We start from the raw sequence: 55,656 nt of genomic DNA, 5'->3' as shown, positions 1-55,656 counted from the left end.
TACGAGTGGTGAAGAGTGTGCCTGCTCTACGCGGCCGGGGAGTCGTGTGTTGCCGGAGGGTCTTGGCTCTGGCTTAGTAGGTAGGCGTAGTACGCGAAGAACTCCCGGGTCAGGGCGTAAGCGTCGCGCCACTCGTAATAGGACGGATGGGCGGCATAAACTACCGTAATTCCTTGCCCGCGCAGTAGCCGTTTGGTGCGACTGAGATGGAAAAACTGCGACACCACCAGCGCCGAGCGTAAGTGCCGCTGTCGGGCTATACGGGCGTAATTACGGGCCGTTGCCTGTGTGTTATTTCCTTCATTATCAATTAAAATAGCGTGGGTAGGTACGCCTTGCGCCACCAAGTAGCGTTGCATCACGGTGGCTTCGTAGTGTCCCTCTTGCCCCAGGCCTCCACTCACCAGAATCAGCGGGCTGACTCCCTGATGATACAGTTCCAGGGCTTTGTCGAGCCGGGCCTGAAGGCGGGCAGATAAGCTGCCATCTGGGTTAACCGTATTTCCCAGCACTACCAGGCAATCAACGGGCTGGACATCATCGGTAAGGCCGTCGGCCGTTACTACCGCGCTGTGCAATACAAACCAGCTACCCAACAAAATCAGGCCCGAAAGGACAAAGCGTTTAACCATGAGCATGCGCTGACGGGAAGAATACAGCTGAAGAAGGGACCTGACTCCGCGTGCTGAGGTAGCAAAATGGCGGGACCCTGAGAACTGATTACCCCGAAAATTACTCCTTTCCCGTAGTTTCGCTCCATGAGCTACCTTACTACCCGCCCCGGCGCCGACCAGTACGCGCCGTACTACGCCACGTATATCCGCCTCGTTCCGGAAGGGCACAACCCGCTGCAGCAGCTGCGCGAGCAGCCCGTAACCCTGCGGCAGCTGCTCCACGGCCTCTCCGACGAGCAGGCCCGCCTGCGCTACGCGCCCGGCAAGTGGAGCATCAAGGAAAGCCTGGTGCACGTGCTCGACACGGAGCGCATCTTCGCCTACCGGGCCCTGCGCATCGCCCGCGGCGACCAGCAGCCCCTGCCCGGCTTCGATCAGGACGCCTACGTGCCCGCCTCCGGTGCTGATATACGGCCGCTGGAGGATATTCTGGGGGAATACACTGCCGTTCGTACCGCTACTCTGAGCTTACTGGAGTCGTTTCCGGCGGAGGTGTACGAGCGCGTGGGGACGGCTAGCGCCTCCCCGGTGAGCGTGCGGGCCCTGGCCTACATGCTGGCTGGTCACGAAGCTCACCACCTGAACCTGCTGCAGGAGCGCTATCTGCCGCTACTGAAGTAATCCGTACTTTTAGCCGGTTACAACACCCGCTCGGTCTGGCGCGTTAGAGTACCAGAATCCTTCCTCTTCAAAATCCCTACTATCATGGCTAAAGCCCAGGAACCCCGCAAAGAAAAAAAGAAAGAGCCAGCTAAAACCACCAAGGAAAAAAAGGCCGCCAAGGAAGAAAAGAAAGCCTTGAAAGCCCGCCAGCAGGACTAGTCCCGTACAGCCTGAGTAGTGTACTGCTCAGGCTGTTTCATGTAGGGCACATGCTTCAGAAGTGAGCGTAAATCAACGAATTGCGCTACTTACCCTGGTGGTAGCCGACTACGACGACGCCATTGCTTTCTACCCCCAGAAGCTGAATTTTCAACTGCTGGAGGACACTGACCTTGGGGCTGGAAAACGGTGGGTGCGGGTAGCACCCCGCGGCCCTGGCGGTGGTGCCGAACTGCTGCTGGCCCGCGCCGCTAGCCCCGAACAAGCCACTCGGGTGGGCAATCAGACGGGCGGCCGCGTGGCGCTGTTTCTTTATACCGATAACCTGGCGCGGGATTATCAGCAGTTACGGGCCGCGGGCGTAACCATTGTGCGCCCACCGATGACGCAGACCTATAGGCAAGTGCTGGTATTCGCCGATTTATACGGCAACCTCTGGGATTTACTGGAGCCTCCGCCCGCTCACAGCGTATAGTACACTTCTTTCTGCTTGTCGTGGTGCTTGATGTAGCCGTGCAAGGTTAGTTTAATGAGCGTACGGTAGGCCCGGCGCTGCCCGATGTTGAGCAGCTTCATGTACTGGGCCAGCGTGATGCGCGGGTTTTTTTGCAGGTAGTCCAGCACGGCCAGTTCCTCTTTGTTGAGTGGGATGCGCTCAAAGCGCGGGCCGGCGTCGGCGCGCTCTAGGGCCTTTTCAGTGAGCTGACTGGTTTGCACGCTTTCGTCGCGTACGCGCACGTAGGCGCGCCAGTCGCCCTCGGCTACCTGGGCGCGGTGGGGCTTGTGGGGGCTTTCGGCTACTGTTACCACTACTACTACCCGGTCTTCTTCCGCCTCAACTTCCTTGAACCGAAGCTCCAGCGGCGGATCAATGTAGTGCTGGGCGGCTTGGCGCAGTTGGTATATTTCCTCTTCCGCGTCGCGCACACCCACAATGCGGCCGTCATCGTCCACGCCCACCAGCACCCGGCCGCCGTGCGTATTGGCCAGCGAAGCCAGGGTGCGGGCAATGCGGGTGGGGTGGGTGGTGCGTTTCTTGAACTCCAACCGCTCACCCTCGCCCTGCCGGATCAGTTCCCGTAAGTCAGTCATGTGTGGTGCCTATCAGCGCTGCGCCCGAGGCGGCGACAGTCGTACTTTCCTGAAACGCGGAATCAGGAGAAAAGTAACCGCCTTAGGCTGCTCATTCAATCCCCGTTTCCTCGGCCGAGATGCGCCAGAGGCGGCTGGCTTCGGCTCTACTCCGGGCCCGTTCCGAGGTGCGCGCCGGCCGGCTCCCGGAAAAGTAGCGTCCGCTTACCCGCGCTACCTCCGGCGAGGTAGCCAGGTACAGCGTAGTTTGCGCCCCGCGCTCCGGCGAAATCATCAGGGGCTTGGCCGTCCACCACAGGGCTTTCATTACGGGCGAAGTATCGGGGCGGATCAGGCCAGTATCTACCATACCTGGGTGTAGGCAGTTAGCCGTAATGCCGGTTAGGTCTAGGCGGTGGGCCAGCTCACTGGTAAACAGAATATTAGCCAGCTTGGAGTCGGCGTAGGCCGTGAGCCAGCTGTATTTATCGGGCGAGTTGCGCACGGCCCGGTCGGGCTCAATCTCACCTACCCAGTGCGCCACCGATGATACCGTAACCACCCGGGCCTGGCCGGCGGCATCCAGCAGGGGTAGCAGCAGGTTGGTCAGGACGTAGGGCGCCAGGTGGTTGGTTGCCCAGCTTAGCTCGTGGCCTTCCTCAGTGAGAGCAAACCGCCCGGGCATGATGCCGGCGTTGTTTACCAGAATATCCAGCTGGCTTAGCTCGCGCTGCAATTCCTCCGCCAAGGCCCGCACGTTGCGCAGCAACGACAAGTCATAGCATTTCACGTGCACTGGCGCTTCCGAACCAGCAGCCAGCTGAATGGAGGCCAAGGCCCGCGCGGCCTTGTCGGCGTCGCGGCCCACCAGAATAACGCGGGCGCCCTGGCGGGCCAGCTCCCGGGCCGTTACCAAGCCGATGCCGCTGGTAGCGCCCGTAACCAGGGCCGTTTTTCCAGAAAGCGGGAGAGAAGGAATCATACGGAGAAAAATCGGGCGGGGCCGGAACCAGCTCGCAGGATCGAGAAACAAAGTAAGCGACGCCGGAAGAACGTACGAAAAAACGGATGGTAATGGTGCCACGTTTGGCTACCCGCTGACGAAGCTGCCCGGCTGCCGTCGACTGATATCCACAAAATTCCCGCCATTGCCCAGCAAAAAGCCGCTTCCGGGGTGCGGAAGCGGCTTTGCGTAAACTGTCAAGCAGCTGATTACCTTCCAGGGAAATTAGAAGGGCAGGTCGTTGTCGTCGTCCGAGGCAATCGGGGCGGCCGAGGCGCGCAGGTTCGGATTCTGATTTTGGGCTGGAGCCGCGGCGCGGGGAGCTGCCTGCTGGTAGTTGCCACCGCCCTGGGGAGCAGCGCCGCCACCGGCACCCGACTCAATACGCCAGGCTTCGAGGTTGGTGAAGTACAGCATCTGGCCGTTCTTGTTGAACCCACGGCCCCGCAGGTTAAAGGAAATTTTCACCTCGTCACCTACTTTGTAGGAGTCGATGAGGGCAGTCTTGTCCTGTACCAGCTGGAACTTGATATGCTCGGGATACTGGCCGTCTACGACCTCCAGCACGAACTCGCGCTTGCGGAATTTCTCGCTCACCTGCTGTTCGTCGAAAATCTCGTGCAGGCGGCCGGTAGCTTCGTAAGCCATAAGAAGAATATGTTTGGGGAGTTGAAAACAGTAAACCAAACCTACGAAAAAAAACGCGGTTCGTTCGGGTCACTACGGGCCTGTTGAGCTCAGATGCTTGCCTACCTTTGCGTTGCATTTTTGCTTACCCGCTAATTTTTTTCGCATTATGACAACTTCCTTCGCTTTTGCCCTGCACGGGGGAGCCGGCACTATTTCGCCCCAGTCCATGACTCCGGAAAAGGAGCAGGCCTACCGCGAAGCCCTCGGCGAGGCCCTGGCCATTGGCTACGCGGTGCTCCGCCAGGGTGGCTCGGCGCTGGAAGCCGTGGAGCTGGCCGTGCGTAGCCTCGAAGACTGTCCCTTGTTTAATGCTGGCCGCGGGGCCGTGTTCACCCACGAAGGCCACCACGAAATGGACGCCGCCATCATGGACGGGCGTACGCGCGCGGCCGGGGCCGTAACTGGGGTGCGCACCGTCCAGAACCCTATTCGGGCGGCGCGCATGGTGATGGAGAAAACCGAGCACGTGCTGCTGGGCTACCCCGGCGCCGATGAGCTGGCTCGCCAGCACGGCCTACCCACCCAGCCCACCGAATACTTTTTCACCCAGCAGCGCTACGACCAGCTGCAGGAAGCCCTGGCCGAGGGCCGTATGCGCCTTGACCACAGCCAGGCCCTGGAAGCTGCAGCCCCGCTGGCCGAGCCCAGTGCCTTCCCCAACGAAGACCCGAAAAAGAAAATGGGCACGGTAGGGGCCGTGGCCCGTGACGTGCACGGCAACCTGGCCGCCGCCACCAGCACCGGGGGCATGACCAACAAGCAGCACTCCCGCATCGGCGACTCACCCATCATCGGGGCGGGCACCTTTGCCGACAACCGCACCTGCGCCATCAGCTGCACCGGGCACGGCGAGTATTTCCTGCGCGCCGTGGTAGCCCACGACATCAGCTGCCTGATGGAATACCGGGGCCTGAGCTTGGCGGAAGCCTGCCGGGTAGTCGTGCACGACAAGCTGGCCCCCATCGGGGGCGAGGGCGGGCTAGTAGCCGTGGATGCGGCCGGCAACGTAGCCCTGCCGTTCAACTCCGAAGGCATGTACCGGGCCAGCCAAATGTCCGCCGATGCCAAGCCTTTCGTGGCTATTTACAAGTAGGAAACGGAGGCTGCTTTTTGTGCCTATATATATAAGGAGTAGCAGCGCTTCTGATAAAAGGCCTTGGTTGTAGTGTAATAGCCTGATCTAAAGGTCGTAACACAGCCATGATGCGGCTGAAAAGCACAATCCAAATTTTTGAGCTGAGCAGCCTTATTACTCCTCGGAATGCGGCGGTAGTAAAAGCAAAAAGACTTCCCGTCGGGAAGTCTTTTTGTTTGAAAACGGAAGCCGAGCAATTAAAGAGCGGGAGCAGGCTCGTTGGCGTCCTGGCCGGCCGTGAGGCGCACCGACTCGGCGGCTTGCTGACGTAGTTTCAGGTTCGGGTAGAATTCGCGCTGGCCAATGTCGTAGACGTTGCCTTTCACCAGCACGTGCAGCAGCATGCTTTCGATGGAAATAGCCTCGCCTTTTTTGGCCGCCGCCGCGTTGTTATGCTCCAGTTTGTGCCCATCCATAATGATGACTAGGTTGGAGCCAATGGTTTCAATCTGGCTGCCTTCCGTAATCAGCACGCCCGTATCCTCGCCCAGCCCAATGCCAATCAGCTTGGGGTGCAGGGCTACCGCCTCGATGAGCCGGCCAAAACGGCCACGCTTCACGAAGTGCGAGTCAATGACCACGTTGTTGATAAGGCCCAGGCCCGTACCCATCTTCACGGCTCCTTTCATGAGGGCATCCGGCACGCTGCCGCCCTTAATCATGGTTTTCGACATGGCCATGGCCCCGGCCGAAGTACCAGCAATGACAAAGTTCGGCTGGTTGTAATACCGCTCCTGTAGGGTGGCCAGAAACTCCGTACCCCCGAATATGTCCGTCAGGCGGGACTGGTTGCCGCCCGAGAACATCACAATATCCGCTTGCTTCAGCCGCTCAACGTATTCCGGGTACAGCGCGTCTTCCGGCACGCGGATGTCCAGAATGCCTACGTTGTTGCAGTTGAGCATGGTGAACGACGAGACGTAGATGCGGGCTACCTCCTCCGGAATCATGGAAGCGGTAGTAATTACCTCGATGCGCGGGTCTTCCTTGCCCGACTCCAGGATTACTCGTTTGAGGATACCCAACTCGAAGAAGTTGAGGTAGTATTTCTTTTTGGTGCGCGGGTTCGGATACGTGCCTTTGTCTTCATTGCCTCCAATGGCAATCAGCTTACCGAGCGGTTTAGAATTTTTCAATGCAAAAAATCAGCTTAATCAACACAACTAGGAAAGAACCGGCTACTACAAGCAAGGTTCAAGCCACCTCTACCAGGCCACGGCCTCTAACGCCGTAGCGCAACCGGCTTGTTCCGGTGCCGGCCTAATTTACGCGCCCGAAGTAACGCCGAAGGCGGTTAGCTCCGGAATAGTTCTGGCCAAAGCGCGGCAGTTACTCGGCCGGCTTGCCCAGTAAGGCGTCAAACGTACTGGTAGCCACGGCGTGGTAGTTGCCGCGCGCTTCGGCGTAAATGCGGCGGGCCCGTTCAGCGCCGCCGGGGGTGGCTAGTAGCGCCCGGTACAGCGGCACCAGAAACTTACGCCGGCCCACCCGCGTCAGGAACTGGTGCAGGGCAGCCTCCGCCGGAGCGTATCCGCCCGCAATGGTCAGGGGAAACCAAGCCGCCAGAATTTCCGAATTGCCCGAATGCGTAAACTCAAACGCTGCATCCAATTCGATTAACTGTTCCGCCGTTAGCTCTGAAGGTAGCCCGTGCAGGAAGTGCACCCATTCGTGGCTGGTCCAGGCAGCGGTAGTGAGGGCCGAAGCGGGCGTGCCGGTTTGCCACTGGCGGAGCGCCGCATCTACGGCCTCGAAGCGGCTGGCCGAAACGGGTGGGGCCCCCGCCGGAATGCCCGGGCCGTTGATCCAGGCCGCCAGCTGAAGTTGCTCCTCCATCCCCGGGTGTTGGTCGAGCAGCTCCTGCCGCAGGTAGCGCACGAAGGAAGCCGTATCCATGCTGCGGAAGCTATGGCGGGCAAAGTAGTCTTTGATGAAAGTGTCCAGGGTTTCGCGGCCTACCAGGTGTTCGAGGGTGAGCAGGAGGTAGTCGCCTTTTTCGTAGGCAATTTCATTGAGCCCTTCGTCGGGGTCCCGGCCTTGTAGGTTTAGGTGCAGATGGGTGTCGGGGCTGGTGGCGCCCAACTCCTGCACGGTGTGGAGCAGGGCCGAGTGCCCAAGCACCTGTAGCATGTCGGCGTAGGGGCGGCCGTAGAGCTTCTCCATGATGCGCCGCTCAAAGTACACGGTGAAACCCTCGTTCAGCCAGAAGTCGTTCCAGGTGGCATTGGTCACCAGGTTGCCGCTCCAGGAGTGGGCCAGTTCGTGGGCCACCAGGCTGGTCAGGCTTCGGTCGCCGGCCAGAATGGTGGGGGTAACAAATGTTAGCCGCGGATTCTCCATGCCACCGAACGGGAAGGAGGGGGGCAGCACCAGCAGATCATACCGGTCCCAGCGGTAGGGTCCGTACAGGTCCTCGGCCGCGGCTACCATATTTTCCAGCTCGGCAAACTCCTCGGCGGCTCCGGGCAGGGTAGCGGGTTCGGCGTACACGCCCGTCCGTGGACTCAACGCCTGAAACTCCACGTCGCCCACGGCCAAGGCCATGAGGTAGGCCGGAATCGGCTGGCTTATGCGGAAGGTGTACTCCCCGCTGGCACTGCGCTGTTGCGGGTTCTCGGCGCTCATCAGGGCGAGCAGGTGGGCTGGTACTCGCACCTGCGCTTCGTAGGTGAAGCGTACTCCCGGCGAGTCCTGGCACGGAATCCAGGTGCGGGCCAAGATGGCCTGGGACTGGGTGAAAAGGAAGGGCTGCTGGCGGCCGGCGGTTTGCTCTGGCTTCAGCCACTGCAGAGCCGCGGCCGCGGGCGTGGTGCGGTAGCGGATGCTAACGGCGGCCGTGCCCGGGGCAATGGCAATGCGCAGGGCCTGCCCCAGCACGGCGTCCTCCGGTCCGAGCGTAAAGGCAGCCGGCGGGCCAGTGGGGCCGTCTAGCAACACGGCTTCAATCAGCAGGGCGCGCGCATCCAGCACCAGCTCCGTTGCGCCGTGGTGGTTGCTAAGCTGCCAGGTAGCCGTGCCGGCCAGCGTGCGGGAAGCAAAGTCTACGGTTAAGGCAAGCGCCAAGTGATGCACGCTGACTTCCGCGGGGCGAGCGTAGCTGTGCGGATCAGGAACGAAGGCGGTAGTAGGAAAGGAGGTAGGCATAGAGAGTAGGTGGTACTATCCCGGAAGGTAGTGCGGAAGAAGTAGACGAAGGTAGCCAAAACGGCAAGCCGCCCGCGCAAACCGGCGCCGCCGGCCGCGCGCTGCGTTAAGCATGAAATAGGGAAGGAGCCCGTTATTTCTACGTTTTGCAGTGCGCGGGAGTCAGGCTAAATGCGTTAACTTGCAGCAGCAGGAGAATGATGGATTCGACAACTCAACCCTACCGAATCCAGTACAACGTCCTGAATCAAATTTCTGCCGGACTTGGCGCGAAATATGTTTCAGTGCTGTTCTTTTTTCTCTTGACCATTCGCATGAACGTAACGCATCGTCCCTTTTTTTATACCGTTTGCTGTTGGCTGCTGGGCCTGCTGCTGCTCACGTCTACCGTGTCGTGCAGCCAGGACCAGAAAGCCCAGCTGCGGGAGGCGCTACCCGCTGGCCTGACCAAGGCGGGCGGCGCCCAGCCTACGCTCGACAGCGTGTACATCGTAAAGTACATGGCGGCCGAGCCCAAATTCAAGGATCAGATTGAGTGGGCAAAGAAGTTCTACCGGGAGCGGAATTTCCGCCTTGGCTGGTTCCGAAACCATGAAATCGTACCCCAGGCGAAAACGCTGATTTCCGTAATCAACAAAGCCGCCGACGAAGGCCTTGACCCTAAAGACTACAATACCAAGGACTTCGACAAGCTCTTTGCCAGTCTGGAAGCGGCCCAGTCCGATTCGACGAAACGCAATGCCCTGGAAAAAGAAATTGATGTAGCCTTATCGGGTACTTACTTCAACTATGCCTCTGACTTTTACCGGGGTACGGTTGACCCGCGCTCCGTGAAGGCCATCGACTGGAAGGTAAAGCGCAATAAAATCAAGCTGCATAAGGCCCTGATGACCATTCTTCGGGAGCGGGAAAGCATCTACGGCTACTACGATTTTGAGCCCTTGCACCCGGAGTATGACCGGCTTAAAAAGGCGCTGGCTGACTACCGGGAGATACAGCGCAATGGGGGTTGGCCCACCATCCCGGCCGGTACCCGCCTGACGCCTGGCGCTTCGTCGCCGGCCGTAGCGGCCCTGAGCGCCCGTCTGCTGGGCCAAGCTGCTGCCCCGGCTCCGGCCGCCACGCCAGCAGTTGCCGTAGCTAATAAACCGGGTGCGCCCGCCGCCGGAGCTGCTCCGGTAGCTCAAGTATACAGTCCCGAGTTGGTGGCGGCCGTAAAGGAATTCCAGCAACAGAATGGCTTGAAAGCGGATGGCATTGTGGCTGGGGAAACCTTGCGCCTACTCAACATTCCCGTGTCCCAGCGCATCGATCAGATCATGTTGAACATGGAGCGGTGGCGCTGGATTCCTAAAAAGTTTGAGCCCAATTACCTGCTGGTGAACATCCCTGAGTACACCTTGCACGTGGTGGAAGAAGGCAAAGAGGTGTTCAATATGCCCGTTATTGTAGGCAAAACGTTGAACGCTACGCCGGTCTTCAGCGACAAGATGGAGTTCGTAGTGCTGGCACCTTACTGGAACGTGCCCTACAGTATCATCGATAAAGAGCTGCGTTATAAGTTGGCCTCGGATCCGCACGGTACTCTCAACCGCCTCGACATGGAGGTGGTGAAAGGATGGGGGGCCAAGGCCACGCCCGTTGACCCCAGCAACATTGACTGGAGTAACCTTACGGAGAAGACCTGGAAGTACACCCTGCGCCGCCGTCCCGGCCCGAAGAACGACCTGGGGGATGTGAAGTTTATCTTCCCCAACTCCCAGGATATTTACTTGCACGATACTCCCCACGACGAGCTGTTCAGCCAGACCAAGCGCGGGTTCAGCCACGGGTGCGTGCGGGTAGCTGAGCCCATCAAGCTGGCCGAATATCTACTCCGCGATAAGCCCGGTTGGGACCGGACGGCCATCATGGATACCATTGCCAACCGACGGGAGAAATACGTCACCCTTCCTGAGAAGCTGCCGGTGTATCTGGTCTACTTCACTACCTGGGTTGATGAAGACGGTAAGGTGCATTTCCGCGACGATATCTATGGGCATGATAAGGCTCTGGCCAAGGAGTATTTCGATTAGCTTAGTTGAGTTAGGGCAGAGGTAGTGTAAGCGAGTCACTACAAAATAAAACCACGCGGGCCGTGTCATCTTCCTGATGGCACGGCCCGCGTGCGTTAGAACAAGTCTTGAGTTCAGCTGGGGAGATGCTGCTCAAGTAGTAGGTCGATTACACAGTGGAGCTAGGCTAGGGAGGGATGATGCATTATGCGCTTAGAGGACTTCTGGTAAACAACTACCTACTAAACTACTGAAGCTACCTAAGAGAAACTGCATGCGGCCATAGTCGCACCCCAAGACGAAGAGCACTTACGCTAGGTGGATTAACAACACCAATCGGGAGTTAGAAGTGAAGACAAATAACAAGTGCAATAACAAATGTTATAAGGCGTGTGGGTAGAATGGTTGAATTAACATTTATAACGATAGTGCTTATGTGATTTACTTTTGTGTTGAACTAACAAGGGCGGTGTATCCAAGCTTTAAGGGTAGTACATTTGTAAACCATCTTGAATCCGCACATGATAGAACAACGAATCCGGGAGTTACTGTCTGCTCGGCAGTTAACGCCCACTCAGCTTGCCGACACTATAGGGGTTTCTCGTCCTATTGTGAGCCACATCCTGAGTGGCCGTAATAAACCCAGTCTGGAGGTAGTGCAGAAGATTATTGTGGCCTTCCCTGACTTGTCGTTGCCTTGGTTATTGAGTGGTGCGGGGCCTATGACTGCGCTTGCCCCCACTCCGGCCCCAGAAGCGCCCCGTATCAAGGCCATTCGGCCCCAGCCCGAGGTAGTAGCCGTCCAGCACCCAGAAGAGGCTACAGTGGCAATAAATCTGGCTGCCAGCGCGCCCGTAGCAAGTACGCCTATTGCCGACAACCCTGAGCCAGCAACTCCACTACCACCCACGCAGCCCCTTAAGGTCCTTACAACCCCTAGTGTACAGTCCAAACCATCGGCCGCCGCACTTAACATTCCCCCCACTAGCGAGGTAACACCCAGCCCTGCTGGGACCGGAAAAAGTATCCGTCGCATTGTCATATTCTATCATGACGGCACCTTCGCGGATTTCCAGCCAGAATCACCAACGCAATAGACCCGTAGCACCTCGGTAGTATAAAAACGTGGAGAGCGAACTAAGCGGGATGCAATTTGTCAGTGCCCTGTAGCCGCCGCTAGCCGGCACGAAAACATAGTTAGCTAACCCTCGGATAGTTTGCCAAAAGAGGTGCCAAATTGGACTGGTATAGTCATACGGCGTATGCTGCTAAACGTATTATTAAGATTTGTATATAATGATTTATAAGTGACTGTTTTTCAGATGTATGTATGTTCAATAGTAAACCATAAGCTAAAGACATGGTATTTAGTTTATGGGTATTAAAATTAGTGATATAGTTATAATATTAATTTGTCTATACACGGGTTGCTAATAGGCCTGGTTACCCGAATTGAATGCTAAATATCTTGCATAACCTCTAACCCCGAAAAGTTTAAACCGAGCTTAGACTTGTCGCGCTAATAGAATTAGATCCTCTGGTGTTACTCTCCGGTCTCAACAATGCCTAGAGTTACCCTGCTAAGTAGCGAGGTAGCTGACCACAGAAAAAGGGTTTACAATTTTTTGTTGGCAGTTACTGCTTAGTATTTGCTGATAGACTCGGGCTACCGTGAATACATTTGTAACTCTTGTGACCAACCTCTTTACTTCGCTGCCGATAGGTTTGTAATAGCTACTTATGTTACGAAGTAGATGGGTAGCGTTGCCAGTCCCTGCCGAGTCAAGAGGGCTTGAAAGGTACTTGTCCGTTTTCGGGCCGGTGCTTACCTTTGAGACATGAAAAATTTCCGTCTGCCCTTCTTGTTCGCTGCCTGCGCTTCGCTGTTCCTGTCGTCCTGCTCGCAAGCTCCCGATGCGGAGAAAGATCCAAACGCGGATGCTGCCTATAAGCGCAGCCACCGGACCGAGCAATACCGCGAGGCCCAGCGCAGCGACGTTAACTACTAGCCCCGCGTACTGCCTGAGCACCCGAGTGCGTACTTAGGTCTAGGCGCTCAGAGCAGTGCCTGCCTGCTCCCGGGTAACCTCCTGCCATAAAAAAAGCCCCGCTGATCCGTCAGCGGGGCTTTTTGCGTGTGACAATAACTGGGCGCGTTGTCAGTTAGCGGCTACTGCCGAACGAGCCGGCGCTAGCTCTGGCAGCTTAATGTCTGCCAGCAACTCGTTTTCCAGTAGGTCGGCCCAGGTACGTAGATAAAGCACCACATCGTCGCGCTGATTGTGGCGCATGGCGTTGCGCCGCTCAAACGGAATGGCCGACAGAATAGCTGAATCTGACAGCCGCTCTAAGTGCGTCAAATCCTGGCGGCTAAATCCGAGGGTCAGCATTTCATCAATGGTGGTGTCGATGGGCAGCCCGCTGGTTGGGCAGTAGTCAATGAGCTGCCGCTCCCAGTCGCCGTAGCGCTGCATGGCCCGGGCGTGAATTTCACCTTTGGTAAGCTTGGTAATGGTTTGGGCCAGATGGCCGCAGTTACAGCTACCCATGTGGCCCCACTGGTAAGGAGCCTGGGCAGCTAGGCGCTGCGCCGTATCACGCAAAGCCTGAATGACGGGAAGAGTGCGATGAGCCATAACAAAACAGTGAGAGTGTCCCTAGAAGAAGCCATTAGCTGCCTGATAAGTTGCTACTACGTCATTTTGTTTAGCCGGCTGGCCTTACAATGCTGCCCGCAAAACAAACCCGTCTGCAACGCCAGGCGGCTAAGCCTGACGTTGCAGACGGGAAAGGTTCGTCTAGCGTAGCGTTGTGGGTCCTGCGGCGGTGTTAGCGCCTAGCTTAGCGGCTGCCGCCGCCATTGCCCCGGAAGCGGCGCTGCCCGCTCCGGCCGGAACCACCAGCACTGGCCGTGCCCTCGGGGCGCGGAGCTGCGGCGTGGTTTGCGCCCCGGGGGCGCTGCTCGCCGCCGCGGCCCTGCGGCGGCCGCCCACCGCCTTCGGCGCGGTTCTGGCCACCCGCTTGGGGGGCGCGGGGTGGCCGGCCCGCCGGACCTTTGGGGCGCTTAATGGCCGGACCACCGGAAAGCGGAACGGGCGCTACCTGGCTGGAAGTGTAGGGGTGCGACTGCACCACCGGCACCTGCCGGCGGATCAGCTTCTGAATATCCTGCAGGTAGGCGCGCTCCTCGTCGTCGCAGAACGACAGGGCCGTGCCGTCGGCTCCGGCGCGGCCGGTGCGGCCGATGCGGTGCACGTAGGTTTCCGGCTCGTTCGGAATTTCGTAGTTGATAACGTGGGTCAGCTCGTCCACATCAATGCCGCGGGCCGCAATGTCGGTGGCAACCAGCACGCGGGTGGTGCCGGCCTTAAAGTTGCTCAGGGCCCGCTGGCGGTGGTTCTGCGACTTGTTGCCGTGGATGGCTTCGGCCGGAATTTCGGCTTTGGCTAGGGTGCGTACTACCTTGTCGGCGCCGTGCTTGGTGCGAGTAAAGACCAGCACCCGACGAATGTTCTTGTCCGACAGCACGTGCTCAAGCAGGGCGGGCTTGTCGTTTTTCTCGACCATGTACACGGCTTGGGTTACCGTATCGGCCGTGCTGGAAACGGGCGTAACCGTCACCTTCACCGGGTTGGGCCGCAAGATGCTGTTGGCCAGCTCCTGAATCTGACCGGGCATGGTAGCCGAGAAGAACAGGGTCTGGCGCCGGGTGGGTAGCTTGGGCAGGATACGCTTGATGTCATGGATAAAGCCCATGTCGAGCATGCGGTCCGCCTCATCCAGTACAAATATTTCAACGTTGCGCAGGTCGATGAAGCCCTGGTTCATCAGGTCCAGCAGGCGGCCGGGGGTAGCAATGAGTACCTCCACGCCCCGCTTCAGGGCCTGTACCTGCGGGTGCTGGCCCACGCCGCCAAACACAACGGTAGAGCGCAGCTTGGGCAAATGACGGCCGTACGCCGCAAAGCTTTCCCCAATCTGGATGGCCAGCTCCCGGGTAGGAGTAAGCACCAGGCAGCGGATCCGGCCGGGCGCGTGGCGCTCCACCTGGGCCGTTTGGTGCAGGATCTGAAGAATAGGAACGGTAAACGCGGCCGTTTTGCCGGTACCAGTTTGGGCGATGCCCAGCAGATCGTGGCCTTCCAGCACCTGCGGAATAGCCTGCTGCTGAATAGGGGTAGGGGTAGTGTACCCTTCCTCGCGCAAAGCGCCCAGGATGGGGTCAATTAGGTTTAGTTCGTCGAATGACATCAAAGAAAAAAAAGCGGCTGCCCGCGGGCAGCGAAAATGGCACGGGAGATAATGAGCCCGCAAAGGTCGGGTTTTTATACGGATGCGCGTGCAGAGCGTAAAAGGAGCGGCCAATAAGGCCGGAAGTAGTTGCCGGGGCTCAGCAAGGCGCTCTACTAGTCCGGTAACACCAGGCGCGGGTAAAACCGTTTACTTTTCAGCTATCCATTCAGAAACTTCCTTGCGCACGATGCACATTACCGACCGGAAAATTGCTTACGACGGCCATTACAAGCTGAGCCTGCTTCAGGTGCAGGACGGCGACAACGTGCTCCGGCGGGAGCGGTTCGAGCCGGGCACCGCCGTGGCCGCCCTGGTGTACAACACCCAAACCCGCCAGTACATTCTTACCCGTCAGTACCGCGTCGGGCCCGAAAAAGAACTGGTGGAAATAGCCGCCGGCATGGTAGATGGGCAGGAGGAGCCAGCGGCCGCCATTCGTCGGGAAATCCACGAGGAGCTAGGCTACGACGTAGACTATCTGGAGCAGATTGTCCGCCTGCTACCTTCGCCCGGCACCAGCGCCGAGGCCATCACCGTCTTTTACGCGGAGGTAAGCCAGCAAACCGGGCAGGGGGGCGGACTAGCCGAAGAAAATGAGCGGATTGAGCCCGTATTTTTTCGCCCGGAAGAGTTGTGGCGCGCCTCCTTTGAAGATGCCAAAACGCTCGTGGCCGTGCAGTGGGCCCAGTTACGAAAAAAGCAGTGACGCGTACTGCTCACTAAAAAGCCTGCTCCATACGCCGGAGCAGGCTTTTTAGGTGTGACCGAAACCCGACTGGTTACTGGGCCTTGATGATGTACTCGAAGTTCTGCTTGGTTTTCGCGTCGTTGATTGTGAGGAAAACATCTTGCGGGGCCTCCGTTTTGGTGAAGGGCACGGCGCGCTTGCTCATGTACAGGTCGCGGTTCCAGAACCGGCCCTGACCGGCGGGCAGCTCCGCCAGGTTCAGTACTTCCTTGCCGTCCTTGGTTTTGGCAACCAAACTCAAATAGGCCGGATCAGCGTTCTGGGCCCCCCGACGGTACATGGTGATGGTGAGTAGGCCACCGGCCGGCAGCTGCTGAAACCGACGCTGATAGGTAGTATCGGCCCAGTTGTTCATGCGCTTGAGCTCATTGATTTCAGTCAGCATCTCGGCGTAGGGGCGGTAGGCTACGCGGGTTACGCAGGCATCTACCTCCGCATCCTCGTCGGTGTTCTTAGTGACGTTAAGCACGTAGGGGCTCTCCTCGTCTTTTTTGGGGAAGGAATATTTTTTGCGCGGCTTACCGGGCATGTACTGCGCCGAGGCAGCGAGCGTACCAAGCAGCAGAGCCGAGAGGAGGAAAAATTTCTTCATAGAAGCAGTAGCAAGCGGGTGAGAAGAGGGGCCGGATTTCGACCAGACAAAGATAGAGAATAGCCCGGCCCGTTTGAGTATGATTTCGGCCAGCTGAGCCCGGCGCCCGGCAGATCCTGAGCACGAGCAGGCTAATGGCGCCTGCTAGGTCAGGCGCAAGCGTCTTCAGCTGTACTGGCACCATTCAATCTGTAGTCACCTCCTAGCTTACTAGCCACCGCTTGTAGTTCAAAATACTAGCCTGAACACTTGTTGGTAGCCTGATGAAGAGGGGAGAGGAGGACTCTTTTAAGAACGGAGACAGCTAGAAACTTGCCTCCACGCTGCTTATGCAAATGGTTAATCCATGATTGTGTGTACGTCCTCTGTAAAAAAATAAAACACGTATTAGTTGGTAATTACCAAATGGGTAATACAATTGGCAGTAGCACAGGCGTACTATAACGTGTTAATTCAGTAGCACTTAGAGGAAGCAAATAGGTCTTACTGCTAATGTTTAAGTCAAACTTGATGAGTGTGTTCTAGCCGCCCAATACAAGCAAAAGGCAGCGCGCAGTTCAGGCTGAGGCAGGTTAGTACAGAGAAAGAAAAAATTATTATTTCAAACTTTCAGTATTTACTGAAATTAAAATATATTTGACTTCATCATATCCAGGCGCCCTGACCTACTGCAAGAGCTGTGGGCTTTTGCTTGCCGGCGGGGGGCATAGTTGCTGGCTAATCTCTCCAATGTATTACCACTACCATACTACTATGCCTACTGACCCTACCAACTCACCGCTTCAATCACCTTTCGTCTCTTCCTCACCGGTGCCGCCTCGCCCTGTGCCCTGGTACTCCCGGTCGGCAACGGGTAGTGCGACCCTCACGGTGGGAGTGGTGGGAGTGCTGGGGGCCGTGCTCATGGCTATTTCTACCCAGCAATTCGAGTCATACGGCTGGACGCTGTTTATCTTCTCTCCCTTTGTGTGCGGGCTGGCCGCTTCTGTCCTGTATAACCTGCCCAAGCCGGCTGACCAGCGGCGGCTATTCCGGCCTGCTTTAGCAGTCGTGACCACGCTGGCGCTGGTTTGCACCATGCTGCTGCTGATTGCGAGTCGCATAGAAGGGCTCATATGCGTGGCAATGGCCTTTCCCGTGGGCCTGGTAATGGCGTTAATTGGGGCCGGGGTAGGGCAGCTTATCGTCCTGGCGCTGGGAACCGACAGCCGCCGGCCGCTTCCCGTGCTGGCGGCGCTCGTACTGGTATACCCCGCCCTGCAATCCTACGAAAGTCGGGTAGCGCCCCCACCACCCCTGCATGCGGTAATAACCCGCCGGGTGGTGCAGGCCTCGCCCGCCCGGGTTTGGGCAGCCCTGGTTCAGCCTGTGCACTATCCTAAGCGGGTCGGCCTGCTGTTTCGGGCGGGCGTAGCATACCCTACCCGAACGGCGCTGAGCATTACTTCCACGGGCCAGCGCGAGCTGACCGTGGCGTACTCCGGCAATGCGGTGGCGCATTTGCCCCTGACGCGGTGGGTACCGGCCCGGGAGCTGCAGTTTCGGGTTCCGACTACCCCCGCTCCGATGCGGGAGCTCAGCCCTTACCCCCGGATTCATGCCCCGCACCTGCACGGCTACTTTCGGGTCCGGACGGGCACCTTCCGATTGCAGCCCTTACCCGGGGGCCGGACGCTGCTGGAGGCGCGCACGGTGTACCAGCACAGCATTGGTCCGCGCAACTACTGGCAGCTCTGGAGTGACTACCTGCTGGATGATATGCACACGCGCGTACTAACTACCATTCAGCAGCAGGCCGAGCATGAATAAGGCTTACCAACTGGTTTCTGGCGGCAAGCAGCCCCTGGTTTCCGTAAGCGCCGATACCACTGCCGTGCCCCAGTTGGCTGGCGGTTTATATGAGCCGCAGGCTGTACAACGGCTCTTTGACAGCATGGCCGTCACCTACCGTTGGCATTCGGTGCTAACGGGAGGCCTCACAGGCTGGTGGCGGCGACAGTTAGCTTCCCGCCTGCCCCTACAAACCGGGCAGCGGGTAGTAGACCTGATGACGGGTACCGGAGAACTGTGGCCGCAGCTATTGCCGGCGCTGGGGCCTACGGGTCGGGTGAGGGCAGTGGATTTTTCCCGGCCGATGCTGGCGGCAGCGGCCCGGCGGCGGGCTGCGCTAGCCATTCCGGGGCAGGTAAGCCTGCATCAAGCCGGGGCTTGTAGCTGCGGCCTGCGTACCGGCTCGGCCGATGTGGTGGTAAGTGCCTTTGGCGTAAAGACCCTGGCGCAGGCTACCTACCCAGCATTAGGAGCAGAAATAGCGCGTCTGCTGGCCCCGGGCGGTACTGTTGCGTTGCTGGAGCTAACGATACCGGCCCGCGGCTGGCGGCGGCTTATGTGCCTGGGCTACCTGTGGAACCTTAACCACCTGCTGCGCTTCCTTGGTGGACCTATAACGGCCCATACGCACTTGCTTCCGTATGCTCGTCAGTGCCCGGATCTGGAGGCTATGGCCGCCGCGTGCCGGGCAGCTGGTCTCATTAATGTTCGCACAGAACGGCTGTTTCCGGGCTTGGCGTCCGTGCTGCTGGCCCAACAGCCTGGCCTTCCTGCATCAGCAGGCTGAAAACAAAAAGTCAGTTGTACCTGGCTCGCTACTTCTTGTTAGGCATTTGGACAGTTTCATCCCTATGCTTGCTGTTATGTCCATTTGTTGTAGTGCGTTGAATGCACGTGGATAAATTTTTTATAAAGAGTTATGCAGGAATTGATTAGCAATTCAACACCGTATTGCACAAGAATTAAGAGGAATATAGTATATGTAATCATTTGGGTATATTGCTTGATGCATTATTGCTGTTTTATTTACCAAATGATTAAAAGCAGAAATTGGCTTGTAGCCAGTAACCAAGGCAATGTGAGGTCGGGTAAAATAAGGCCACGAAGTCAGCTAGCCGAAAGCGCCGCGGCGGGTGATTGCGCTGCTACCTACTACTGACACATGAAACCGCAGGCTCGGCAGACCTTGCGGCTAGGTAGCGGTATCTTTCCCGCTTCTTTATCTTGCTGCTGCCTGCCCGAGGTAGGTACCGTGGATCTATATACTGTTGTACTGTCTGGCTGTAAGCTCATGCTGCTAACCATTACCACTACCCATCAGCCCGCCACCGACCTGGGCTACCTGCTGCACAAGAACCCAAGCCGCCTTCAAACCCTGGACGTGGCCGCTGGCCAGGCCCACGTTTTCTACCCCGAGGCTACGGCTGAGCGCTGTACTGCGGCCCTGCTACTAACAATTGACCCTGTGGCCCTGGTACGCAGCCACCGCGGGCCGGCCGGGGAAGGCTTTGCCCTGGAGCAATACGTGAACGACCGTCCCTACGTGGCCTCGTCCTTCCTGAGCGCAGCCCTGGCCAAGGCCTTCAACACGGCCATGAACGGCACCTGCAAGGACCGGCCCGAGCTACCCGACACCCTGTTGCCCCTGATGGCCACCGTAGCGGTGATGCCTGCCGCCAGTGCCGAGCAACTGCAACGCCTCTTTGGCCCGCTGGGCTACGAGGTGGAAACAGAAGCCCACCCCCTGGACCCCACCGTGCCCGAGTGGGGCAACAGCCGCTACTTTACGCTGCGCCTGCGCCACGCGGGCCTGCGCCTCCAGGATTTGCTCTCCCACCTCTACGTGCTGATTCCGGTGCTGGATAACAACAAGCATTACTGGATAGGTAAGGCCGAGGCGGAAAAGCTCCTGCACCGCGGCGGCGAGTGGCTACCCCGTCACCCCGAGCGGGAGTTTATCACGCGGCGCTACCTGCGGTTTAGCGCCTACGTGAACCCTACGCTGGAGCGCCTGCTCAGCAATGAGGAAGATTTGACCGACGATACAATCGAACTAGCCTTGTCGCCGGCAGCAAACGCCGCTCCTGCCACCGAACTTGGGGCTGGGGAAGCCGCCGATACGCTGAGCCTTCACGATTTGCGCCTGGACCGCGTGGCCGAGGAAATCCGCCGCCTCGGGGCCAAGCGCGTCCTTGACCTGGGGTGCGGGGAAGGCAAGCTGGTGCGCCGGCTGCTGCAGTTGCCGCACGTCGAGCACATTCTGGCCCTGGATGTGTCGTGGCGGGAGCTGGAGCGGGCTCAGCAGCGCCTGCACGTGGCTGAAATGCCGCCCCGCCAGCGGGAGCGGCTGACCCTGGCCCAGGGCTCCGTGCTCTACCACGACCCCCGCCTGGCCGGCTACGACGCGGCCGCCGTGGTGGAGGTCATTGAACACCTGGATGAAAGTCGGCTGGCCACCTTTGAACAGGTAGTGTTTGCTCGCGCCCGGCCCGGCGTCGTGCTCGTCACGACCCCCAACGCCGATTACAATCAGCACTACGAAACCTTAGCTGCCGGCCAGTTCCGCCACCAGGACCACCGCTTCGAATGGACTCAGGCGCAATTCACTGCGTGGGCCGGTGGCGTAGCAGAACGCCACGGCTACCGGGTGCGCGTGGAGCCGTTGGGCCCTGTAATGGCCGGGTTGGGCGCCCCGTCCCAGCTGGCCGTGTTCGAGCGGTAAGCCTACGGGCGGAGGTTCTGCTTTCGGGTAGTCCTTATTCAGTGGAATAGGGGCCGTGAGCCGCGGCTTTTTTACCTTTGAGGTAGTTTCGCTGCTTACTAACTGGCTTATGAAGGTTTTGCTGACGCTGGCCCTGGTGCTCTGCTGGCTGCAGCTCTCCGCTCAGGGGCCGGCGGCCCGGCGGCACTACGCCGATACCGTAGCCCGCTACCAGCTCACTTACCCCGCCACCTGGCAGATGCTGCCCGCCAGCCACCCGGCCGCCACCCGTCTTGCCACCGCCGAAAAGCCTGAGTTGGCCGTCGTAACGATTACCCACCGTTCCCTGCCGGCCGGAAAGCAGCCGACCCCAGGTAGTCCACCGGCTGCCGCCCACCCCGACTCGGTGTGGCAAGGGTTGCAACATTTGGCGCAGCTGCAAGTTTTGCTGCTGCGCCAGCGCGCGCAGGGCGGTTACCCGGAAGTGCAGTACCACTACACCTACGCCCTGGCGCCGGCGCCGGCGCCGCGCACCCGCGTGATGGGCCGCCGCATCTGGCGCGAGGGTGTTGAGTTTCGGGTGGAGTATCAGGCCCCTGTTTCCCAGGATGCCCGCTACTTAGCGGAAGGCGAGCAAGTGCTGAAATCGTTTCGGTTTACTGCCGATGCTCCCAGCCGTCCCGGCACTACCCCCCAGCCCTGCGACGATAAAATGTACGGTATTGCGGCCCTGCGCTTTACCAATGACACCTGGGAGGACGACTGCCAGACCATCCACGAGTTTTCCAGCGCCGACCTGTCTGCCCGGCCCAAGGTGCACCGGCGGGTATTGCCCTTCCAGTCCTACGCCCTAGCCAAGGGTTTTGACAATTGCCTGTACTCCGTCACTAAGTCGCCGACCAATGCCCCCGAGCGGGTGTACCGCTACAACCCCGCCACGGGCCAGGGCGAGTACACCAGCTGGCAGCTGCCGGCTCAGGGCCCGGAAAACGTTTGGATTTCGGCTGCCACCGATGAGCAGGGCCAGCTCTACTTCATGACGTCGGATGCCAGCAAGCTGGTGAAGGTAAACCCCGCCGATGGACTCGTAACGACGCTCTGGACCACCGACCCGCAGCGGCAGGCCCCCTTTTATTCTCAGATTGGCTTTGCCGGCGCGGGCTCCCACGGCAATTTCTGCCTCGATGATGCCGGCACTATTTACCAAGTGTACAGCACCAACGGCTCGCTGATGAGCGTGAACCTAACGACCCGGCAGCCCGGCCCGCAACTGATTGTACCCACGGGCCTGCCGGAGCGGGGCGGCTACAGCGACCTGCTGTTCCAGAAAGACAAGCGGGGCCGGCGCTGGCTTTATATGGCCGGCCCGAAGGCCCTGTACCGCCTGGATATGAGTCGGGGCGAGGCAGAGCTGGTGCGCCGAGGCATCTACACGGACCTGGCCGGCTGTAACGTGTTTCGCCGGGAGCCGACGCTGGTCAACACTACGGTGCCGCCACCCGCCCCACCTACCACCGGCACTTGGCGGGGCCGGGTGCTGGATGCCACCACGTTTCAGCCCTTGCCCTTGGCCCGGTTGCGCCTGGGGCCGGCCGGAGCCGAAACCACGGTGCCACTCACGGCCCAGGGGGTATTTTCGTATCTGGTGGAGCCTGGACACCCCGTCGCGGCTAAGGTGCAGCTGCCCGGCTACCTGCCCCTCGACAGCACGTACGCCACCTATTCCGGCCCCTACGTGCAGGATGTGCTGCTGCAGCCGCTCAGCGTGGGCACCACCCTGGGACTGGATAAGGTGCGCTTCGAGCAGGGCAGTGCCCGGCTGCTCTCGTCCTCGTACCCGGCCCTGAAAAAGCTGCTGCAATTGCTCACCGAAACGCCCAGCCTCACCATTGAGCTACGCGGCCACACCGACAACGTGGGCGCCCCGGAGAAAAACGTACAGCTCAGTGAGCGGCGCGTAGCCACCGTAAAAGCCTACCTCGTGCGCCACGGCATAGCCGCGGACCGCATCACCGGCCTGGGCCTGGGCGGCGCCGAGCCCCGCGCCTCCAACGAGCGGGAGGCTACCCGCCAGCTCAACCGCCGCGTAGAGTTTCGGGTAACGGGCAGGTAGCGCCAGCCACCACCCACGAAAAGGCTATTTTAGCTCTCCAGATGATGGAGGCACTAGCGCATTTCCTGACGAATACTCTTTTTGCCGATTTGGGTAAACGGCTGCACAGCCTTCCAGCTGCCGGTAGCCGCGCTTATTTCCACTTCACCATATTCTTTCGCCAGATAAACTTTCGGTGACCAAGGGGGCCGCAGTGTGCCTTTGGTGATGGGTGCGAGTTCGTATGCCGTTAGTAATTGCTTTATTCGGATGTTCATCGACAACTATGAGCAGATATATCATTCCGGGCTGCCTCTACCGTAGCCGCATTTAGTTTTCAACATCGTATGCCTCTTACCTCCCTTAAGCTTCCCGAACTTTCCCTGGTCTTGCTCATTGGCTCGTCGGGGGCGGGGAAGAGTACGTTTGCCCGCCGCTTGTTTCAGGCCACCGAAATTGTATCATCGGACCAGTGCCGGGCTCTGGTAGCGGATGATGAAAACGACCAGTCGGCCACACCGGAGGCCTTTGCCCTGCTGCACTACCTAGTGGGTCTGCGCCTGAAACGGGGCCTTTTGACGGTAGTAGATGCCACCAACGTGCAGCCCGAGGCCCGCAAAACCCTCGTGCAGCTGGCCCGCGACTACCACGTGCTGCCCACGGCCATCATCCTCGACGTACCCGACCGGGTAGCCGAGGACCGCAACCGCGCCCGCGCCGAGCGCCAGCACCTGGGCCGCCACGTAGTGCCCCAGCAGCGCCAGCAGTTGCGGCGCAGCCTTAAAACGCTCCGGCAGGAGGGCTTCCGCCACGTCTACCACCTGCACGGCCCCGAGGAAGTGGACGCCGTGCAAACCATCATCCGCGACCCGCTCTATAGCAACCGGAAAGCCGATACCGGACCCTTTGACATCATCGGGGACGTGCATGGCTGCTACCATGAGCTGGTGGCGCTGCTTACCCAAATGGGTTACGGGGTGCACGCTGAGCTAGCACAGGATACCCGCGACTTGGGCGTACGCGTAACGGCCCCCGCTGGCCGCCGGGCCCTGTTTCTGGGCGATTTGGTGGACCGAGGGCCTGCCTCGCCCCAGGTGCTGCGGTTGGTAATGAGCATGGTACAGGGTGGGCAGGCTCTGTGCGTGCCCGGCAACCACGATATTAAGCTGCTGCGCTACCTCAACGGCAAGCAGGTAGCCGAAAAACACGGTTTTGCGGAAACAGTAGCTCAGTTGGCTACCGAGTCAGAGACGTTTAAGAGCCAGGTGCGGCAGTTTCTGGATGGGCTGGTGAGTCACTACGTGCTGGATGGGGGCAAGCTGGTGGTGGCCCACGCCGGCATGCGCGAGGAAATGCAGGGTAGGGGCTCGGGCGCCGTACGAGCCTTTGCCTTGTTCGGCGAGACGACCGGCGAAATCGACGAGTTTGGCTTGCCCGTGCGCTACAACTGGGCCTCGGAGTACCGCGGCCGGGCCACGGTGGTGTACGGCCACACGCCCGTACCGGAGCCCGAATGGCTGAACAACACCATTGACATTGACACCGGCTGCGTGTTTGGCGGCCGTCTCACGGCCCTGCGCTACCCCGAGCGGGAGCTGGTAGCCGTGCCCGCTGCCCAGGTGTACTGCGAGCCGGTGCGCCCGCTACGCCCGGCCGAGGTAGCTGCTGACGTAGCCCAGCTCACGGCCCAGCAGCAGCACGACGACCTGTTGGACATCCGCGACGTGACGGGCAAGCAGATGATTAAAACCCGCCTGCTGCCTTCCGTAACAATTCGGGAGGAAAACGCGGCGGCCGCTCTGGAGGTGATGAGCCGGTTTGCCCTCAACCCCAAATGGCTGCTTTACCTGCCGCCCACCATGAGCCCCTCGGAAACCTCGGCCCTGCCCGACTTGCTGGAGCACCCCGCCGAGGCCTTCGACTACTTCCGTCGCCAGGGCCTAGAGCGGGTGGTGTGCGAGGAAAAGCACATGGGTAGCCGCGTGGTAGTGGTGCTGGCCCGGGATGAGAACGCCGCCCGCCGCCGCTTCGGGGTAGTGGGCGAGGGGCCGGGCAAATGCTACACCCGCACGGGCCGCAACTTTTTTACGGAGGCCGCCCTGGAAGCGGCTTTCCTTACCCGCCTGCAGGAAGCGCTAACCGCCGCTGATTTTTGGGAGCGGTTTCAAACCGATTGGCTCTGCCTGGATGCGGAGCTACTGCCCTGGTCGGCCAAGGCCCAGGAGCTGATTAAAAGCCAGTACGCGGCCGTAGCCGCTGCGGCCACCGCCGCCCTGCCCGAAGCCGTGGCCGTACTCAGCCAAGCCAGTTCCCGGGGCCTCGATGGGGTAGAGGCCCTGCTGGCCCGGACCAGTGCCCGCCAAACTGCCGCCGAGCATTATGCCGCGGCCTACCGCCGCTACTGCTGGCCCGTAGAGAGCCTCGCGGATTTGCGCCTGGCGCCCTTCCACCTGCTCGCCACCGAGGGCCGCACCTATTTTGACAAAGACCACGCCTGGCACATGGAAACCCTGCGCGGCATCTGCCGCCACGACGAAGCCTTGCTTCGCGCCACGCCCTACCGCGTCGTGAATCTTCACCAGATAACCGACGTGGAAGCCGCTACCCAGTGGTGGGCCGACCTTACCGCCGCGGGCGGCGAAGGCATGGTGGTTAAGCCCTACGACTTCATCCCGGGTGGTCGCCAACACCTCGTGCAGCCCGCCCTCAAGTGCCGCGGCCGCGAGTATCTGCGCATCATCTACGGCCCCGACTACCTGCTGCCGGGCAATCTGGAACGCCTGCGCGAGCGGGCCGTCAAAGCCAAGCGCAACCTGGCCCTGCGTGAATTTGCCCTTGGCGTGGAAGGCCTGGAACGCTTCGTGGCCGGCGCCCCGCTGCGGGAAGTTCACCAGTGCGTATTCGGGGTGCTGGCCCTGGAAAGCGAGGCCGTGGACCCGCGGTTGTAAGAACGGGCTTCGTGCTTACCTACTAACTATTCTTTGCTCGCTCAACTATGAAACAGCTTCAGCTTCTGGTGTTTACCATCCTTTTAGGCTTGGGCATAGGTAAGGAGAATGCGGCGGCTACTGCCGTGGCGGAGCGGCCTGCCTACCTGGAACTCAAGGTGTATCACCTCACCACCCGCCGGCAAGAGGCAGTGATAGATAGTTTTTTGCAGCACCGCTACATACCGACGTTGCGCGCCGCCGGTATCACGACCATTGGCGTGTTTAAACCCATCGGTAACGATACGGCCGCTGACCGAAGAATCTACGTCTTGACCCCGTACGTGTCCTTGAAGCAGTGGGAGAAAGTGAACCAGGAAACCACCACGAAACTGCTGGCTGCCGGGAGCTCCTACGTGAATGCGGTTCCCAACGCCCCGGCGTATAGCCGCCTGGAAACGGTCCTTATCAAGCCCTTTGAGCAAATGACGAGCCTAGCGCCCCCGCAGCTCAGTGGGCCCAAAAACGAGTGGGTGTATGAGCTGCGCAGCTACGAGGGAGCCAGCGAGAAGCTGTTCCGCAATAAAGTGCAGATGTTTAATGCCGGCGGGGAAATCAAGCTGTTTTCCCGGCTGGGCTTCAATGCCATTTTCTACGGGGAAGTACTCTTCGGCGCCAAAATGCCGAACCTCCTGTACATGACCTCTTTCGACAATGTGCAAGCGCGGGAAGCCCACTGGAAAGCCTTCGGCAACGATTCGGAGTGGAAGAAACTTTCCAGCCTGCCCGAGTACCAAAACAACGTCTCCCACATCGACATCGTGTTTCTGCGCCCCGCGCCGTATTCGGGACTCTGAGCAGAGTAGTGGTCTGTAACCGTAGCAACTATCAGATTTTTCGTTCGCACAAAAACCAAAACCTCAGCAAACTCTACAGTCGCTGAGGTTTTGGTTTTGTAAATCTTTCAGAGCTGTAAGTTTCCCTCTATTAATAACATTGTAGGATAACCCAACTGGCGTCGAAATTCTGGGTTTTTAAGTCTTGTTCTCTAATCCAGAAATAGAGTCTACCTGCGTCGCCCCACATCATGCCGCATTCGTCCTCATTGCTATCAACCTGCAATAAAAGTCGCCAATTAACTGCATTTGGCTCCAGTTCTTTTGCTTGAGGCAAGGCATACCCCGATGGGTCACCACAGTAGATGCCATTCGTGACCAACTCGCACTCCAATTCCATGGAGCTCTGAATGGTGTCAGCGTGGCCAAACAGCTTATTTATATTTCTTTCTTCCAGATCAAACAGGTTTTCCTGTTCACTCTCGGTTAGAAAATCGAGCAAATTATTATCCCAGGAGGGTAGACTTATTTCCAACTGCGGAGTAAGGGTGCACGCCTCGAATCGAGCGTCTTCTGCCAGCGTATCGGGAAAGGAGACGCGGTGAAGCTCACTGGGCGAGCCTTCGTAATACAGAACCTTGAATTTGTCTCTGTCTTTGCTATCGTATCCCCAGGCCTCCTGCTCGGCCGAGTAAAAAAAGGACAGAAGTCCCTGGCGGGGCAGCAACCCTTGCTCATCGCAACCACTCACTTTAGCAAGATTGATCTGCGCAATGAAAGAAAGAGGCTTTTGCGAGTCCTGCTCTGTCGGCCACTGACAGCCTGGCGGTAGGTCTGGTGTACCACCCATCTTAGAGCTGCCGAGAGGAATAGTTTCCTCTTCTTCAGGCGCCAAGTGTAGCCGTATACAAGGTCGACTGACTGATTGAATTTTCTCCTGATGCTGAATAAGTCCCAGCTCTTTCAACTTCTCATTTAATTCTCTCTTTATCACGGGCGGTATTACACTAGGTAGTATATACTTTTTGAAAGCACTAGTTACTTGCCCATACTCCTGTCCCGCGCGCCCTTGAACTCGGAGCCGGCGCGCCACTGCGGGAAGGTGGTTTCGGCGGCCAAGCGCTGACCCACGCGGAAGTAAAGCTGGGCATCCTGGGCAATGCCCGCAAGGTCCCAGCTGGGGTCAAACTGGTCGGCGGGCTTGTGGTACATATTGGTGGTATAGTGCTGGCGCTGGCGGGCAATGGTTTCCTTGCCGCCGGTGCGGCTCTCGAAGCCGCCGCTGGCGTAAAGCGAGGGCACGCCCACGTGGGCGAAGTTGAAGTGGTCGGAGCGGTAGAACATGCCGGTTTCGGGCTGCTGATCGGGCAGAATGTAGCGGTCCTGCTCCTGGGCGGCGGCGCGGGCGTAGTCCTCTAGCTCCGACTGCCCGTAGCCGATGACCGTCAGGTCCTTCATTTCGCCGTAGGGCCAGAGCATGTCCATGTTCAGGTCGGCTACTGTCTTATTCAGCGGGTAGGGCGGGTGCTGGGCGTAGTAGGCCGAGCCCAGCAAGCCCTGCTCCTCGGCCGTGACGGCCAGAAACACGATGCTGCGCTCCGGCTTCTGCGGCGCTTTCTGGAACGCTTCGGCAATGCTCAGCAGGGCCGCCAGGCCGGTGCCATCATCTACGGCGCCGTTGTAAATAGAGTCGCCGGCAATGGCCTTACCCACCCCAAAATGGTCCCAATGGGCGGAGTAGATGATGTATTCATCGGGGCGGGTGGTGCCGGGCAGCACGGCCAGTACGTTACGCGAGGTTTGGCGGCGGAGCTTGTTCTGGATGCTGCCCGTGAGGGTAAGCCCACCCAACGCCCGAGGCCGGAAGCCTTTGGTATTCGCGGCGGCATACAGCTGCTCGTAGCTCTGGCCGGCGGCCGAAAACAGCTTCTTGGCCGCATCCAGGGTCAACCAGCCTTCCAAAGCGCACTTATCGATGCCTTTGTTGGCGGTTTGGGCGCGCAGCTTCGGGCTAATGGCCCCGCTTAGCACCACCGACCAGGGGTAGGCCGCGGGCTTGGTGTCGTGCACGATGAGCACACCGGCCGCACCGTGGCGGGCGGCCTCCTCGTATTTGTAGGTCCAGCGGCCGTAGTAGGTCATGGCCTTGCCCTTGAACAAGGTCGAGTCGGTGCCCGCGTTGCCGGGGTCATTTACCAGCACCACCACGGTTTTGCCTTTCACATCGAGGCCGGCGTAGTCGTCCCAGCCGTACTCGGGCGCCACCACCCCGTAGCCGGCAAACACCAGCGGCGAGTTGCTGACGCTTACCTGCGCCTGCTCGCGCTGGGTGAACGTCACGAAATCCGTCTTGTACTGAAAGCTCAGCGGCTGGCCTTTGCCTTTTACCTGGAGGGTAGGGGCGGGCGTGCCGGTAATTTCCACTAGCGGCACGGGCTGGAAATAGGAACCTTCGGGGCCGGGCTGCAGGCCCAGGCGCTTGAACTCGTCGGCCAGGTACTGGGTGCTGCGTTGCTCGCCCACGGTAAAGGGCTTGCGGCCCAGCATCTCATCCGACGACACGGCCTGCAGGTAGCGGCCGATGGTAGCGGCGCTGATGGCAGTTGTGGCTGGGGTTTCGGGGGCAGTGGTGGCCGTTTCCGCCGTGGCAGCCAGCGGCGTTGAGGAGGTAGTGGTTTGAGTCTGGCAACTGCTCAGAGCCAAACCTAGCAGCCCCACCGAAGTGGCGTGGCGCAGGCTGCTGGGTAAGAAAGAAAAAACCATAAGGCGCAAGTAAGAAATGAGGCAACGCCACTGCAGCTCGTCGCTCCGGTGGCTGATCGAAGCTATTGCGTCCTCAATACTAACCACATATTCGCAACGGTGCCAGCCCTAAGCAGCTAAGCGCCTCGAGCCGGCGCCAGATGTTAGCGCCCGAGGCAGGGTAGGCGCCCAGCTCTGCTGCCACCAAGGGCAGTCGATCTTAAGCCAGGTGCGCCGCCCATACCCCATCTGGCCCAGGCCCGCAGCCGCGCCAAGATGGGATTTTGACACCCCGAGTGAGGAGCACTGAGCGGGAATAGCGGCGTTAACCTGAGGCTGGCGGGGATAAGCAAAATTGCGCGGCAAGGCAATATGCGTGCTTGTTGAGCTATACCTTGTGCTTTGTATAAATTCTACTCATGCTATTGTATGCTTTCCCGGATCCAGACTGCGCTTACCCAACTCGAAGCCACTGACCATATCCGCATCCTCTACGCCTGTGAGTCGGGTAGCCGGGCCTGGGGCTTTCCCTCACCCGATTCTGACTACGACGTACGCTTTATTTATGCCCGCCCGGCCCAGTGGTACCTAACCCTTGATGACGGCCCCGACACGCTCAACTTCCCCGTGGATGATGAACTGGACCTGGCCGGCTGGGAGCTGCGCAAAACCCTGAAGCTGCTGCGCGGTTCCAACGCGGCCTTGTTTGAGTGGCTACAGTCGCCGGTAGTATATCAGGAAGCACCCGGTTTCCGGGTCGCGCTAGAGCCGTTGCTGACGGATTGCTGGAACCCGCGGGCCGGGTTGCACCACTACCTGGGCCTGGTGCGCCGCGGGGTAGAGGAGGATTTGCTAGGCGAGGAAGTACGCCTGAAGCGACTGTTCTACGCCCTGCGCTCGGCCCTGGCGGCCCGTTGGATTCGGGAGCGGCCTGCTGAAGTTCCACCCATGGAGTTCGGGAAGTTGCGCGAGTTGTTGCCGCCGGCGCTGCACCTGGTAGCGCAGGAACTGCTAACCCGCAAAGCCACGGCCCACGAGAAAACCACCGTGCCGCGCCCCGCAGCACTGGTGGCGTTTCTGCGGGCTGAATACGAAGCCGCCCTGGCCGCCCGCGACACGCTGCCCGTTACCCGCCAAGCCGACCCCACGTCGGACCTGGACGCACTATTTCGGGCGTGGCTTTCCCCGGCATCCTGAGCCTGCTGCGCCCCTCCACGCACCCGCGGCGGCCCTTTCCGGAACCAGCCCTTATCCTGAAATTTAGGTGGCCTTTCTGGTTGGAGCTACCCCTCCGCCAGCCGGTAGGTGTATTCTTCCACCTCCAGCTGGCGCACGTTGGCAAACCCTTTGTCCGTGCCGATTTTTACGAAGCCGCAGTGTTCCAGTACTTTCTGTGAGCCAACGTTGTCGAAGGCAACCCGGCCAAAAATAGGCCGGGTCTGCTCTATAAGCAGAAAGTGTTGCAGCGCGGTGGTTGCCACGCCTTGTCCCAAAAGCGCCGGTCCAGCCAATACGTAATTTCGGCGTCGCCTTCCATTTCGAACTTGGCGATACTGCCGGCCAGCACTTCATCAACCAGAATTGTCTGCATGTTGATGGTGGAGTCGTGTAAAAACCGGGTGTATTTTTCCCGATAGGCTGCCTGATTCGTGTGATCTTTTGGCATGAAGGCAGCCAAATACGCCGCCTCTTCGTCGAGCTGAAATTGAAATAAAGAATCCAAATCAGATTTTTCCGTTGGTCTTAGCTTTACCTGCTGGTTCTGCATGCTGTGGATTCCTTGTTTTCGTTTTGGCCAGTAGTCAGACGCCAAAAAGAGGCCTCGAATAAAAGTAGAAAATTGTCCCGGAGCCGCTGCGGGTAGCACTGGTTTCTTTACCGAAAAACATGCTCACTATTGCCGACCTGCGCCAGCGCGGCCTGATTCTGTTTGAAGCCATCAGCGGCAGCCGCGCCTACGGCACCCATCTGCCCCACTCCGATACAGACCGGAAAGGGGTATTCGTGCTGCCGGAAGACGAATTCTACGGCCTCACCTACGTGCCCCAGGTAGCCAATGAAACCAACGACGAAGTCTTCTATGAGCTGCGCCGCTTCGTGGAGCTGCTGCTCAAAAGTAACCCTACGGTGCTCGAGCTGTTGGGTACTCCCGCGGATTGCGTAGTGTACCGACACCCGCTTTTCGAGGCGTTTCGGGCCGAAGACTTTCTCTCCAAGCTTTGCCGCCAGAGCTTCGCCGAGTACGCCGTGGCGCAAATCCGGAAGGCCCGGGGGCTGAACAAGAAAATCAACCATCCAGAGTCACCCCAGCGCAAGTCGGTGCTCGATTTCTGCTACGTGACGGTAGGCGCCGGTGCGCAGCCCGTAAACACGTGGCTGACTCGGCGCGGCTACGCAGCCAGTCAGTGCGGGCTGGCCAACGTGAATCACCTCAACGATTTATACGCCCTGTTCGTGGACGAAACGCCGCAACAGCGCCACGCCTACCGGGGCCTGGTGCGCGACCCGGAAACATCCCAGGACGTGCAGCTCTCAGCCGTGCCGAAAGGGGAAGTGCCGGTTGCCTACCTCAGCTTTAACCGCAATGGCTACAGCACTTACTGCCGCGTGTACCGCGAGTACCAGGAATGGGAGCAGAAACGCAACCCGGAGCGTTACCAGAACACGGTGCAGCACGGCAAAAATTACGACGCAAAGAACATGCTCCACGTATTTCGGCTGTTGCGCATGGCCGAGGAAATTGCTATTACCAGCCAGCTGCACGTGCGCCGCCCCGACCGAGACTTTCTGCTGCAAATCCGCCGCGGTGAGTTTGCCTACGATGAACTGGTAACGGAAGCCGAAGCCCTGGTGAACCGGGTGGAGGCAGCCTTTGCCAGCTCGGCGCTGCCCGATGCCCCTGACCACGCCGCGGCCGAAAACCTGCTGCGCCAAGTGCGGCGGACCTGGTATGCCCAGGCCCGCCGGTAACCCAACCCAAGGGCCGGCTTCCCGGCAACCCGGCTCCGGTAGGCTCCGGGCTGAGCTGCCGGAAAACCGGCCCTCGTGTGCTGTCAGTGAGAAAGTTACCGGGTGGAGTGCCGGCCTACTTTGTAAGTCGATTGGGAGCGGGCTTTCTGCCGTAGCAGCGAGAACCGCTTCTTACTGGTTTTGCGGCCCTTATAGCGCTTATAGAAGGGGCGGTGGGTGTAAGTTTTGCCGCGCATCTTAGCCCGGGCGTACCGGGTAGGGCGAGCGGCATCAACGGGTTCGGCTACGCCAATCATCAACAGCGCAACCAACAAAAGCACGATCCGGGTCATAGGCCAAACAGGTTAGGTCCAGCCTACTAACTCAAGCAGAGGCAAAAAAATTGTGCAGGCCGCCCGGCGGAGTCGGTATTGTTCAGGCTAGGTTACAAAGCACCGGCCTTTCCCATCACGAGGAGGGGAAAGGCCGGTTGCTGTTGACTTATAGTAGCTTACCGCTAGCCTCCGCCAATGGTCTGGTTGCGCGAGGGCTGCTTGGGCGCGGGAGTCGTAGTTCTTTTCCGTTTGCGCCAGATCTGGTACCACCGCTGCCGGTAGCGGGCCGTGCGCTTCTTGCGGGCCCGGCGGCCTCCTCCTTTGTAGGTGCGGTAATTGGGGCGGTGCACGTAGGTTTTGCCGCGCATTTTGGCGCGGGCTGCCGGGCCGCCCTGACCCAGGGCTGGGCTCACATCAACCAATGCCATCAGCATCAGCCAGAGAAGTAGAAAAAGTCTAGGCATGTCAAGAGAAGTAAAGCCGCAAACGGGGAGGCAAAAGTAGGACACCGAACGGCAACTATTCGGCCAGAATACGGGCAGTACGCAAAAAAAGTCGGCCGTGGATTGTGGAATACCCCCGATAACGGCATCTGACTGGTAGAATTTATATTCTTCCTAGCCTATGTTCCAATTCTTACGCACCCGGGCCTTACTCATTTGCATTAGCTTGCTACCGTTGCTGGCTACGGCCCAGCAGCGCCTGCCGGCTGCCCGCCAGCGCAGCTACCTAACCAAAGTGTTCCGGCTGACGGATACCCAAACCCGCCAGTTGTACGAAAAGGGGATGGGGGCGGCGCGGCCCGACTTCTTCGCCCAGCCGGTTGACTCTTTCCCGACCGACCAGCCCGGGCAAGCCCGTCCGCTGCCGCTGGGCTACTACCTGCGGGCCCGCACCAACTGTTCTGCCTGGGGGCAATACCATGTAGCAGGACGGGCTAATTCCTTTTCCTGACAGTTTTCTGCCATCTGCCTTCTCGTACTTTCGTGACCAATGAGCTACTCCCTCTTGTTGTTTGATTACGATGGCACGCTCTGCGACACCCGCGCCGCCATCAAGTATTCCCTGCGGCGTACGTTTCAGGAGTTTGGCTACTCGAAGCCCGTGGAGCCGGCTTTGCGGGCCGTGGTTCAACAGGGCCTGCCTTTAGCCGCAACGCTGCTCGGGCTGCACCCGGCCGGCACCGGCCCACTACCCGCTACCTGGACTGAGACTTACCGCCGTATCTACCGCGCCGAGGCCGAGCAACTGGTACGTCCCTTCCCTGGCGCGCAGCAGGTGCTGGCCGCGGCCGTTGCCCTCGGGTGCACGGTGGTGGTAATCAGTAACAAGGGCCTGGCTATTCTGGAGAATTCGCTGGCGCGGCTGGGGCTTCGCGAGTACGCTGCTCTGGTGCTGGGCGACGACCCCACGGCTACCGCGCCCCTACCGCTCAAGCCTGATCCGGCCCTGTTTACCCAGCGGATTCAGCCCCGGTTTCCGCAGTTCACTTCGTCCTCTACCCTCATGATTGGCGACACGGCTACGGATCTGCAGTTTGCTCAAAACTGCGGCATTGCCGCCTGCTGGGCCTCCTACGGCTTCGGCCACGCCGCTGAATGTGCCGCTTTTAAGCCCGTCCACCGCATTAGCAGCTTAACGGAGCTGCTACCCCTTCTAACTCAGTAATAATTACATAAATATGTTGCCCTCTTCTTCATCTTCCGCAGAATCCCAGATTCGAGGGGCTCTGTTGGGCCTGGCTGTCGGCGACGCCTTAGGTGTACCGGTGGAGTTTCAGAGCCGCGCGGCCCGCCGCCTCGACCCCGTAGTGTACATGCGTGCGTATGGCACCCACAACCAGCCCGCCGGCACCTGGTCTGACGACGCCTCCTTGACCTTTTGCTTGGCGGAAACTTTAGCGCACGGCTACGATTTAGGCGACCTGACTCGCCGCTTCATCAACTGGTATGAGTATGGCTATTGGACGCCCCACGGCTCCGTATTTGATATCGGCATTACTACCCGCGAGGCCATCAACCGCCTGCAGTCCACTCCCCATCTTACCCTGGCTGGCGGCACCGATGAGTACAGCAATGGCAACGGCTCGCTGATGCGGATTCTGCCACTGGCCTTTTATCAGCCGGAATCCTCCCTGACAAGCCGCTTTGCCGTCATTTTCGATGTTTCGGCCGTTACTCACGGCCATATCCGTGCGGCCGTGGCCTGCTTTCTCTACCTGGAGATGGCCCGCTACCTACGCGCTGGGCTTACGCCGGCCACAGCCTACCTGCGGCTCTGTCAGGAAGCACCGGCCCAGTTGCTGGCGCTACATATTCCGGCGCGGGAGACCAGCCACTTCGAACGTATTTTAAGCGGCCGGCTGCCTGATGCGCCGGTGTCAGCTATCCACAGCGGCGGCTACGTGCTGCACACCTTGGAGGCAGCGCTATGGTGCCTGCTGCGCTACGAAACCTTCACCGAAACGGTGCTAGCAGCCGTAAACCTAGGCGATGATACCGATACTACGGGTGCCGCAACCGGCGGTCTGGCCGGTCTACACTACGGGGAAACTGCCATTCCCGCCGATTGGCTGCACGTGCTGGCCCGTCGCTTTGACATTGAAGATCTGGCCCACCGGATGGTCGCAAGCCTGCAGGGGAGAAGCATTAGGTAACCGAGGTCAGCGGTAGGCCAAATCAGCGCATTACTAAGAGGCAGTAAAATCGAAAAAGCCCCAGCATCTTCTGATGCTGGAGCTTTTTGCGGTCCGGACGGGACTCGAACCCGCGACCTCCGCCGTGACAGGGCGGCATTCTAACCGACTGAACTACCGAACCGTTTACTTTAACTGAGAAGCCGAGTGCTTTCCGTTATTGTGATGCAAATATAGAAGGGCATTTTGGGCTGTGCAAATAAAAAAGTGCTTTAGCAGTCTGTTAGAGCACTTTTCCGAAGGGTAGTATTCTGTGCCTAAATGAAATAGGAGGTAAAAATATTTTTCAAGTACCTGCTATTAGCTTCTAAAAGCTAGAGTTGAACCAGCCAGCTTGCAGCAGCAACTTCTGTATTCAGGACCAATGCAGCCTACCAAGCACTAAGCTTATTAGTTGTCCTTATTAGTTGTCAATTCGCGCCGGTAGAGTGAGCGTGGAGAACTGAAAAAGCAAAAGGCCCTTCAGATGACTCTGAAGGGCCTTTGCGGTCCGGACGGGACTCGAACCCGCGACCTCCGCCGTGACAGGGCGGCATTCTAACCGACTGAACTACCGAACCAGGTTGTTCTACTTCGCTGCCCAAGTGGCGTTGAAGTGGTGCAAAAGTAGAGGTCCGGATTGGACTGCGCAACAGCAGAGACAAAAAAAGCTGAAAAAAACCGGCTGCGAAGGCGTTGGAGGCTGTTGCTCAGGCAGAAATAAATTTGAAAAATTCGGCAGGGGTCAGCAGTGCGCTGTGTCGGCCTCGTCGCTTACCTTTGCTTTCTTCTCATTCCCCCTCGCAACCCCAAGACGCTCCCTGCCGTGGCAATGCTCCTCGATTTCGAACAACCAATTGCCGCTCTCGAAGGCAAGCTCCGTGAAATGCAACAACTGGCCCTCGATAGCCAGGTGGACGTATCGGATGCCGTGACGGCCCTCGAAGCCAAAATCAAAGCCCTCAAAAAGGAAACCTACCAGAACCTCACCCGCTGGCAGCGCGTGCAGCTCTCGCGCCACCCCGACCGGCCCTATACCCTCGACTACATTGAGGGCATGACCGAGAAGTTCATTGAGCTGCACGGCGACCGGACCGTGGCCGACGACAAAGCCATGGTGGGCGGATTTGCCGACCTCGATGGCCGCTCCGTCATGTTTATCGGCCAGCAGAAGGGGCGCAATACCAAGCAGCGGCAGTTCCGTAACTTCGGCATGCCCAACCCCGAGGGCTACCGCAAGGCCCTGCGCCTGATGAAGCTGGCCGAAAAGTTCAACAAGCCCATTGTGACCCTGATTGACACGCCCGGCGCGTTTCCGGGCCTGGAGGCCGAGGAGCGGGGGCAGGGCGAGGCCATTGCCCGCAACCTCAAGGAAATGTTTTTGTTGAAGGTGCCCGTTATCTGCATCATCATCGGGGAAGGCGCTTCCGGCGGGGCCCTGGGTATTGCCATCGGCGACCGGGTGCTGATGCTGGAAAATACGTGGTACTCAGTAATTTCGCCCGAATCGTGCAGTAGCATCCTGTGGCGCAGCTGGGACTACAAGGAGCAGGCCGCCGAAGCCCTCAAGCTCACGGCTACGGACATGCTCAAGGCCGGCCTTGTGGATGGCATCGTGAAGGAGCCCCTCGGTGGTGCCCACACGGATACCGCTACCATGATCAAAAACCTGAAGAAAACCATCCTCAAAACCCTTGACGAGCTGGAGGCCCTGCCCCATGAGGAGCGTATCAGCCAGCGCATCGACAAGTTCTCAAACATGGGCGTGGTAGTAGAAGGCAATTAGAAATTGAGAATGAAGCATTAAAAATGCCGTTAGTTTTACGCTGACGGCATTTTTGTTTGTCTTCCCGCCCTCTGACTGCTGACTTCTATTTCTTAATTTTAAACTAAACCCATGACCGTTCATACGCTCGATACCGGCTTGTTTAAACTTGATGGCGGCGCCATGTTTGGCGTAGTGCCCAAAAGTCTGTGGCATAAGCTTAATCCGGCCGACGAAAACAACATGTGCACCTGGGCCATGCGCTGCCTGCTGATTGAGGACGGCCAGCGGCTGATCCTGGTCGACAATGGAATCGGCGACAAGCAGGACCAGAAGTTTCGGGGGCATTTTTACCTGCACGGCGACGATACCCTGGAAAAGTCCCTGCGCAGGCTCGGCTTCACGGCCGCTGATATTACCGACGTGCTGCTGACGCACCTGCATTTTGACCACTGCGGGGGCTCGGTGGTGCGCACTTCGGATGATAAGCTGCAGCTGGCCTTTCCCAACGCTACGTACTGGAGCAACCAAAACCACTGGGATTGGGCCGTAACGCCCAATGCCCGCGAAAAGGCCAGCTTCCTGAAGGAGAATATTCTACCGATTCAGGAAAGCGGCCATCTGCGCTTTCTTGATCCGGCGGCCGGTAGCGCGCCGGCGGAACTGCCCTGTTTCCGGGAAATCATCCTGGCCGATGGCCACACGGAAAAGATGATGGTGCCCGTGCTCGACTACAAAGGCCGCACCCTGGCATTCATGGCCGATTTGCTGCCCAGCGCCGGCCACGTGCCCTTGCCCTACGTGATGGGCTACGACATGCGCCCGCTCATTACGCTCGAGGAGAAGGAGCGGGTGCTGCGCCGCGCCGCCGATGAAAACTGGGTGCTGGTGCTGGAACACGACGCCCACACCGAGTGCATTACGGTGCAGCACACCGAGAAAGGCGTGCGCGTGGCCGACACGCTGAGGCTGACGGACTTATAGTCGGGCGGGTTGCCTGGTGCTTGATTTTGTTGCACCTAGGGCGGCGGCAGGCCCTTTTGTAGCGTTAAAGGCCCACGATGGATGAGATAAACCAACCACAACAGCTGGGGCTGGCGTTTTCGGGGGGCGGGGCGCGCGGCATTGCCCATTTGGGGGTGCTGGCCGCCCTGGATGAGCTGCAACTGCCCATTGGCCACTTGGCGGGCGTGTCTTCCGGCGCCATTGCCGCTACCTTTTACGCGGCCGGTGTGCCACCCCGCGAGATACTGCGCATGTTTCAGGAAGTAAGCCTGGGGCAGCTGACTCGTATTTCGCTGAGCCGGTACGGTTTGCTGCGGATTGACGGGGTAGGCAAGCTTTTCGAGCAACACCTGGGCCTTGATGCTACCTTCGAGCAGCTCCGCATCCCGCTGACGCTGGTGGCAACGGACATTACGGAGGGTATTAGTGTCCATTTCTCCGAGGGGTTATTAATTCCGCCCTTGCTGGCTTCCTCAGCCGTGCCGGTGCTCTACCGGCCAGTTGAATACCAGGGCCGCCACCTAGTAGACGGGGGCCTGCTCAACAACTTGCCTACCGATGCTCTGGTGGGACTTCCGGGCCTGCAGATAGTAGGAGTCCACTCTAACCCGCCCCACCGGGAGCCCCGCATTACCACCCTGCGTGGCCTTATTGAACGGACCCTGAACCTGGCCGTGGGCGCCAATACTTTGCCCAGCAAGCAGCACTGCGCCCTGCTGCTGGAGCCGCCCGAACTGGGCGCCTACCGCATGACGCAGTACAAGCGTGCCCCAGAGCTTTTCGATATCGGCTACCGCCACACGTTGGGTCGGGCGGCGGAGCTGCACGCTTTACTGCAGCCCAGCTAAGCGCCGGTATGCGGCCTTCCGGTACATTTCTCTAGCTTTGGCAGGTGGTAGCTTCCTCTCACCCGGCTACCCATAACTTTCTGCATGACTGCACGCAAAACCTCTACTTTTTGGTACCTGTTTTCGAAGTTCTGGTTCTGGATTACCGGTTGGCGGCTGGGGCCGCAGGTGCCCGCTGACATCAAGAAAAGCATGATGATTGCCGCTCCCCACACCAGCAACTGGGACTTTATGTACGCCCGGGCCGCGTTTTTCCTAATGGATGTGGATGTGAAGCTTACCATCAAAAAGGAGTGGACTACTATTCCGGTGCTGGGGGCGCTGGTTCGGTCTTTGGGCGGCCTGGCCGTGGACCGCAGCAAAAACAACAGCCTCGTGGATGGCATGGTGCAGCTCTTCCAGGAGCGCGACGAGCTAGTGATTCTCATCACCCCGGAAGGCACCCGCAAGTACCAGCCCAAGTGGCGCAAGGGGTTTTACCACGCCGCTATGGGCGCCGGCGTACCCATCCTGCTGGGCTACCTCGACTACAAAAACAAGGAAGCCGGCGTGGGACCAGCCTTCTGGCCCACCGGCGACTACGAGAAGGATCTGGAGGCAATTCAGGCTTTCTACCGCACCAAGCAGGCCCGCTTTCCGGAGCAAGGCGTGCGGTAGGTTAGTGAACTTGCGAAAGGCGAAGGTGTACCCTAGCACCCTAGCCTGAATTTGCACAACTTCACCTTTCACCAGTTCCCCTTTGGCTCCATGGAAAAGCTGCAAACTCTGGCCTGGGTCCTAATTGGGCTGGCCGTATTCATCTGGCGGATGGTACAGAAGGCGCGCGAAACCACGGCCCGGGAGCAGCGGGAGCGGCGCTTCTCCCGCCCCGACCCAAACGGCCGACCCCGCCCGGTGGCTCCGGGGCTACCGGCTACCTCGTTTGAGGACTTATTGCGGCAAATGCAAAACCAGAACCGCCCGGAGGCTCCCAAACCGGTGCCGGCAACCGAAGAAACCACGCCGGCCGGCCGAACGCTGCCGCGCGAAACCACGGTAGTTGCCCGTAGCCTCGAAGAAACCAACCGCCCCGCTCGTTCCCTGGAGCAAACTGCCCCGGCCCGTTCGCTGGAGGCTCCTAGCCGCGAACTTCGCCGGGCAGCTACGCTACCCCGGGCCCAACCCCAGCAGGATTACTGGCAGCGGGAGCAAAGCCGCCCAGAAGCTCCCGCCTCGCTCGGGGAGCGGTTGCGTAACCCCGCCGACCTGCGCGCGGCCTTTGTGCTAGGCGAAATTCTGCAGCGCAAATTTTAAGGGTAGCAGTAAAATAGCAACAGGGCCCCGGCGCGGAACATACTCCGCGCCGGGGCCCTGTTGCTATTTTACTGCTACCTGGCTAGTCCTGGGTAAGGGCATAGGTTACTAGGTTGGCCCCCATTTTCAGGGCCGCTTCGTGGGTAGCGGGGGTATCCTCGGGGTAGGTGCCCAGGTCCTCCCAGCCGTTGCCCAGGTCACATTCGTAGGAGTAGAAGCACACCAGCCGGCCTTTGTACAGCAGCCCGAAGCCCTGGGGGCGCTTGCCGTCGTGCTCGTGCACCTTGGGCAGGCCGCGCGGGAACTGAAATTTCTGGTGGTACACCGGATGCGTGAACGGCAGCTCCACAAAGTCCAGCTCGGGAAATACCTTCTTCATTTCGGGCCGGATAAACTTGTCGAGCCCGTAGTTATCATCGATGTGCAGAAAGCCGCCGCCCGTAAGGTAGCGGCGCAGGTTGCGGGCCTCCGCCTCGGTGAAGGAGACGTTGCCGTGGCCCGTCATGTGAATGAAGGGGTAGGTGAGCAGCTCCGGTGAGTCCAGCTCCACGGTGGCTTCCTCCGGGTCGATGTTGGTTTTAAGAGCTTGGTTGCAAAAGCGAATCAGGTTAGGCAAGCTGGTTTTGTTGGCGTACCAGTCGCCGCCCCCGCCGTAGTGCAGCTTGGCAATGCGGAAGCTGGGCGCAGCCGGTGCGGCAGCCATCAGCAGCAAAGGCAGCAACAGAAGCCAGAAGAACGAGCGAATTTGCATGCTGAACGGGTAATTAGGTCGACAGGATGGAGTACCAGGAGCAAAGCCCACGGGGGTAGTCTGCCTGGTACAGAGACTACAAAAAATAGGCTACAGCAATTCCCGCGTTACGTGCACGGTGTGGAGTGCGGCTAGCGCGGCAGTTTCTGTTCGCAGCCGGGAGGCGCCCAGCGTAACGGGCCGGATGCCCCGGGCAAAGGCCGCCGCTATTTCCTGCGGGGTAAAGTCGCCCTCCGGCCCAATCAGGATGCAGCAGGCGCTGCCAGTAGCGGCCACGCGGGCCAGAGGCGTCCGCTCCCCGTCCTCAAGGTGAGCAATAAACGTGGTTTCGGGGTCTGCGGTGGGCAGAAAGCGGGCGAAGTCGGTCAGTTCCGTCAGCGTCGGCAGCCAGGCCTGGCCCGACTGCTTCAGGGCGCTGATGGCAATTTTTTCCAGCCGGTCCAGCTTCAGCTCCCGCCGCTCGGAGCGGGCACAACGCAGGAAGGTGAGGGTATCGACCCCAATTTCCACGGCCTTCTCCACGAGCCACTCCATCCGGTCGAGGTTTTTGGTGGGTGCCACCGCCACGTGCACCTGGTAGGGACGGCGCGGCACCTGCTGCTCCTGCACCACGCGCAGGCGGCAGCGCTTGGCATCAGCGGCTTCTACCTGGGCCTCGTACACGCCCCCGCGCCCGTTCACGAGCGTTACCTCGTCGCCGGCCCCCAGGCGCAGGACGCGCACGGCGTGCTTGCTTTCGTCTTCCGGCAGGGTATAGGTCGGCAGGGTTAAGTCGGGGGCGTAAAACGTGTGCGGCATGGGGCAAAGCTACGCCGAAACCGGTAGCCTGGCACGCCCTGAACACGCCCTGAATAGGATACGGAAAGGCGAGTGGGAGCGTTGGGTTGCAGCTGTTACGCGGCGCCGGGCACGCGCCACAGTAAACCCGGAAAAGCCAAAATTTTAAGTCAGCTGCGCTGATCCTGCGCCTACCGTCCGCGTACTGTAGCTATTCCCTTACCTCTAAATCAGATACCCAGGATGACAGTTAAACTTAAAAAACTCAAGGACCAGACCATCGTTATTACCGGCGCTTCCAGCGGCATTGGGCTGGTAACGGCTCGCATGGCGGCCAAGGCCGGCGCTAAGCTGGTGCTGGCGGCTCGCAGCGAGGCGGCCCTGCGCCAGCTGACCGAGGAAATCAACCAAGCCGGCGGCCATGCCACCTACGTGGTAGCGGATATGAGCAAGCCCGAAGATGTGCAGCGCCTGGCCTACGAGGCTTCCTACACCTACGGAGGCTTTGATACTTGGGTCAACAACGCCGGTGTATCTATTTATGGCAAAATTGAGGAGGTGCCCATCCAGGACATGCGGCAGCTGTTCGAGGTCAACTTCTGGGGCTTGGTGCACGGCTCCCTGGAAGCGGCTAAGCATCTGAAAGCCAAGGGCGGCGCCATTATCAACGTGGGCAGCATCCTCTCCGATATTACCGCTATTCTGCAAACCATGTACAGCGCCAGCAAGCACGCCGTGAAAGGCTTCACCGATGGCCTGCGCATGGAGCTGGAAATGGACGGCGCCCCGATTTCGGTAACCCTGATTCAGCCCGCAGCCATTGACACTCCGTATCCGATTCACTCCAAGAACTACATGGAGCGGGAAGCCAAGCACGCGCCGCCCGCCTACGCGCCCGAAACCGTAGCCCGCGCCATTCTGCACTGCGCTGCTACCCCGGAGCGCTCGGTGGTAGTGGGGGGGGGAGGCAAGGCCATGATTGGCATGGAGCGCTGGACGCCCGCCCTGCTCGATAAGTTCATGGAAAAGTCCTTCTCCAAGCAGGAGAAGGCCGATTACGCTCCGCGTCCCCTCCAGCAAAATGCCCTCGACCGGCCCATGGGCTCCCTCGAAGAACGCGGCAACTACCCCGGTCACACCCGCGAAACCAGTTACTATACGGAGGCAGCTACGGCGGGCAGCCCGGCCCTGCGCACGGCCGTGCTGGTAGGAGCAGGGGTGGCGCTGGCCGCTTGGTTGGGTACCAAAGGCAAGCGGAACGGTAGCAGCTCAAGCTCGAGCGACTCCGAAATCCGCGGCATTGCCTTTCACGACAGCTAACCCTAACAACCCTAACAAAGCAGAAGTCCCTGGCCGCCAACTGGCAGTCAGGGACTTCTGCTTTGTTATGTGCTGTATAGAAGGGGCTTAGCCCAGCGTCTCGTTCAGCAATCCGGCCAGGCGGATACCTGCTTCCACAATACGCTTCTTCATTAAATCGGCGTGGGCGGGGTAGTACTTGTAGTCCACGTCGGTGCCGGCGGGGGTTTCCTGGTAGAGCTTCTCCGACTCCTGGTACGACTCCCACAGCCACTGGTCGGGAGTGGAGGCCTGCAACTGCCGAACTTGCCGGTTGCGCAGCTTGTGGTCATATTGCTGGGCCATTTCGGTGTAGGTTAGGCCTTGGTAGTCAAGCAGGCCGCTGTCCCAGAGGCTGTGCAGGTTCGTGTCTTTGCCCCGATACTTGAGCTTAATGTCGTTGCCGCCCTTGTCCTCGGCATGGCCCGTGTGCATGGGCTGGTGCACATCGCCAACCAAGTGCACTACAAACTTAAGCGCGGCCGCCCGCTCCTCTTTGGTTTTGTTGGCATCGGCCAAAATGCGTAGCTGCGCTTCCAAGGCACTGTAGGCGTTGGCCGTGGTCTGCGACTTTATGGCTTGTACGTACTGGTCGTGGGGTAGGCCCGAGGGCGTGTTGACGTAGTGCCAGGGTGCCGTTTCCTTAAACTCCGGGTAGTAGCGTATCTCATCGGGCCAGGTGCTGACCAGCGGTAGCGTTTCCGTGCCCAGCAGGCGCTGCACCTCCCGACGGGCTTTACGAGAAAGATGGTTTTCGGCAATTTTGCCCACGGCGCGGTGCCCATCAACGCCCCAAGCCCACAGGGTGAGTGGCGACAACAGGCACAAGAGCAGCGGAAGAAAGCGCTTACGCATACAAGTAGAGGAAAAAGGGTGTGTAAACGCAAAAGTAGCGCGTTTGCAAAGGACTTTGGTACTATTCCGCGTAAACTTGCTTCCAGACGGGAATTCCTGCCTTGCCTAATGTGTAGCACGTGTAAGCACCAAGACGAATTCGGCAAAACTTAGTAGCTGGAGCATTCACTTAACGGAACGTCGATACACAAACAAGGCCCGGGTAACGCAACGTTACCCGGGCCTTGCTACTACTTTATGCGGCTACCCGCTATACGCTGGCAGCAACTTCCGCTTTGGGTGCGCCAGCCAGGATTTCCTCGTTGGCGTAGTCAGCGTACTTTTTGAAGTTGGCTACAAACTTTAGGGCCAAGTCGGACGCCGTACGGTCGTAGTCCTCCTTGTCGGTCCAGGTGTCGCGCGGGTCGAGAATTTCGGCGGGCACACCGGGCACGGAAACGGGCATTTCCACCCCAAAAACCGGGTGCTTGTGGAATGCTACCTCGTCCAGGTCCCCGTTGAGGGCCGCCGTAATCATGGCGCGGGTGTAGCTCAGCTTCATGCGCGAGCCTACCCCGTAGGAGCCGCCCGTCCAGCCGGTGTTCACCAGCCACACGTTCACCTCGTTCTCGTCCATTTTCTTGCCCAGCATCTCAGCGTATTTCGTGGGGTGCAGGGGCAGGAATACCGCGCCAAAGCAGGCCGAAAATGTCGTCTGGGGCTCCGTGATGCCCATTTCCGTACCCGCTACCTTGGCCGTGTAACCCGACATGAAGTGGTACATGGCGCGGCTCTTGTCCAGCTTGCTGATGGGAGGCAGCACCCCGAAGGCATCGGCCGTCAGGAAGAAAATGTTCTTGGGTGCATCGGCCACGGAGGGCTCAATGGCATTCGGAATGTAGTTGATGGGGTAGGCCGTCCGCGTGTTTTCCGTCACCGATTTGTTGGCGTAGTCTACCGTGTGGGTGCCGGGCACGAAACGCGTATTCTCTACAATGGAACCGAACTTAATGGCATTCCAGATTTCGGGCTCCTTCTCGGCACTCAGGTCAATAACCTTGGCGTAGCAGCCGCCTTCGAAGTTGAAAATGCCCGCGTCTGGAGTCCACCCGTGCTCATCGTCGCCGATAAGGCCGCGGTTGGGGTCAGCCGAGAGGGTGGTTTTGCCCGTGCCCGAAAGGCCGAAGAAAATGGCCGTGTCGCCGTCTTTGCCCACGTTAGCGGAGCAGTGCATGGGCAGGGTTTCGCGCTCGTGGGGCAGCAGGTAGTTGAGCACCCCGAAGATGCCTTTCTTCATTTCGCCAGCGTAACCCGTACCCCCTATCAGAATCATCTTTTTGGTGAAGTTCAGAATAGCGAAATTTTTCTGGCGGGTGCCGTCCACGGCCGGATCGGCCTCAAAACCGGGGGCGCAGATGATGCTGAAATCCGGGGTCCAGCTGGTGTCGGCGCCCTCAGCAGGGCGCAGGAACATGTTGTAGCAGAACAGGTTGTGCCAGGCCAATTCGTTTACTACCCGCAGTTTCAGCTCGTACGCAGGGTTGGCGCCGGCATAGGCGTCACGCACGTAAATTTCCTTGTCTTCCAGGTACTGCACCATTTTCTGGTGGAGCTGGTCAAACTTGTCGGCGTCAAAGGGGATGTTAATGTCGCCCCACCATACGCTGTCCTGGGTGTTGGCATCGCGCACCACGAACCGGTCCTTGGGGGAGCGGCCCGTGAAGGCGCCGGTGTCGGCCATCAGGGCGCCGGTGTCGGTAAGGGTGCCTTCGCCCCGGCGGAGGGCTTCTTCCACCAGTTCAGCGGGGGTAAGATTGAGGTGAACCTGGGTGGCGCGGGAAATGCCCAGGGGGGCAAGGCGGGCGTTGGCGGCGGAGTCCATCATAGGGCCGAAAACGGGGGTTGGGTGGGTGGGAAATGGGGGGAATTAAAGAACAAAAATAGACAAAAACCCGACTGTAGTACTGTGTTTGCCGAAAAAAGAGCGAAAATTCGCTGTTGGCGCATGTTAGCCGGGCGTTGCTTTTGGCCTAACGAGCGTTAGTACGTTAGGGTTAATAATCTTTTGTAGCTTTACCAACCGGCCCTGCGGTTGCAGCCGCGAGTGTTTCCTCCTCACTTCTTTTCCTTCACCTTTCATGCAAACGACCTCTGCTGTGCAGGACCAGCCCATGCAGGCTGCCCAAACCAGCCACCCGAAGGGCCTCTATGTGCTCTTCGCCACCGAAATGTGGGAGCGGTTCAGCTACTACGGTATGCGGGCCCTGTTGTCGCTGTACATGCTCAAGGCCCTCCTGATGAACAAGGAGATGTCGTCGCTTATTTACGGCAACTATACCTCGCTCGTGTACCTGACCCCGCTGCTAGGGGGCTACATGGCCGACCGTTATTGGGGCAACCGCCGCTCCATTCTGGTAGGGGGGCTGTTGATGGCAGCTGGCCAGTTCAGCTTGTTTTTTTCTGCTTCGATGTACGCTGCTGGCCAAACGGAGGTGCCTTCGGCGCAGTTGCTACTCTTCTTTCTGGGGCTGGGCTGCCTGATCTTCGGCAATGGCTTCTTTAAGCCCAACATTTCCTCTATGGTTGGCTCGCTCTACCCCAAGGGCGACTCGCGCATTGATGCAGCTTACACCATTTTTTACATGGGCATCAACTTGGGCGCGTTCTTTTCGCCCTTGGTCTGCGGTACACTCGGCGACACGGGCAACCCGGCCGACTTTAAGTGGGGCTTCCTGGCGGCCGGCATTGGCATGCTCATCGGCAGCCTCACGTTTGAGTTGCTGAAAAACAAGTACGTCGTAACGGCCGAGGGTAGCCCACTGGGCGCGCGGCCCGAGCGCACCGTGGAGCACTCGCCCGTAGTGCCCACTCAGACTGACGCCCCGGTCCGCACCGAAACCATTGCCCAGCCTACCAAAAGCTTCGCTAGCAAGCTTCCCATGCTCATTGGCTTGTTTGCCGTGGTGTACGCCGCCATTGCCTGGCTGATGGACCGGGACTGGATTGGCGCTCTGGTGTTTTCGGCCATGATTGTGGCCCCCGTCACCATCCTGACCGACCCCACGCTTACCGCCCGCGAAAAACAGAAAATCTACGTGATTTTCATTCTTAGCTTTTTCGTAATTTTCTTCTGGGGCACGTTTGAGCAGGCTGGTGCCTCGCTTACGTTCTTCGCCGACGAGCAAACGGACCGGACCTTTGGCTCTACCGTGGTGCCGGCTTCCTACTTCCAGTCGGCCAACGCCCTGTTTATCATCATCTTTGCTCCCATCTTCGCCGTGCTCTGGACGTGGCTGGGCAAACGGCGCCTGGAGCCCTCTTCGCCCCTGAAAATGGCCATTAGCCTGATGCTGATGGCTGTAGGCTACCTCATTATTGCTTTTGGCGTGAAGGGCGTAGATGCCAGCACCAAAGTGAGCATGTTCTGGCTGATTACCATGTACATGGTGCATACGTTCGCCGAGCTGTGTCTCTCGCCCATCGGGCTGGCACTGGTAAACAAGCTGGCCCCGGCCCGCTTTGCTTCCCTGCTCATGGCGGTGTGGTTCCTGGCTACGGCAGCCGGCAATAAGCTGGCCGGCGTGCTGTCGGGTCTGTATCCTCCCGGCCCCGGCGAGTTTGCCAAGGCCGCCAAGGAGGGCATCAACCTGCCGGGTATCCTGAACGGTACTACCCAAGCCACCGCCGACGTAACAGCCAAGCTCAACAGCCTGGAGCTTACCGCTCACTGGCCTACCTTCCTGGGTTTCCAGATTACCAGCCTCTACGACTTCTTCATGATTTTCGTGGGCCTGTCGGCCGTAGCTTCCCTTATCCTGTTCGTTATCTACAAGCGCCTTTTCACGATGATGCAGGAGCCAGCAACGGCCTAGCGTCACTGTAGTTTGAGACCATAAAAATGCCCCCGTCGTAATAGACGGGGGCATTTTTATGGGCATATAGCTGATTCCTGTTTCGTAACTTAAGAATGCAACACCTGCGCACTGCAGTCTATAGATCTGCCTCCGCACAGAGACGAGACGCTCGCAGAATACAGCAAAGGAGTAAGCCTTGCGCCGGAGTAACACAAAACGCCCCACCGGACCAAAGTCCAGCGGGGCGTTTTGTTAAAGAGAGCGGAATCCGTGTAATCCGAAAAATCCGTCTCAATCCGTGATTACATCATGCCGCCCATGCCACCCATGGCGTTGCCAGGAGCACCAGCGCCACCTTTGTCGTCTTCCGGTTCGTCGGAAATTACGCACTCGGTGGTCAGGAGCAGGCCAGCAATGGAAGCAGCATTCTCCAGGGCCAAGCGGGTTACCTTGGTTGGGTCAAGGATACCAGCGGCCATCAGGTTTTCGTAGCGGTCCTCGCGGGCGTTGTAGCCGTAGTCGCCGGAACCTTCACGCACTTTCTGCACTACTACCGAACCCTCACCACCGGCGTTAGCTACGATAGTACGCAAGGGAGCTTCAATAGCCGTACGGATGATGTTTACACCAGTGCGCTCGTCACCGTTCAGGGTGTCAACGCCTTCCAGAGCATCCAGGGCGCGCACCAGGGCAACACCGCCACCAGGCACCACGCCTTCCTCAACGGCGGCGCGGGTAGCGTGCAGGGCATCGTCCACGCGGTCCTTCTTCTCCTTCATTTCTACCTCAGTGCTAGCACCGATGTAGAGGATAGCCACACCGCCCGACAGCTTAGCCAAACGCTCCTGCAGCTTTTCCTTGTCGTAGTCAGAAGTTGTGGTGCCGATTTGGGCTTTGATTTCGTTTACGCGGCTGGTGATACCGTCTTTCTCGCCCCGGCCATTTACAATGGTCGTGTTGTCTTTGTCGATGATAACTTTCTCCGCCTGACCCAGGTACTCCAGGGTGGCGCTGTCCAGCTTGTAGCCACGCTCTTCCGAAATAACCGTTCCGCCCGTCAGGACAGCAATGTCTTCCAGCATCGCCTTACGACGGTCGCCGAAGCCAGGGGCTTTCACGGCGGCAATCTTCAGCGACCCACGCAGCTTGTTTACTACCAGCGTAGCCAGCGCCTCGCCGTCTACATCTTCCGAGATGATAACCAGGGGTTTACCCGTCTGAACAACCTGCTCTAGTACGGGCAGCAACTCCTTCATGGTGCTCACCTTCTTGTCGTAGATGAGGATGTAGGGGTTGTCGAACTCCGCCTCCATTTTCTCCGGGTTGGTCACGAAGTAAGGGGAGAGGTAGCCCCGGTCGAACTGCATGCCTTCCACCGTTTTTACTTCGGTTTCCGTGCCACGCGCTTCTTCCACGGTAATAACGCCTTCTTTGCCTACTTTATCCATAGCGTCGGCAATCATTTTGCCGATTTCCATGTCGTTGTTGGCTGAAATAGCGCCTACCTGAGCAATTTCTGACGAGTTTTCAATCTTCTTGGACTGAGCTTTCAGGTTGGCAACTACAGCCAGCACAGCCTTGTCGATACCACGCTTCAGGTCCATGGGGTTGGCACCAGCGGCCACGTTCTTCGAGCCAGCGGCGTAGATAGCCTGGGCCAGAACCGTAGCGGTAGTCGTGCCGTCACCGGCCTGATCGGCGGTTTTGGAAGCTACTTCCTTTACCAGCTGGGCGCCCATGTTCTCAACGGGGTCCGACAGCTCGATTTCTTTGGCTACCGTCACACCATCTTTGGTGATGCTCGGGGCGCCAAATTTCTTGTCGATAACCACGTTGCGGCCTTTGGGCCCCAAGGTTACCTTTACTGCGTTTGCTAGTTTGTCAACGCCGCGCTTCAGCTTGTCGCGACCTTCGGTATCGAATTGGATGTTCTTAGCCATCTTGGTTTCGGATGTTTGGAATCAGAGAGGAAGGAAAAGCTTACAGTACGGCGAAGATGTCCGACTCCTTCATGATGAGGTAGTCCTGACCATCCACGGTGATTTCGGTGCCGGCGTATTTGCCGTACAGCACTTGGTCACCAGCTTGTACCTGGGGCTTAATGGTGGTGCCGTTGTCGGCCACCTTGCCTTCGCCTACGGCAACTACTTCGCCACGCTGGGGTTTCTCCTTGGCCGTGTCGGGAATGATGATGCCCGATTTGGTTTTTTCCTCGGCAGCGGCCGGCGCGATGATAACGCGGTCAGCCAGCGGTTTGATGCTAAGCGACATATTGTACGTTTTGGTTGAAAGGTTTACTTGAAGTAAGACGGTGAGCCCGGTGCTGCACTTCTTGTGCCAGCCTGCCGCAACCTGACAGAATGAACGGTTCAGGCCTTGTTTCAGTCAGGTTTGCACGCACAGGGTGTCAGGGCTGACAAAAAAGTTCCCCGTTTGCCAACTCCCGCGCCGCTGTACGCTACGCTTGGCCCAGGGTTGGAAACTGGTGGGTAGAAAATTCGGGGCTATGGGGGCTGGCGCGCCTCCTTTCGGCCTGCGCCAACAAACAAAAAGCCGGCGGCTCCTTCGGGAGCCGCCGGCTTTTTGTTTGCATCTCTACTAAGATTACTGGGCCGGAGCCGGGGTAGGCTGCGTTGTCGGAGCCGTAGTCGGGGCAGCTGCCGGAGCACCTGCGGGGGCCGTAGCACCAGGAGTGCCAGCCCCCGGGCCTACCGGTGCAGTAGTAGCCGGAATACGAGTTTCGAGGGCTTTTTGCTGGTTTACGCTCCGAGCCGGACCGGCCTCAGAAGCACCGCCAATCACGTGGGTGCCCAGGCTCAAGATCATCAGTCCAATGGCGAAACCCCAGGTCAGCTTTTCCAGCAGGTCACCGGTACGTTTTACGCCCATGAGCTGGGCGGCACCGCCAGCTCCAAACTGGCTGGAAATTCCGCCCCCTTTGGGGTTTTGAGCCAGCACCACGAGGGCTAGCAGCAGGCAAATAAGAAGAATCAGGGCAATAAGAGCGTAGTACATCTACTCCGAAGGTTGTTGCAGTTGTTGAATTTGCTCGGCAAAGTACGCCTTTTTTTCCGGCTGCCGTTCCATCAGCCGTTCATATATTTCAATGGCCTTATCCTTCTTGCCCTGCCGAATCATGATTTTGGCCAGGCTTTCGGAAGCCAGTGCCGGGGCCGGACTCGTGCTGCGGACGGATAAGTCCATCTGTTCCTCGGCCGGTAGGGGCACGCCCGCCGGGGTTTTTATGCGAGGCTGCGTTTTCAGGAACCGGTTGATGAGGTCCAGGGACGAAGCCGATGGTTTGGGCTGGTGCTGTTTCAGATGAGCCAGCAACAAGGCATCGGGCTCAAAAAACGCATCCAGCGGCAAGTCAAGCGTGTAGCCATCATGAGCCTGCAGGTCGTAGCCTAGGCGGCTCCCCGCGCCGAGAGCGTACCCCAGGTCCTCGTCGGAGCGGAAGGGGGCCGTAACGACGGGTGCCGCAGCAAAAGCCGTTAGAGTTGGTAGTTCTGGCTCTTCGTCTGCTTCATCGTCCAGTTCTGGCAAGCGGTATCCGGATGGAGTAGGCAACTCAGGTTCGATAAGGCCAAACTCGAAGCGGGAAATGCCGGCCTCCACCGGCGGTCGAATCGGGGGCGCAACGGCCGGCAGCAAGCCGTCGGAGGAGGGTGAGTCGTTCTCCGTTTTAGCTTGTTGATCGAGTTTTTCCTCTGAACCGATACTATCGGGCTCGGCAGAAGACTCTGCGGACTGATCTGCCGAAACAGGTTCCACGGAGCCTGTCGTCAGGGGATCCGCCGCAGGTGCTACAGCCTCTACTGCCGGAATGTCTGAGGTAGGTAGGGAAGCAGCCTCAGATACAAGTGAACTAGGTTCTTTTGTAAGCTCTTCTTCGTCAACTACTTCGGTTGGGGTGTTTTGCAGATCCACCTCCCCGGCTGACTCAAAAACTTGCTCCAGTACGCTCTGTTTTTCCGGCTGGATAAGTACTGCTTCGTCTTCCCGCTGAACATCGGAACCTGGCAGAATATCCTTGCTGACGGTGACGGAAGCGTCTTGCGTTAAAGCGTCTCGCGTGCTTTGCTCGGCAGGAGTAACCGGAGGAATGGCTGATAAGGCTTCCGGCGGCACCTCAACAGGAATATCCGCCGTTACGGAGGGTATGGCCGTTGTACTAGCACTGGACGCTACAGGGTATGCCACTGGCACCGAAGTTGCGGCGGCGGGCTGCTCCAGCAGCTGCCGCAGAAGTTCTCGGTCGGCGGCGTAGGTAGCTGCCCGGCGCAGGCGCTGGTTGGCCAGCATACTGCCCCGGTCGTGGGCCGCCTTGGCCAGCAGCACGTGCGCCGTCTGGCAGTAGGGAAACGTGGCCGCCAACTGCTCCAGCTCCCGGACTTCGGTATCCGAAATCCCGTTAACATGGTCCAGAATGTGCAGTAGCGACGCGCGGGTCATAGTGGGAAGAATACTGAAGAGTGAAGCCAGGCGGAAGAGTCAAAGTTCTCTGGGCCTCAGCTAATGGGCAGCCAGGGGCCTGAGAGCCCGTAAACTGGGCTGCAAAGGTGCGCCAATTTCAACAGAAACCTACTTCCTACTTCGGGTACAGGTCAGGCAAGGCGCCCTGCGGGTGCGGGCCTACCAGTTGGCTACCGATTTGTTGAAGGCATCGGTAATAATGTTGCGGAACAGGAGCCGCAGTGCCGCCGGATCGTTGTTGATGCTGGTAATGTCGCGGGTAGCGGGGAAGGGGTTGGTGGTTTGCAGGGTTTCCTCGAAGTCCTGCTTGGGGTCCTTGGTATTGGTGAACTTAACCCGCACCTGAATCGTGAGCTGGTTGGCGCCGGCTAGGTCCTGACCATTTTGCTGCTGAATGGCGGCGGGGGCAAAGTCGTAGGCAATAATCTGACCCTCAAACTGCAAGTCGCCGTCCCGGGGTACTAGTTTAAGCGTGGTGTTTCGCTGAAAGTAGTCCTTGAAATCCTCCGTAAACCGCTGGGGGAGGAAGGACGGGCCGTTGTTCGAGTTGTTGGCGAACGTCGCAATGGAAATCGTCTTGACGTTCGGGTCGATGGTGGTGCCGTTAAACGAGTACACCCCGCAGCCACTTAGCAGTAGCTGCAGGAGCAGCACCACCATTCCCACCACCCAATTACGCTTGTTCCAGATCATACTGTTTGAGTTTGCGGTAGAGGGTACGTTCAGAAATTCCCAGGTCGTGGGCGGCGTACTTACGCTTGTTGTTGTGCTTTTTCAGGGCCTTGATAATCATTTCCTTTTCCTTGGCCTCCAGGCTCAGCGTCTCTTCCTCCGTTTCGTGCGGAATATCCTCTACCCGCTGCGCTTCTTCCTCATACTCAGCGGAATCGTCCACGGTCAGGTCCCGCGAGTGGAGGATGTATTCGTTGCTGCCGTTCTCGGGGGAGGGCTGGCGCAACGGGCGGGCCGCGGCGCCTCCTTCGTAGGGCGCCACGTTCACGCTGGAGAAAAGGTGGCTGTTCTGGCGCAGCAGCTCCTGGGCCTCGTGGGGCCGGCCGCCCCCGGCCAGGTCTAGAACCAGCTTTTTCAAGTCAGTCATGTCGCGGCGCATGTCGAAGAGCACCTTGTAGAGCAGGTCCCGCTCCGAGTAGGCGTTGCCGGCCCCGTCAGTGGCGGCACCGGCCGCGTGCACCAGCATGGGCAGGCGGCTGCTTTGGTCGGCGGGCAGGTAGTTGCGCAGGCGGCGCGCATCCACCTCCCGGTCCGTCTCCAGCACCGACATCTGCTCAGCAACGTTCTTGAGCTGGCGGATATTGCCGGGAAAGCGGAAGCGCTGCAATTCCTGCACGGCATCCGGGGTAAGGTTGATGGGCTTTACCCGATACCGGTCGGAAAAATCGGTGGCAAACTTTCTGAATAATAGGTAGATGTCGTCGCCTCGTTCACGCAGTGGTGGAACCGTAATGGGTACCGTATTGAGGCGGTAGTAGAGGTCCTCGCGGAAGCGACCTTCGCGCACGGCGTCCAGCAGATTTACGTTGGTGGCGGCCACTACCCGTACGTCCGTCTTCTGAACTTTCGAGGAGCCGACCCGGATAAACTCGCCGTTTTCCAGTACCCGCAGCAGGCGGGCCTGGGTACCCAGCGGCATTTCCCCGATTTCATCCAGGAAAATGGTGCCCCCGTTGGTTACCTCGAAGTAGCCTTTGCGCGCCTCCTGGGCGCCCGTAAACGAGCCTTTCTCGTGGCCAAACAGCTCGGAGTCAATCGTGCCTTCGGGAATGGCCCCGCAGTTAATGGCAATGAACTGCCCATGCTTGCGCGGGGAAAGGGCGTGAATGATCTTCGAAAAGGACTCCTTGCCTGAGCCGCTTTCGCCGGTAATAAGCACTGTCATATCCGTGGGAGCGACCTGGGCGGCTACCTGGATAGCGTAATTCAGCGAAGGGGCATTGCCGATAATGCCGAAGCGCTGCTTAATGGATTGTATTTCGGAAGGAGTCAAGGTCGGGGAGGGGTGTTCGTAGGGTAGACGAAAAGCGGCGCAGTTTATTTTGAAAGAGCAGAACAAACCTCATCCTGAGCATAGCAAGGAGCGGTTTCGCCGCCAGCCTAGCAGTTAACTAGTAACTGCTGGCAGCATGAGAAGGCCCGATGCTAAACTCAGGATGACAGAAAGTTATACCGCCTCGCCCAGCAGCGTGTTGGTAGTGGATTCGTGCACGAGCACGTTCACGTAGTCGCCTTTCTGGTAGTGTTTCTTGGGGAAAATGACCACCTGGTTCTGGCTGTTGCGGCCGCTCAGGTGCTCCTGGCTGCGTTTGGAGAAGTTCTCGACGAGCACTTGGTGCACCTTGCCTACCCCGCGCAGGTTGCGCTGGCGGCTGTGCTGCTGCTGCAGGGCAATTACTTCGGCCAGGCGGCGCTTTTTCACTTCCAACGGCACGTCATCTTCCAGCTTGCGGGCGGCCAGGGTACCAGGACGCTCGGAGTAGAAGAACATATAGGACATATCGTACTTGACATACTCCATCAGGCTCAGCGTGTCCTGGTGTTCCTGCTCGGTTTCGGAGCAGAAGCCCGAAATCATGTCGGTGCTGATGGCGCAGTCCTCGCCCAGAATCCGGCGGATGGCCTGCACGCGCTCCTCGTACCAGGGTCGGTCGTAAGTGCGGTTCATCAGCTTGAGCACGCGCGAGTTACCGCTCTGGGCCGGCAGGTGGATATACTTGCAGATATTGTCGTACCGGGCCATGGTGTACAGCACCTCGTCGGTAATATCCTTGGGGTGGGAGGTAGAGAAGCGCACCCGCAGCTCAGGGCTTACCAGGGCCACGCGCTCCAGCAGTTGGGCAAAGTTGACGTGCTCGAGGCCATCCTCGGAGGCCCACTTGTAGGAGTCGACGTTCTGGCCCAGCAGGGTAACTTCCTTGTAGCCCTGGGCCACCAGGTCGCGGGCTTCCTGCACAATGCTGTGGGCGTCGCGGCTCCGCTCCCGGCCCCGGGTGAAGGGTACCACGCAGAACGAGCACATATTGTCGCAGCCGCGCATGATGCTGATAAAGGCCGTAATGCCGTTGCTGTTCAGGCGCACCGGGGTAATGTCGGCGTAGGTTTCCTCCCGGCTCAAGAGCACGTTCACCGCTTTCTGGCCGCCATCTACCTGCTGAATCAGCTGGGGCAGGTCGCGGTAGGCATCGGGGCCCACTACTAGGTCTACCAGCTTTTCTTCCTCCAGAAACTTGCTTTTCAGCCGTTCCGCCATGCAGCCCAGCACGCCCACCAGCAGGCCGGGGTTACGCTTTTTGTGGCCGTTAATCTGCGACAGGCGCATGCGCACCGTTTGCTCGGCCTTTTCCCGGATAGAGCAGGTGTTCAGCAGTACCAGGTCGGCGCCCTCCAG

The 55,656-nt window shown here is 59.1% G+C and carries 52 protein-coding genes and 2 tRNA genes (1 of these 54 only partly in view); 25 read left to right on the top strand and 29 right to left on the bottom strand.

Translation table 11 applies throughout. The annotated features are described in order from the left end of the window. Window positions 1-26: 26 nt before the first annotated feature. Window positions 27-638, bottom strand: coding sequence for a YdcF family protein (locus IEW18_RS16645; RefSeq protein ID WP_229728793.1), 612 nt, complete (start codon window positions 636-638; stop codon window positions 27-29). A 120-nt stretch (window positions 639-758) separates the two neighbouring features. Here IEW18_RS16645 and IEW18_RS16640 point away from each other — a divergent pair, with 120 nt between their 5' ends. Then, the gene (locus tag IEW18_RS16640; RefSeq protein WP_188559003.1) at window positions 759-1,295 is read left to right on the top strand and encodes a DinB family protein; all 537 of its coding nucleotides are present in this window, start codon (window positions 759-761) and stop codon (window positions 1,293-1,295) included. Between the two features lie 262 nt (window positions 1,296-1,557). Further along, window positions 1,558-1,971 (top strand): VOC family protein, encoded by a 414-nt coding sequence (locus IEW18_RS16635; protein ID WP_188559002.1) that lies wholly within the window; start codon window positions 1,558-1,560, stop codon window positions 1,969-1,971. On the opposite strand, the gene IEW18_RS16630 is transcribed toward IEW18_RS16635, so the two are convergent. The 3 genes from IEW18_RS16630 to IEW18_RS16620 form a co-directional block, all read right to left on the bottom strand. Beyond that, complete coding sequence (locus tag IEW18_RS16630) at window positions 1,959-2,588, bottom strand: AlbA family DNA-binding domain-containing protein (RefSeq protein WP_188559001.1); 630 nt, start codon at window positions 2,586-2,588, stop codon at window positions 1,959-1,961. The genes IEW18_RS16635 and IEW18_RS16630 overlap by 13 nt on opposite strands. A gap of 91 nt (window positions 2,589-2,679) precedes the next feature. Then, window positions 2,680-3,549 carry an SDR family oxidoreductase gene (locus IEW18_RS16625; protein ID WP_188559000.1) on the bottom strand — a complete coding sequence of 290 codons (870 nt, stop codon included), beginning with the start codon at window positions 3,547-3,549 and terminating at the stop codon, window positions 2,680-2,682. Between the two features lie 246 nt (window positions 3,550-3,795). Further along, window positions 3,796-4,218: a DUF3127 domain-containing protein gene (locus tag IEW18_RS16620; RefSeq protein WP_188558999.1), complete on the bottom strand. Its 423-nt coding sequence runs from the start codon at window positions 4,216-4,218 to the stop codon at window positions 3,796-3,798. 148 nt (window positions 4,219-4,366) lie between these two features. On the opposite strand from IEW18_RS16620, the gene IEW18_RS16615 reads away from it, so the two are divergent. Further along, window positions 4,367-5,353 (top strand): isoaspartyl peptidase/L-asparaginase family protein, encoded by a 987-nt coding sequence (locus tag IEW18_RS16615; protein WP_188558998.1) that lies wholly within the window; start codon window positions 4,367-4,369, stop codon window positions 5,351-5,353. A gap of 239 nt (window positions 5,354-5,592) precedes the next feature. Here the strand turns inward: IEW18_RS16615 and IEW18_RS16610 are convergent, their stop codons facing one another. Next, entirely contained in the window at window positions 5,593-6,531 is a 939-nt protein-coding gene (locus tag IEW18_RS16610) for a cyanophycinase (protein ID WP_188558997.1), read from the bottom strand. A gap of 193 nt (window positions 6,532-6,724) precedes the next feature. Next, window positions 6,725-8,539, bottom strand: coding sequence for a M1 family metallopeptidase (locus IEW18_RS16605; protein ID WP_188558996.1), 1,815 nt, complete (start codon window positions 8,537-8,539; stop codon window positions 6,725-6,727). A gap of 314 nt (window positions 8,540-8,853) precedes the next feature. Here IEW18_RS16605 and IEW18_RS16600 point away from each other — a divergent pair, with 314 nt between their 5' ends. From IEW18_RS16600 to IEW18_RS16590, 3 genes are all read left to right on the top strand, one after another. Next, the gene (locus IEW18_RS16600) at window positions 8,854-10,614 is read left to right on the top strand and encodes a L,D-transpeptidase family protein (RefSeq protein ID WP_188558995.1); all 1,761 of its coding nucleotides are present in this window, start codon (window positions 8,854-8,856) and stop codon (window positions 10,612-10,614) included. Window positions 10,615-11,114: 500 nt separating this feature from the next. Continuing rightward, complete coding sequence (locus IEW18_RS22015; RefSeq protein ID WP_188558994.1) at window positions 11,115-11,690, top strand: helix-turn-helix domain-containing protein; 576 nt, start codon at window positions 11,115-11,117, stop codon at window positions 11,688-11,690. 741 nt (window positions 11,691-12,431) lie between these two features. Then, a complete protein-coding gene (locus tag IEW18_RS16590; protein WP_188558993.1) occupies window positions 12,432-12,602 on the top strand; it encodes a hypothetical protein in 171 nt (56 codons plus the stop codon). A 150-nt stretch (window positions 12,603-12,752) separates the two neighbouring features. Here IEW18_RS16590 and IEW18_RS16585 read toward each other — a convergent pair whose 3' ends face one another. Together IEW18_RS16585 and IEW18_RS16580 are read right to left on the bottom strand one after the other, a co-directional pair. Further along, window positions 12,753-13,229, bottom strand: a complete 477-nt coding sequence (locus IEW18_RS16585) for a hypothetical protein (protein WP_188558992.1) — start codon at window positions 13,227-13,229, stop codon at window positions 12,753-12,755. A gap of 205 nt (window positions 13,230-13,434) precedes the next feature. After that, window positions 13,435-14,844, bottom strand: a complete 1,410-nt coding sequence (locus IEW18_RS16580; protein WP_188558991.1) for a DEAD/DEAH box helicase — start codon at window positions 14,842-14,844, stop codon at window positions 13,435-13,437. Window positions 14,845-15,073: 229 nt separating this feature from the next. On the opposite strand from IEW18_RS16580, the gene IEW18_RS16575 reads away from it, so the two are divergent. Further along, window positions 15,074-15,592: an NUDIX domain-containing protein gene (locus tag IEW18_RS16575; RefSeq protein WP_188558990.1), complete on the top strand. Its 519-nt coding sequence runs from the start codon at window positions 15,074-15,076 to the stop codon at window positions 15,590-15,592. 73 nt (window positions 15,593-15,665) lie between these two features. Here the strand turns inward: IEW18_RS16575 and IEW18_RS16570 are convergent, their stop codons facing one another. After that, window positions 15,666-16,226 carry a hypothetical protein gene (locus IEW18_RS16570; RefSeq protein WP_188558989.1) on the bottom strand — a complete coding sequence of 187 codons (561 nt, stop codon included), beginning with the start codon at window positions 16,224-16,226 and terminating at the stop codon, window positions 15,666-15,668. A gap of 810 nt (window positions 16,227-17,036) precedes the next feature. On the opposite strand from IEW18_RS16570, the gene IEW18_RS16565 reads away from it, so the two are divergent. The 4 genes from IEW18_RS16565 to IEW18_RS16550 all read left to right on the top strand — a co-directional run bounded on the left by IEW18_RS16565 (window position 17,037) and on the right by IEW18_RS16550 (window position 22,870). After that, the gene (locus IEW18_RS16565) at window positions 17,037-18,035 is read left to right on the top strand and encodes a hypothetical protein (RefSeq protein ID WP_188558988.1); all 999 of its coding nucleotides are present in this window, start codon (window positions 17,037-17,039) and stop codon (window positions 18,033-18,035) included. Continuing rightward, window positions 18,028-18,843 (top strand): class I SAM-dependent methyltransferase, encoded by an 816-nt coding sequence (locus tag IEW18_RS16560; RefSeq protein WP_188558987.1) that lies wholly within the window; start codon window positions 18,028-18,030, stop codon window positions 18,841-18,843. Before IEW18_RS16565 ends, IEW18_RS16560 begins: the two co-directional genes overlap by 8 nt. A gap of 504 nt (window positions 18,844-19,347) precedes the next feature. Next, entirely contained in the window at window positions 19,348-20,778 is a 1,431-nt protein-coding gene (locus tag IEW18_RS16555; RefSeq protein WP_188558986.1) for a 3' terminal RNA ribose 2'-O-methyltransferase Hen1, read from the top strand. A 109-nt stretch (window positions 20,779-20,887) separates the two neighbouring features. Next, window positions 20,888-22,870: an OmpA family protein gene (locus IEW18_RS16550; RefSeq protein WP_188558985.1), complete on the top strand. Its 1,983-nt coding sequence runs from the start codon at window positions 20,888-20,890 to the stop codon at window positions 22,868-22,870. 53 nt (window positions 22,871-22,923) lie between these two features. On the opposite strand, the gene IEW18_RS16545 is transcribed toward IEW18_RS16550, so the two are convergent. Next, entirely contained in the window at window positions 22,924-23,127 is a 204-nt protein-coding gene (locus IEW18_RS16545) for a hypothetical protein (protein WP_188558984.1), read from the bottom strand. A 69-nt stretch (window positions 23,128-23,196) separates the two neighbouring features. Between IEW18_RS16545 and IEW18_RS16540 the strand changes: the two genes are divergently transcribed. Continuing rightward, window positions 23,197-25,797, top strand: a complete 2,601-nt coding sequence (locus tag IEW18_RS16540; RefSeq protein WP_188558983.1) for a polynucleotide kinase-phosphatase — start codon at window positions 23,197-23,199, stop codon at window positions 25,795-25,797. 47 nt (window positions 25,798-25,844) lie between these two features. Beyond that, window positions 25,845-26,633: an NIPSNAP family protein gene (locus IEW18_RS16535; RefSeq protein WP_188558982.1), complete on the top strand. Its 789-nt coding sequence runs from the start codon at window positions 25,845-25,847 to the stop codon at window positions 26,631-26,633. 130 nt (window positions 26,634-26,763) lie between these two features. Here IEW18_RS16535 and IEW18_RS16530 read toward each other — a convergent pair whose 3' ends face one another. After that, on the bottom strand, window positions 26,764-27,606 hold the full coding sequence (locus tag IEW18_RS16530; RefSeq protein WP_188558981.1) for a YwqG family protein: 843 nt from the start codon (window positions 27,604-27,606) through the stop codon (window positions 26,764-26,766). A 44-nt stretch (window positions 27,607-27,650) separates the two neighbouring features. Beyond that, window positions 27,651-29,375: a M28 family metallopeptidase gene (locus IEW18_RS16525; RefSeq protein WP_188558980.1), complete on the bottom strand. Its 1,725-nt coding sequence runs from the start codon at window positions 29,373-29,375 to the stop codon at window positions 27,651-27,653. 408 nt (window positions 29,376-29,783) lie between these two features. On the opposite strand from IEW18_RS16525, the gene IEW18_RS16520 reads away from it, so the two are divergent. Then, the gene (locus IEW18_RS16520; RefSeq protein ID WP_188558979.1) at window positions 29,784-30,551 is read left to right on the top strand and encodes a nucleotidyltransferase domain-containing protein; all 768 of its coding nucleotides are present in this window, start codon (window positions 29,784-29,786) and stop codon (window positions 30,549-30,551) included. 86 nt (window positions 30,552-30,637) lie between these two features. Here the strand turns inward: IEW18_RS16520 and IEW18_RS22010 are convergent, their stop codons facing one another. Beyond that, the gene (locus IEW18_RS22010; RefSeq protein ID WP_229728792.1) at window positions 30,638-30,835 is read right to left on the bottom strand and encodes a GNAT family N-acetyltransferase; all 198 of its coding nucleotides are present in this window, start codon (window positions 30,833-30,835) and stop codon (window positions 30,638-30,640) included. Beyond that, on the bottom strand, window positions 30,799-31,122 hold the full coding sequence (locus IEW18_RS16515) for a GNAT family N-acetyltransferase (RefSeq protein ID WP_229728790.1): 324 nt from the start codon (window positions 31,120-31,122) through the stop codon (window positions 30,799-30,801). Before IEW18_RS16515 ends, IEW18_RS22010 begins: the two co-directional genes overlap by 37 nt. A 119-nt stretch (window positions 31,123-31,241) precedes the next feature. On the opposite strand from IEW18_RS16515, the gene IEW18_RS16510 reads away from it, so the two are divergent. Next, window positions 31,242-32,324, top strand: coding sequence for a DNA polymerase beta superfamily protein (locus IEW18_RS16510; RefSeq protein ID WP_188558978.1), 1,083 nt, complete (start codon window positions 31,242-31,244; stop codon window positions 32,322-32,324). Window positions 32,325-32,419: 95 nt separating this feature from the next. On the opposite strand, the gene IEW18_RS16505 is transcribed toward IEW18_RS16510, so the two are convergent. Together IEW18_RS16505 and IEW18_RS16500 are read right to left on the bottom strand one after the other, a co-directional pair. Then, window positions 32,420-32,656, bottom strand: coding sequence for a hypothetical protein (locus IEW18_RS16505; RefSeq protein ID WP_188558977.1), 237 nt, complete (start codon window positions 32,654-32,656; stop codon window positions 32,420-32,422). A 164-nt stretch (window positions 32,657-32,820) separates the two neighbouring features. Then, a complete protein-coding gene (locus IEW18_RS16500) occupies window positions 32,821-33,102 on the bottom strand; it encodes a hypothetical protein (RefSeq protein ID WP_188558976.1) in 282 nt (93 codons plus the stop codon). Between the two features lie 160 nt (window positions 33,103-33,262). Between IEW18_RS16500 and IEW18_RS16495 the strand changes: the two genes are divergently transcribed. The 3 genes from IEW18_RS16495 to IEW18_RS16485 are packed head-to-tail and all read left to right on the top strand — an operon-like array spanning window position 33,263 to window position 35,294. Next, window positions 33,263-33,592, top strand: coding sequence for a hypothetical protein (locus IEW18_RS16495; RefSeq protein WP_188558975.1), 330 nt, complete (start codon window positions 33,263-33,265; stop codon window positions 33,590-33,592). A 39-nt stretch (window positions 33,593-33,631) separates the two neighbouring features. After that, a complete protein-coding gene (locus tag IEW18_RS16490; RefSeq protein WP_188558974.1) occupies window positions 33,632-34,306 on the top strand; it encodes an HAD family hydrolase in 675 nt (224 codons plus the stop codon). A gap of 13 nt (window positions 34,307-34,319) precedes the next feature. Then, entirely contained in the window at window positions 34,320-35,294 is a 975-nt protein-coding gene (locus IEW18_RS16485; protein ID WP_188558973.1) for an ADP-ribosylglycohydrolase family protein, read from the top strand. An 89-nt stretch (window positions 35,295-35,383) separates the two neighbouring features. On the opposite strand, the gene IEW18_RS16480 is transcribed toward IEW18_RS16485, so the two are convergent. Beyond that, a tRNA-Asp gene (locus IEW18_RS16480) sits at window positions 35,384-35,457 on the bottom strand. Window positions 35,458-35,819: 362 nt separating this feature from the next. Continuing rightward, window positions 35,820-35,893: transfer RNA gene (locus IEW18_RS16475), tRNA-Asp, on the bottom strand. A gap of 251 nt (window positions 35,894-36,144) precedes the next feature. Between IEW18_RS16475 and IEW18_RS16470 the strand changes: the two genes are divergently transcribed. From IEW18_RS16470 to IEW18_RS16450, 5 genes are all read left to right on the top strand, one after another. After that, window positions 36,145-37,098 (top strand): acetyl-CoA carboxylase carboxyltransferase subunit alpha, encoded by a 954-nt coding sequence (locus IEW18_RS16470; protein ID WP_188558972.1) that lies wholly within the window; start codon window positions 36,145-36,147, stop codon window positions 37,096-37,098. Between the two features lie 111 nt (window positions 37,099-37,209). Further along, window positions 37,210-38,061 carry an MBL fold metallo-hydrolase gene (locus IEW18_RS16465; protein WP_188558971.1) on the top strand — a complete coding sequence of 284 codons (852 nt, stop codon included), beginning with the start codon at window positions 37,210-37,212 and terminating at the stop codon, window positions 38,059-38,061. 77 nt (window positions 38,062-38,138) lie between these two features. Continuing rightward, complete coding sequence (locus tag IEW18_RS16460; RefSeq protein WP_188558970.1) at window positions 38,139-38,930, top strand: patatin-like phospholipase family protein; 792 nt, start codon at window positions 38,139-38,141, stop codon at window positions 38,928-38,930. Window positions 38,931-39,014: 84 nt separating this feature from the next. Continuing rightward, a complete protein-coding gene (locus tag IEW18_RS16455; protein ID WP_188558969.1) occupies window positions 39,015-39,587 on the top strand; it encodes a 1-acyl-sn-glycerol-3-phosphate acyltransferase in 573 nt (190 codons plus the stop codon). A 90-nt stretch (window positions 39,588-39,677) separates the two neighbouring features. Continuing rightward, the gene (locus tag IEW18_RS16450; protein ID WP_188558968.1) at window positions 39,678-40,223 is read left to right on the top strand and encodes a hypothetical protein; all 546 of its coding nucleotides are present in this window, start codon (window positions 39,678-39,680) and stop codon (window positions 40,221-40,223) included. 82 nt (window positions 40,224-40,305) lie between these two features. Here the strand turns inward: IEW18_RS16450 and IEW18_RS16445 are convergent, their stop codons facing one another. Then, complete coding sequence (locus tag IEW18_RS16445; protein WP_188558967.1) at window positions 40,306-40,974, bottom strand: DUF4159 domain-containing protein; 669 nt, start codon at window positions 40,972-40,974, stop codon at window positions 40,306-40,308. A gap of 90 nt (window positions 40,975-41,064) precedes the next feature. After that, window positions 41,065-41,772, bottom strand: coding sequence for a 16S rRNA (uracil(1498)-N(3))-methyltransferase (locus IEW18_RS16440; protein ID WP_188558966.1), 708 nt, complete (start codon window positions 41,770-41,772; stop codon window positions 41,065-41,067). Window positions 41,773-41,994: 222 nt separating this feature from the next. Between IEW18_RS16440 and IEW18_RS16435 the strand changes: the two genes are divergently transcribed. Next, window positions 41,995-43,071: an SDR family oxidoreductase gene (locus IEW18_RS16435; RefSeq protein WP_188558965.1), complete on the top strand. Its 1,077-nt coding sequence runs from the start codon at window positions 41,995-41,997 to the stop codon at window positions 43,069-43,071. Between the two features lie 87 nt (window positions 43,072-43,158). On the opposite strand, the gene IEW18_RS16430 is transcribed toward IEW18_RS16435, so the two are convergent. Both IEW18_RS16430 and pckA read right to left on the bottom strand, forming a co-directional pair. Beyond that, on the bottom strand, window positions 43,159-43,944 hold the full coding sequence (locus IEW18_RS16430) for a S1/P1 nuclease (protein ID WP_188558964.1): 786 nt from the start codon (window positions 43,942-43,944) through the stop codon (window positions 43,159-43,161). A 250-nt stretch (window positions 43,945-44,194) separates the two neighbouring features. Further along, window positions 44,195-45,808, bottom strand: coding sequence for a phosphoenolpyruvate carboxykinase (ATP) (gene pckA, locus IEW18_RS16425; protein WP_188558963.1), 1,614 nt, complete (start codon window positions 45,806-45,808; stop codon window positions 44,195-44,197). A 253-nt stretch (window positions 45,809-46,061) separates the two neighbouring features. Here pckA and IEW18_RS16420 point away from each other — a divergent pair, with 253 nt between their 5' ends. Beyond that, window positions 46,062-47,795 (top strand): peptide MFS transporter, encoded by a 1,734-nt coding sequence (locus IEW18_RS16420; RefSeq protein WP_188558962.1) that lies wholly within the window; start codon window positions 46,062-46,064, stop codon window positions 47,793-47,795. 284 nt (window positions 47,796-48,079) lie between these two features. Here the strand turns inward: IEW18_RS16420 and groL are convergent, their stop codons facing one another. The 7 genes from groL to miaB all read right to left on the bottom strand — a co-directional run. Beyond that, entirely contained in the window at window positions 48,080-49,717 is a 1,638-nt protein-coding gene (gene groL, locus IEW18_RS16415) for a chaperonin GroEL (RefSeq protein WP_188558961.1), read from the bottom strand. A 40-nt stretch (window positions 49,718-49,757) separates the two neighbouring features. Then, complete coding sequence (gene groES, locus IEW18_RS16410; RefSeq protein ID WP_188558960.1) at window positions 49,758-50,048, bottom strand: co-chaperone GroES; 291 nt, start codon at window positions 50,046-50,048, stop codon at window positions 49,758-49,760. Between the two features lie 333 nt (window positions 50,049-50,381). Beyond that, window positions 50,382-50,792, bottom strand: coding sequence for a preprotein translocase subunit SecG (gene secG / locus IEW18_RS16405; RefSeq protein WP_188558959.1), 411 nt, complete (start codon window positions 50,790-50,792; stop codon window positions 50,382-50,384). Next, entirely contained in the window at window positions 50,793-52,232 is a 1,440-nt protein-coding gene (locus IEW18_RS16400; protein WP_188558958.1) for a DUF8458 domain-containing protein, read from the bottom strand. It abuts the gene before it with no gap. Between the two features lie 180 nt (window positions 52,233-52,412). Next, on the bottom strand, window positions 52,413-52,946 hold the full coding sequence (locus tag IEW18_RS16395; protein ID WP_229728789.1) for an LptE family protein: 534 nt from the start codon (window positions 52,944-52,946) through the stop codon (window positions 52,413-52,415). Then, a complete protein-coding gene (locus tag IEW18_RS16390) occupies window positions 52,927-54,258 on the bottom strand; it encodes a sigma-54 interaction domain-containing protein (protein ID WP_188558957.1) in 1,332 nt (443 codons plus the stop codon). Before IEW18_RS16390 ends, IEW18_RS16395 begins: the two co-directional genes overlap by 20 nt. A 174-nt stretch (window positions 54,259-54,432) precedes the next feature. Beyond that, a protein-coding gene (miaB, locus tag IEW18_RS16385) for a tRNA (N6-isopentenyl adenosine(37)-C2)-methylthiotransferase MiaB (protein WP_188558956.1) crosses the window boundary here: on the bottom strand, window positions 54,433-55,656 show its 3' portion. 237 nt of this gene lie beyond the right edge of the window; only the last 1,224 of its 1,461 coding nucleotides appear in the window; the start codon falls outside the window, past its right edge — the gene reads right to left on this strand; its stop codon occupies window positions 54,433-54,435.

This window comes from Hymenobacter glacieicola, from assembly GCF_014640315.1.
Taxonomy (GTDB): Bacteria; Bacteroidota; Bacteroidia; order Cytophagales; family Hymenobacteraceae; genus Hymenobacter; species Hymenobacter glacieicola.
The sequence above is the reverse complement of the archived record's forward strand: the minus strand, read 5'-3'. Positions and strand labels throughout refer to the sequence as shown.

Bases quoted from the DNA above. Each gene is read 5' to 3' on its own strand.
- IEW18_RS16645 (WP_229728793.1), bottom strand. From the start codon at position 638: ATGCTCATGGTTAAACGCTTTGTCCTTTCGGGCCTGATTTTGTTGGGT.
- IEW18_RS16640 (WP_188559003.1), top strand. From the start codon at position 759: ATGAGCTACCTTACTACCCGCCCCGGCGCCGACCAGTACGCGCCGTAC.
- IEW18_RS16630 (WP_188559001.1), bottom strand. From the start codon at position 2,588: ATGACTGACTTACGGGAACTGATCCGGCAGGGCGAGGGTGAGCGGTTG.
- IEW18_RS16625 (WP_188559000.1), bottom strand. From the start codon at position 3,549: ATGATTCCTTCTCTCCCGCTTTCTGGAAAAACGGCCCTGGTTACGGGC.
- IEW18_RS16620 (WP_188558999.1), bottom strand. From the start codon at position 4,218: ATGGCTTACGAAGCTACCGGCCGCCTGCACGAGATTTTCGACGAACAG.
- IEW18_RS16615 (WP_188558998.1), top strand. From the start codon at position 4,367: ATGACAACTTCCTTCGCTTTTGCCCTGCACGGGGGAGCCGGCACTATT.
- IEW18_RS16605 (WP_188558996.1), bottom strand. From the start codon at position 8,539: ATGCCTACCTCCTTTCCTACTACCGCCTTCGTTCCTGATCCGCACAGC.
- IEW18_RS16600 (WP_188558995.1), top strand. From the start codon at position 8,854: ATGAACGTAACGCATCGTCCCTTTTTTTATACCGTTTGCTGTTGGCTG.
- IEW18_RS22015 (WP_188558994.1), top strand. From the start codon at position 11,115: ATGATAGAACAACGAATCCGGGAGTTACTGTCTGCTCGGCAGTTAACG.
- IEW18_RS16590 (WP_188558993.1), top strand. From the start codon at position 12,432: ATGAAAAATTTCCGTCTGCCCTTCTTGTTCGCTGCCTGCGCTTCGCTG.
- IEW18_RS16585 (WP_188558992.1), bottom strand. From the start codon at position 13,229: ATGGCTCATCGCACTCTTCCCGTCATTCAGGCTTTGCGTGATACGGCG.
- IEW18_RS16580 (WP_188558991.1), bottom strand. From the start codon at position 14,844: ATGTCATTCGACGAACTAAACCTAATTGACCCCATCCTGGGCGCTTTG.
- IEW18_RS16575 (WP_188558990.1), top strand. From the start codon at position 15,074: ATGCACATTACCGACCGGAAAATTGCTTACGACGGCCATTACAAGCTG.
- IEW18_RS16570 (WP_188558989.1), bottom strand. From the start codon at position 16,226: ATGAAGAAATTTTTCCTCCTCTCGGCTCTGCTGCTTGGTACGCTCGCT.
- IEW18_RS16560 (WP_188558987.1), top strand. From the start codon at position 18,028: ATGAATAAGGCTTACCAACTGGTTTCTGGCGGCAAGCAGCCCCTGGTT.
- IEW18_RS16555 (WP_188558986.1), top strand. From the start codon at position 19,348: ATGCTGCTAACCATTACCACTACCCATCAGCCCGCCACCGACCTGGGC.
- IEW18_RS16550 (WP_188558985.1), top strand. From the start codon at position 20,888: ATGAAGGTTTTGCTGACGCTGGCCCTGGTGCTCTGCTGGCTGCAGCTC.
- IEW18_RS16545 (WP_188558984.1), bottom strand. From the start codon at position 23,127: ATGAACATCCGAATAAAGCAATTACTAACGGCATACGAACTCGCACCC.
- IEW18_RS16540 (WP_188558983.1), top strand. From the start codon at position 23,197: ATGCCTCTTACCTCCCTTAAGCTTCCCGAACTTTCCCTGGTCTTGCTC.
- IEW18_RS16535 (WP_188558982.1), top strand. From the start codon at position 25,845: ATGAAACAGCTTCAGCTTCTGGTGTTTACCATCCTTTTAGGCTTGGGC.
- IEW18_RS16525 (WP_188558980.1), bottom strand. From the start codon at position 29,375: ATGGTTTTTTCTTTCTTACCCAGCAGCCTGCGCCACGCCACTTCGGTG.
- IEW18_RS16520 (WP_188558979.1), top strand. From the start codon at position 29,784: ATGCTTTCCCGGATCCAGACTGCGCTTACCCAACTCGAAGCCACTGAC.
- IEW18_RS16515 (WP_229728790.1), bottom strand. From the start codon at position 31,122: ATGCAGAACCAGCAGGTAAAGCTAAGACCAACGGAAAAATCTGATTTG.
- IEW18_RS16510 (WP_188558978.1), top strand. From the start codon at position 31,242: ATGCTCACTATTGCCGACCTGCGCCAGCGCGGCCTGATTCTGTTTGAA.
- IEW18_RS16505 (WP_188558977.1), bottom strand. From the start codon at position 32,656: ATGACCCGGATCGTGCTTTTGTTGGTTGCGCTGTTGATGATTGGCGTA.
- IEW18_RS16500 (WP_188558976.1), bottom strand. From the start codon at position 33,102: ATGCCTAGACTTTTTCTACTTCTCTGGCTGATGCTGATGGCATTGGTT.
- IEW18_RS16495 (WP_188558975.1), top strand. From the start codon at position 33,263: ATGTTCCAATTCTTACGCACCCGGGCCTTACTCATTTGCATTAGCTTG.
- IEW18_RS16490 (WP_188558974.1), top strand. From the start codon at position 33,632: ATGAGCTACTCCCTCTTGTTGTTTGATTACGATGGCACGCTCTGCGAC.
- IEW18_RS16485 (WP_188558973.1), top strand. From the start codon at position 34,320: ATGTTGCCCTCTTCTTCATCTTCCGCAGAATCCCAGATTCGAGGGGCT.
- IEW18_RS16470 (WP_188558972.1), top strand. From the start codon at position 36,145: ATGCTCCTCGATTTCGAACAACCAATTGCCGCTCTCGAAGGCAAGCTC.
- IEW18_RS16465 (WP_188558971.1), top strand. From the start codon at position 37,210: ATGACCGTTCATACGCTCGATACCGGCTTGTTTAAACTTGATGGCGGC.
- IEW18_RS16460 (WP_188558970.1), top strand. From the start codon at position 38,139: ATGGATGAGATAAACCAACCACAACAGCTGGGGCTGGCGTTTTCGGGG.
- IEW18_RS16455 (WP_188558969.1), top strand. From the start codon at position 39,015: ATGACTGCACGCAAAACCTCTACTTTTTGGTACCTGTTTTCGAAGTTC.
- IEW18_RS16450 (WP_188558968.1), top strand. From the start codon at position 39,678: ATGGAAAAGCTGCAAACTCTGGCCTGGGTCCTAATTGGGCTGGCCGTA.
- IEW18_RS16445 (WP_188558967.1), bottom strand. From the start codon at position 40,974: ATGCAAATTCGCTCGTTCTTCTGGCTTCTGTTGCTGCCTTTGCTGCTG.
- IEW18_RS16440 (WP_188558966.1), bottom strand. From the start codon at position 41,772: ATGCCGCACACGTTTTACGCCCCCGACTTAACCCTGCCGACCTATACC.
- IEW18_RS16435 (WP_188558965.1), top strand. From the start codon at position 41,995: ATGACAGTTAAACTTAAAAAACTCAAGGACCAGACCATCGTTATTACC.
- IEW18_RS16430 (WP_188558964.1), bottom strand. From the start codon at position 43,944: ATGCGTAAGCGCTTTCTTCCGCTGCTCTTGTGCCTGTTGTCGCCACTC.
- pckA (WP_188558963.1), bottom strand. From the start codon at position 45,808: ATGATGGACTCCGCCGCCAACGCCCGCCTTGCCCCCCTGGGCATTTCC.
- IEW18_RS16420 (WP_188558962.1), top strand. From the start codon at position 46,062: ATGCAAACGACCTCTGCTGTGCAGGACCAGCCCATGCAGGCTGCCCAA.
- groL (WP_188558961.1), bottom strand. From the start codon at position 49,717: ATGGCTAAGAACATCCAATTCGATACCGAAGGTCGCGACAAGCTGAAG.
- groES (WP_188558960.1), bottom strand. From the start codon at position 50,048: ATGTCGCTTAGCATCAAACCGCTGGCTGACCGCGTTATCATCGCGCCG.
- secG (WP_188558959.1), bottom strand. From the start codon at position 50,792: ATGTACTACGCTCTTATTGCCCTGATTCTTCTTATTTGCCTGCTGCTA.
- IEW18_RS16400 (WP_188558958.1), bottom strand. From the start codon at position 52,232: ATGACCCGCGCGTCGCTACTGCACATTCTGGACCATGTTAACGGGATT.
- IEW18_RS16395 (WP_229728789.1), bottom strand. From the start codon at position 52,946: ATGATCTGGAACAAGCGTAATTGGGTGGTGGGAATGGTGGTGCTGCTC.